We start from the raw sequence: 57,671 nt of genomic DNA, 5'->3' as shown, positions 1-57,671 counted from the left end.
TCTCGAAGGTGAAATTCAAATATCCGCCATCGTTATCACGGCTCCATTTTCCCTTGATGACGCGATTGAGTTCAATCGCTCGTCCGCCATACACACCCAAGGGGAAACTCAGCAAATTATTGAAATCGAGTACGCGAAACAGGCCGATGCCTCCCTGACTGTCGGCGGCATTCGAAGTGGTCATCGTCTCATAGCTGAAATCGATGTCCGTCCATTCCGGGTTCCCAAAACTGACATGTGATTCAATCGTCGCCGACTGGACGACTTCATCCCCTTCGACCGTCCAGTGACCTTTGCGAATGGTGGCTGTACGATCTTTGAAAAGCCCGTTCGCGGGAGGGGACTGGCCGATTGGGGTTGTTGCCTGAGTGGGCTTTCGAGTCGCCTCCTGGCTGATCTTGAGTACTTCCCGGCCATGGCTGGAGATGTTGACCAGTTGCTTGAGGATCAGAGCTTCTCCCTCTTTTGCTTCGACTTCGTACTGGCCAGGCTGTAGTCGCAGTTCCTTCACGCCGGCACCCGTCACGACAATCTCCTGCCCATCGATTCGCAGGGAGATGTTCGGATCATCGACTTCGACAACGAGTGTTCCCGTGGGAGTGAAGAGCCGGATGATGGTTTTCGTCACCGAGGTAACGCCTGCCCCTTCTGTCATCCCCAGGCCCACCAGCAGGGCGAGCAGAACAAGAGCCGCCATGCCCAATGGTCTGGTCGCCCAGTTCGAAAAACTGGTCGAAAAACTGTGCGAACCCGCGAGAAAAACCGTCGTGGCAGGTTCTTGTTGAGAAGGCTGTTTTTCGCTCTGTGAACTGAGAGGCTTCGCATCGCCCTGAGGGAGTTCAGACTCAGCGGGTTGGGGAGCTTTGTCGCGCAGATTCAGCCGGGCGGCCACTTCGATGGCTGATTGAAAACGTGCTTCACGGTCTTTGGCATGGAGCTTTTCGACAATATCAATCAGCCAGACAGGGATCTCGGGAACAATATCGTGCATTTCCCGCGGCGTATCTTCCACGACCCGCTTGAGGACAGCCATCGTATTGGCAGCACGAAAGGGAGGCCTGCCCGTGCAGAGGACATACAGCACACTCCCCAGGCTGAACAGATCCGAACGATAATCGAGTGGCTCGCCGCGTGCCTGCTCGGGAGACATGTAGAGCGGCGTACCGGCAATCACGCCGCTTTGCGTGATGCTCGCATCGTCGGCCGTGCGTGCCAGCCCGAAGTCGGTAATTTTGACGCGATGCGTACCATCTTCGACCAGAATATTCCCTGGCTTGATATCCCGATGGATCAGCCCGGTCGCATGAGCAGCGCCGAGGCCACTGGCGATCTGTTGACCGACGGCAGCGACTTCATCAATGGAGAACGGCCCTTTCTCTTCGTGCATCTGCTGCAACGTTTTCCCAGCAATATACTCCATCACGATGAAAGGGAGCGGCTGCTCTTCGACGGCATAAATCTGCACAACATTATCGTGGCGAATGGCTGCTGCGGCTCGTGCTTCGCGCAAAAACCGCTTTCTGGCTGGCGATGTGACAGCCAATTCGGGTGCCATCAACTTGAGAGCCACTCGGCGGTGGAGCTTTTCATCGAAGGCGCGAAAGACCGTCCCGCAGCCGCCACTTCCCAGAACTTCTTCGATTTCATAATGCTGCAATCGCCCCAGTGAGCCGGGCTTGGTCGAGGGCGTAAGAATCGATAAATCGAGGCGTTCTTGACTGCTGATCGAATCGATACTGGTGATTTCTCCTGCAGGAGCTGATGAAGCATGGGGTTCAGCATCGGTATCGTCGCGCGTATTGCCCGCAGAATTAGTGAGGCCGGCAATCTTCAGATAAGCGCCCGATTCCTCATGCGCTTTGATCAGTGCTTCTACTCGTTTGAGTAAGACAGGATCGGCTTGACAAGCCTCGTTGAGATAAGCCTTTCGCCGCTGAGAGTCTTCGATGTCAATGGCCGCCAGAAAGATCGATTCTTCATCGGGCGTGCCCGTCTTTTTGTCATCCGGATGCATACCATCAACCTCTCAACTTGCATTCTTCGCAGACCCTCAGAGATCAATGCGTAATTGGCAAAAGATGATGGACAGGAAAAATGAATTTTGTTTGTAAAAGGTTAATCGAGTAGAAAATGTCGCTGGTGAGTGTCGTGCCAGGAGTGACCCAACCTGCTGAAAAAATTGTCGTTACGTCGAGAGCGATTGAAGCATGCCGACCAGTGCCAGGCGCAAATTGGCCTGAGTCCACAACAGCGGCGTGATGTCGTTGGGGATGTACGTTCCCGCTTCGCAGAAGTAGGACTCGGGGCATTTATAGGGACCAAAGCGGCTCTCTGGCGGAGTGAGCTGTGTGAGTCCCCGCAGCAGGTGGAACTTCTGCAGCGCCAGATCTTCCGGCTGGCCGTGCGCGCGATACCATTCGCCAGCAATGATCGAAATGATCGGATCAAACAGACACCACTGCGCTTCGAAACCTTTCTTCAAGAGTTGGTCGCGGGCCGACTGATCTTCGCTGTAATCGGTCGAACGTTTTTCAGCACTGACCAGCGTGCGATAGTCGGCACACCAGTAGGAATCTCCCAGGTAGCGTCGAATGCCATAAGGCCCCGCCAGTTGGTCACTCACATTGGCCACAATGGTGCGGGCCATGGGCTCTGTTGTCACCTGCAGCGGCCAGATCAGGAAGAGCAGAGCCGCATCGACAGCGCGTGCTTTTCTCGAATTCTCCTGCCGACATTCATAGGGCAAAATTCGGGCGAGTGCGTCTTCACCACGATGCACTAATTGACTGCAGAACTCCGACGTCGCACCCCGGCCAGCCGTGCGGAACTTAGGGTGTTCATCGAGAATGACAGCCCACTGCTTGAGAGCCGCCACGACAACACCGATGCTCGAAGCCTCGACTTTGCGTTCTTCTTCCCAGTGGCCACTGTCTTCATCGGTCGTGTAATCAATAGCTTGGAAGTAATGCGGGAACTCATTGAGCAAGGCGGCTTGTTCGATGGAAAGCTCGAGTTGCCCGGTGGTCGCGAGCCGGGAAGTGAGCCAGAGAAAATAGCCCAGGGCATCGTTCTGGGCGTGAGACCACGACTCGCTGTTTTCGGTCAAAGTTCTCCCATTGAAGCGAATGTGCGGCCGCTGCTGGATCTGATCGGGAGTGGTTCGCCCTTCGATCATATTCACCAGTCGCTGCTTCTGCGTCGCAAAGAATGCCAGAAGTGCCTGCACATCCTGGACGGCGATGGTCTGTTCACCCCAGAGAAAATGGCCATGGGCCACATGCACGTTGTCCCGCACCCAGACGTTCTGATAGCCCGTCAGATGAAAGTCATCGGCGGCCGATGTCGCTGCTGCAAAGAGACCTGTCTCCAGCCTCGGGAAGTGGAAGGTTCCCTGCTCGATGAGCAAGTCTTCCACGGCTTTCACTTGCCCGTAAGTCCATGTGTCATCGATCGAGGCGGGCAATAGCGCAGCGATTTCCGGGAGCAAAGTTTGGGCAGGAGCGGGTGCAGGCATTTTGTGCAGGAACTTTCCAGAACGAGGCCAATACGAGTGTTGCCACAGGGCGGGTTATGACAGCCGATGGGTAAATTCCCACGCCATCGGCCTCTCGTCATATTGAGGAGTTCAGCGGGATCAAAACGAGGGGGCCGTATGCAGACCGAAGGCGTTTCCTTCTGTATCGATCCCTGTGGCGATGAAGCCGTACATGCCAATCGATGTTTTGGGCATCATCAGCTTGCCACCGGCCGCTTCAATGCGCCCAGCTTCGACAGCGCAGTCTTCGCAACTGAAGTAGATCATGGTGCTGTTTCCTCCGGCTGACATGCCTTCCATTTTGCATAAAGCCCCCGAGGCTCCCGGGCCGTCCATCGACATGGGGAAGGTCATCATCTGCAGATTGTCGACCGGGCTGGGCAACTGATCGAGCTTTGTTCCGAGGACGGTCTGATAAAAAGCCGTCGCGCGGTCGAGATCATCGACATAAATTTCAAACCAGCAGCCAGGATTTGGACGCACAGGAGACCTCCTTCATCAACGGGAACCCAGGGAGTCGGGAACAGCGAATGTTCCATCACAACGCCCGCGACAATAACTGCGCCACCCGATCATTGCCAAAGAGTTTTTGTCACCTCATGACAGTTTGCGACATTACCGTGATAGGCTCACTTCGATAAGTCACGACCAATCAAGTCGGTTTCAAGATTGTTGGAAACTTCTGCCCCATCATTGAATGGCAAATGCGGTATCATCATTGACCATAAACTCCACTGATGAGTTAGTCTCTACACAATGCCCTCCCAGCGAACTTTTTCTGAGTTTCGATGTCGGATTCCCTGTCAGAATTGTGTGAAGGTCGGGAGGATCAGCCGCCATTGGGCTGAAATCTGTTCAGAATCGCTGTAGGACTGAAAGACTGGCCATCATCAGCCGCTATGATCCGCTAGAAGATTTTCCCCCAGCCTGTGGATCGAGCAATACACTGGCTGCTTTGATGAACAACTGTCTGTACGCTCGGAATGGACTGAGCATTTTGACTTGAGGATGATGTGCCTTATCTGCTGTTTCTACTGATCTGTACTGTCTGGGGAGGCAGCTTCATCCTGATGAAGAAGGCCAATCCTGTCCTCGAAGCCATCACAATTGGCGGCTGGCGTGTGGCGGGTGGTGCCATCGCACTGGGACTGATTTTCTGGTGGCTTGGTCCATCTCGAACTCTTCGGAGAAAACATCTGGGGCCACTGGTCATCGTCACTTTACTCGGATTCACCTGGCCTTATGTGGTGCAGCCGTGGCTGGTCGAGCGGAATGGCAGTTTTATCGTGGGTGGAAGTGTGAGCCTCAATCCACTGATGACCATCTTTATTGCCATACCACTTCTGGGTGTCTGGCCCACCCAGAGGCAATTCTGGGGTGTGCTGGCTGCTCTTTCGTTCCTCATTGTGCTCTTCGCTGGCGAGATTCATAAGAACCTGCCATTGCTCGACCTGGCTGTACTGATTTCAGTCCCCTTAGGTTACGCCTTCTCGAATGTCATCATTCGCCGCACGATGAAGGATGCGAATCCTCTCGAATTGACACTGGTCGCACTCGCTGCCGCTGCACTCATCCTGTTGCCACTTGCCTGGTTCACCGAATCTGCGGCCCCGGATGCCACCCGGATCGACTGGATCACCGCGATTGGTGCTGTGGCGATCCTCGGTGTGGCAGGAACGGGATTAGCCATGTATGGGTTCAACATTCTCATTCGCGATCAAGGCCCGCTGTTTGCCGGGATGGTGACGAATCTCGTACCTCTCTGGGCATTTTATTGGGCCTGGCTTGATGGAGAACCGCTCACTTTACTGCAACTGGTTTGTGTCGTCGGTGTGCTGGCCTCGGTTCTCGTGGTGCAGTATCGCGCTGCCGGTGCAAAGTCACCTGCTCACGCTCCGGTTGCGACCTCGGCCATTCCTCCCCTCGAAGTCACAGACGAAGCCAAAGAACTGGTCACAGTTCGCAGCGTGTCGACCAGCATGCCGGCCCCCGCGCGGGAGCAGCTTGCGGCTGGTGGCGAAAATGGCTGAATGGGCCATGATCCCATTTTCGACCTGCTTCTTGGCTTCGCAGGAGTGCCTTGGCCTGAAAAAGCTGGCATGATGAGGAGTGCCGAACAGGACCCACATTCAGCTTGCGAACCTACAGCCGGAAGATCTCATGACCTTTCCACTTTTGCCCCTCAGCTATTGCACCAACGTTCATCCGGCTCAAACTCTCGCTGAAGTGATTCTAGGTCTCGATACCTTCGCCCTTCCTGTTCGCCAGGCCAGCGGTGGCGAACTTGCCGTCGGATTATGGCTGCAGGCCACCATCATCGACGAGTTACTCGCTTCGCCCCAGGCTCTCGAAGAACTTCGCGTGGCGCTTTCCTCACGAAATCTCACCTGCTATACGCTCAATGCCTTCCCGTACGGAAACTTTCACTCCGAGCGAGTCAAAGATCAGGTCTATCTTCCCGACTGGTCGTCTCCCCGGCGGTACGATTACACCTTGAATTGTGCCCGCATTCTGGCGGCACTGCTCCCCGAAGATCTGCAAGGCAGCCTGTCGACATTGCCACTCGCGTTCAAGCCGCATGAACCTACGGGAGATTTTCAAAGTCTCTGCATCCGTCAGTTACTCGATCTCGCCATGGCCCTCGATGACCTGCACGATTCCACAGGCCGCTTGATCCGGCTGGCCATTGAACCGGAACCTCTCTGCCTGCTGGAAACGACGGACGAAGCGATTGCCTTTTTCGAACAGTTGTTTCGTCAGGCGGAAGAGAAGGGGATGCTCTCACAGGCCAGAACGCATCTCGGGTTGTGCTACGACGTCTGTCATCAGGCGGTTGAATTCGAACCTGCCGATCAGGCCATTCACGCCATTGAACGAGCCGGTATTCGCATCAACAAGGTTCATCTGAGCTGTGCGATCGATGCAAGGCAACCTCTCACTCCCGAAGTTCAGGCGGCTCTCAAAAGCTATGTCGAGCCGCGCTACCTGCACCAGACGATTGCCCGCTGTATCTCGGGCGACCGGCAGGAAAGCGGGTTCATTCGCCAGACCGATCTGACGGAAGAATTTCTGGCAGCACCACCACTCGAATTCCAGCAGGCTGAGAGCTGGCGCGTGCATTACCATGTGCCGATTTCGGAAGTTTCGATTGGCCCGCTCTTCACGACGAGGCCGGATCTTGAAGCGGCACTTAAAGCCATTGAGGGTCTTCCCTACGCCCCACATCTGGAAGTGGAAACCTACACCTGGAACGTCCTCCCGGGACAACCCCGGACGGAAGCGATCATCGCGGGCCTGGGAAAAGAACTCGAAACCGCACGAGAGTTGATCGGTATATAAAGAATCACGAGCCGGAAGCGTGAGCGACGGGCATTTGTATGGTCATAACATCTAGTGTAGTTTGCCGCGAAGAAGAGTAGAAGAAAACCCGTCGCTCACGCTTCCGGCTCGTATTAGCAAACGTATGTCAAAGGAAATCGCGCCTTGACTCCACCGCTGGCTTACTTCATCACGTTCACGACGTATGGCACATGGCTGCATGGTCGGGATCCGGGATCGGTGGATCGTCAGCACAATCTTCCTGGCACTCCGTTTGTTGCTCCTGATGCAGAACTGGAAGCTCGTCGACACCAGTCATTACGCCACGCACCTTATCTGCTCGATCACGCTCACCGTGAAGTTGTCCTGAACACGATTCGCGAGGTCTGCGCACATCGTTCGTGGAGTCTTCACGCCGTTCACGTCCGCAGCAACCATGTACATATTCTTCTGACCGCGTCACGACCGCCGGAGAAGGTGATGAGCGATCTGAAGGCGTGGTCGAGCCGTCGATTACGGGAAACCTTTGGCGAAGATGCAGAGCGTGAACGCTGGACTCAACACGGCAGCACGCGATACCTCAACGATACCAAGTCACTGGAAGCGGCGATCGCCTACGTCGTCAACGCACAAGGCGAGCAGATGTCGGTCTACACCCCACGACTCGACCCAAGCGAGCCACAATAGTCAACGAGCCGGAAGCGTCAGCGACGGGTGCTCTTTACTTTTCTTCGTGGCAAATATACTAAATATTATGACAATACAAATGCCCGTCGCTGACGCTTTCGGCTCGTTAATTATACGTCGATTGCTCGTTGACTAGTTATTACCTTTGATTTTCTCGAGCAGGGCCTGGAGTTCTTTGACTTTTTCGGGTTGGTTTTCGGCGAGGTCGCGGGTTTCGCCGGGATCGTCTTCGAGATGAAACAGGCGAGGTCTGGGGAGCTGGCCGGTTTCGGTATTGGTCTGCTGAAAAACAGGCGGGGCTTTGCCGGGCTCAATCAGTTTCCACGAGCCTGCGCGTAAGCCCAGAACTCCCGAGTGCTCCACCAGTTGCTCACGACCTGCCTGTGATTCCCCCAATAATGCGGGAAGGACATCAAGACTGTCATAGGCTTCCTGGGGTGGGACCGGTTGACCCACCAGCTTGCCCAGCGAGGCCATAAAATCGATCTGGCACATCAACGCTTTTGATGTCCCTGGTTGAATGCGGCCCGGCCAGCGCACGATGAAGGGAACGCGAGTTCCCCCTTCATAGGCACTATATTTACCACCTCGATAACAGCCAGCCGGTTGATGATGGCTCAGCTTTGTGACGGCTTCGTCTTTGTAACCATCGTCGACGACGGGGCCATTATCGCTGGTGAAAATCACCATCGTCTCGTCATCAATTCCTAAGGCTGCGAGCTTCTCGATCACCTGACCCACACACCAATCCATTTCGACGATCACGTCGCCGCGCGGGCCCATGCTGGTGCTGCCCACAAAGCGGGGGTGAGGCAGGCGGGGAACGTGAATATCGTGCAGCGAAAAGAACAGAAAGAACGGCTGATCCGCATGGCGAGCCCGATGATCCGTCATGAACTGGAGTGCTTTTGAGGTAAAGACATCGGCCATCTCCTGATCGTTCCAAAGAGCGGCCTTGCCACCTGTCATATAGCCAATCCGGCTGACGCCATTAATAATCGTCATGTCGTGACCGTGGCTCGGTTTCATGACCGTGAGCAATTCCGGATGCGATTTCCCAGTGGGTAAGGCAGGATCAATCGGTTTGCCGAACTGGACTTTAATTGGGTCATGGGGGTCAAGATTGACGACACGATCCTGCTCGACGTAGACACAAGGGACTCGATCTCCCGTGGCGGCCATGATGAATGATTCATCAAAACCGACTTCGAGAGGACCAGGCTTGATGACGCCGTTCCAGTCGAGCTTTTCGTCTCCTAATCCCAGATGCCATTTCCCGACGACGCCTGTGCGATAGCCCGCTTTTTGAAGTGTCGAAGCGAGAGTGCGGCGGCCCGGTTCAATAATCAGCCGGGCGTCGCCGGGAAGAACTCCAGTCCCTTTTTTCCGCCAGGCATATTCGCCTGTGAGCATGGCATAGCGCGAGGGAGTGCAGGTCGCCGACGGTGAGTGGCCATCGGAAAAGTTGAGTCCCTCGCGAGCCAGTCGATCGACATGCGGCGTTTTGACCAGCGTGGCACCATTGCAACTGATGTCGCCATAACCCAGATCGTCCACATAGATGAGCACGATGTTGGGTCTGGAAACCTGGGGCTTTCCTGTGGTTTCAGCAGCCAGAACTGAAGGATCTTCCCAGTGGAATGCCAGGCATAAAGCCAGAGCACATAGAGTCAAGAGCCGTTGTTTGAGATTCATGAAGTTCCCGTCCTGCAGTCGGTATTCTCACGGAAGATCTGATTGATCATAACCATCACCTCGACCCGTTGCATAAAGCATTCGGGCATGAGGCGAGGCTTGAATTCTGGGTGGCTGTTGTCAAACGTCCTCGTTTGCCGCCAGTTGATTGGACACTGATCGCTTTTGAGAAACAGCCTTGAAATTCATACGTGCATGTTTCGGATGCATTCGTGCTGGCAACGCTAAGTTGTTGGGGGCGGAAGAAGATATTCGACCTCAATCACCCGGCGGTATGAAAGTATGAATTTGAAAAGCGCAAAGACCACGCCCTTCCGCAAAGCCTGCAGGGTCGTGCCACCCAAGGTCGTGTGAAGCGTAATGACAGAACACAGGCATGGCACAGAGATCGCTGGCAGGCGGGCGGGCTATTTGCTGTGGGTATCATCTGAGAAGAGGCCGAAGCCGGCGATCTTGCCATCTTTCATGATGATCTGCTGCTTGGCTTTGCGGGCGACGGAGTTTTCGTGCGTCACCATAATGATCGTGCGGCCCTCGGCATTGAGTTCGCCCAAAAGCTGCATGATTTCCTGTTCGGTCGTGGAATCGAGATTTCCAGTCGGTTCGTCAGCGAGAATGATTTCGGGATCGTTAATGAGTGCACGCGCGATGGCGACACGCTGCTGCTGACCACCGGAAAGCTGGAATGGTCGGTGATCAAGACGCTCGGCTAATCCCACACGTCCTGCCAGATCCAGACAACGATTCATATCGGACGAACTGATAGTGCGCTGATGGGTGCGGTAGTGCAGAGGCACCTGAATGTTTTCCAGCACCGTGTATTGCGGGATCAGATTGTACGACTGAAAAATAAAGCCAATCAGCTTGTTGCGAATTTCAGAAAGCTGATCGTCATCGAGTTCGCTGACATCGTGACCAGCGAGAATGTAATGTCCATCGGTGGGACGATCGAGAGCCCCCAGCAGGTTGAGCATAGTGCTCTTGCCGCTTCCGGAGGAACCCATGATGGCTACATAATCGCCTTCTGGAAAATCGACAGAGACCCCGCGCAAGGCCCGCACCAGGTGCTCGCCCAGTTGGTAAGTCTTGTGAATGTCAATTAATCGGGCGGCATACTTCATGCGGAAATGTTTTTCGAAATCGTTGCCAGGGATGAGATCCAGCAGCGGGCTGAGATTGTGGTAATGGCTTGGGGAAATCGTTGATGAATTGAACTCTCTCCAGCGGATGCAAATCGCTGATCGATGCCGGGCGTTACTTCGTGGCGGCGGGCAATGGCAGAGCGGGTGCCTGGCGATTTTCTGATGACTTCACATCTGGTTCCGCAGGTTTTGTCTCGACTGGAAAATCGGCAGGGCCACGGGTACCAGCAGTCCCTTCATTCCGGGGACGAGCCCGATCGGCATCGAACTGGGAAGCATCCGGACGCCCGCCTTGTGGTCGGCCAGATTCACCAGCACTCGTTGGACCCATGCCTGGCTGACCACTTCCTCGCTCACCAGCGCCGCGCTGACCAGGAAGACCAGGCCCACCCGGGATCATGGGGCTGGAACCATCGGCACCTTCTGGCCCACCGGGGCCGCGACGCTCACCACCCATACCTCGCGGGCCACCTGGACGGCGTGGGCCACCTTCGGCCGACTGTTCTGCTTCCTTCTTCGCGAGTTCGTTTTCGAGCTGACCCACTTCTTTGGCGAAGAGCGTTCGAGGATTCATGACCACTTTCTCGCCATCGGTCAGTCCTTCTTTAATCTCGATCTGACGTTCGTTGGTGCGACCGATTTTCACCGTTCGCCGCTCGTACTTATCGCCACTTCGTACCCAGGCGTATTGATCGCGACCGATCGTCACGATGGCCTGGACGGGAGCCAATAGCACATCGCTCAGTTCAGCCACAATGATCTCGATATTCGCGGAAAGACCCGGCCGGAGTTTGTTCACCTTCTCGACGGCATCGGTAAGCCGGACACTGGCTTCGTATTCTTTCACGTCGCCGCGAGAGAACGAACTGTTCGACAGTGGTACTGAAGAAACAGTATCGACCACACCACCAAAGACTTCGCCCGCATAGGCATCGATGCGCACGCGGACGGGCAAACCTGTCTTAATGAGGCTGATACGGCTTTCATGAATACGGGCATTGACCTTCATCGCATCGTAATCGGGGAGATTGATAATCGCCTGACGTTCACGAACCACAGCCCCTTCTTCAATGACAGGAGCGTCCGAGCGCCGGGGATCACGGGCATTGGCCCAGACGACCTGACCATCCTGAGGTGCACGGATTGTGCAGGCTTCGATCTGTTTGACAATGCGTTCGTACTTGTCCTTCTCGACCTTGAATGTCAGTTCGCACTTGGAAAGTTCGGCCTGCTTCTGAGAAAGAGCAGCGACAGATTTCCGCTTGACACGCTGGATTTCCCGCTCGAACTCTTTGGCATTGGCCTGCAACTCTTCGAGCGTGCGCACATAGGTGAAATCTTTGAGCACCTTGAGCTTTTCTTCGGCCACCTTTAAATCGATCTCGGCTTTTGTCACGGCAATCCGTTCGGCTTCGAGATCGTTCTGACTGCGATAGCCTTTTTGGGCCATCCGCCGCACGAAAGCCTGAGACTCTTCCGCACGAGAAAGGTTTTCGCGGGCCAGAGTGACTGCTCCGGAGAGTTCATTGACCTGTTGCAGAAACTCGCCTTCTTCGAACTTGCGCAAGTCGAGAAGTGCCAGCGAGAGCTTCAGTTCGGCAGCCGCCACATCGCTCTCATTTTGAGTCTTCTGGATCTCGACATTTTCCTGGGCTTGTGAAAGGAGCGCTTCGGCCTGAGTGAGACTGATCTTTTGCGTGGTTTCGCGATCCACCAGAGCCGAAGAATCGAGTTCGCAGACGATATCCCCTTCTTTCACGAAGGTTCCTTCGGGGACAATGCTGATGATTGTTGTCGAGCCTTCCACCTGACAGGTGAGGATGGCATTGCGGGCACTGTCGAGCGTTCCCGTTTCCGTGACGGTGACCTGCAGATCGCCTTTGCGAACGGGAGTGGTCATCACCCCGTCTTCGGCTTCATCAGGGGCGGCTTTGATCATCCCGAACTGTGGGAACGCGAGCGCGCCACCCACTCCGGCTGCCAGCAGGAGTGTCAGTGCGATCCATTTGCCCCAGCCCCCTCTGCGCTTCTTGGCCAGTTCCCGTTTGGGTGCTTCGACCGTCGAAGACCGGATGGGTGCTGCCGGCGCTGTGGGCGGGCTCTTCGAAGGCGACTTGCCGGATGGTGTCAGAGTTTCGCTGGTCGAAGCTGCTGTTCGCTGTGGAGCCGTTTCCGTATCCACTGACCGCGGCGACGACGCCGGGTGCAGGGAGGCTGATTCGCCCAGTTCGAACCCGGGAACTTCGCTCCCGCTGGAGGAGCTCTTCAGTTCCCACGGAGACGAGGAGTGCGGCTGTTGGGGGGAGGCTGGCGGTGTCATAGGCGGGCTCGTTGTTATCAGATGCGGCAGGAGATGTCCGGTTCTGGTAGATTTCGTCAATCCAGATTCCCCGTTCATCCACCTGCATGATATCCATGTCACGGTAAATGTTAATGCGATTCCGTTCGTAATCGACCCAGATTCCAATCAAGTCGTTCTGAGCACCCAGAATCGCATTCAAGGCATTCAGCAGGTTCAAACCTGTATTTCCGCCCTGATTGGTACGACCGGCATTCCCGGCGGCAGCCGCATTCGTCGGAGCGTTATTGTTCTCAATAGCAAGATCGAGCTGCATGGCCGAAAAACGGAGCGTTTGCCGGGCTGTTTCGAAGTTTTGCCTCAAAACCGACAGTTGCCGCCACTCGGCACGAACATCTGCTTTTACATCGTCTTCCAGAGCCATGTACGCACGACGGGCTCTCTGATAATTAATCTGCGATTCGCGATAATTGTTCCGCTCAATAATTTGATCAAGTGGCGCAGTCACCTGAACGCCTGCACGGTACTGGCTGTTTGTCCCGCGGAAATCGAACGGTTTATTCCCGCCCGATGTTCCAATATCTCCTTCTGCCACCAGATTGACCTGTGCCTGGAGTCGGTTGGCAGCCACTTCCATCTGCCGCCGGCTGTCGACCACAAAGGCCCGCTGGTTCATGAGATCGAGCCGGTTCTCCATCGCCAGTTCGACCACCTGATCAAAACCGAGATCGAAATCGGCCAGCTTGATCAGCTCGACTCTTAAACCCAGTTGAACCACTTTCAGACTCTGTGTCACCTGTAATAAATCTTCGCGGCAGTTCTTAATTTCAAAAACCGCATCCTGCCATTGTGCAGGTGTCCACGGAGTATTGGCTGGTCGGCTGCGGACAATATCAATACGTTCTCGAATACCGGCGAAATCTTTCAGTTGTGAGGCAAAAATCTGTGCGTCACGCTCGAGGTTCTTGCGGTATTGTTCCCGTTGATTCGGCGTCGGCAAATGGGCCAGTCGATAAGCCTCGTTCGCTGCCACACGTTCAAAATCGATACGAACCGTCTCCAGGCTGTCTTTCTCAATGCGATCCATCATCTCATCGAAGAGGCTGGTGACACGCTCCAGCGTGGCCACATCGACGACGGAATCATCCAGCAGGCTGACATCATTCACGAAAGCGATCACTTCGTTTTCGCGGGCATTCAGCAGTGGATCAATCAACTCGAACTGTTTGAGAATATCGGTCTTGATCGAGATCTGAAAATCGGTCGGAACGCCGAGCTGCAGTTTGAACTGATCGAGATTGTCCTGAAAGGAACGTTCGGCCGAACGGAGTGCGTTTTCGGAGTTCGCCAATCGCGTGACGAGCTGTGCGATATCGAGGCTGATGGTTTCTGTCTCGAGCTGACGGTACGCATTGTTGATCGCTTCACGCCAGGCAGTGCTGGTGGAGAGTGCCATCAACCGATCACGCATTTCGGCAGTCATCGGGCCGCGCCAGCCCACTTCTAATCGAGCCGGGTTCAACACGAGTTGTGCGGCAAACTCAGCGGGGGGATTGAGATCGACAGGGAATGGCTCAACACGCTGCAGGAAGACCTGCGGCTTGGCCGAGTTCAAAGCCCGCAATCGTTCGACCTGCACAATCAACGCCTGAATGTTGTCTTTCTGGTTACGCACCTGCTGATACTGACGCAAGAGCCCCAGAAAGCCGCCACCCGGCCCGTTGATGACGGTATCGCTGAAGAAGATCTTCCGATAGCGTGCCAGAGTTCGGACAGAGTAGAGGACCTGACGCTCCTGCTGCGTCAGGTTTTCCATGACCACTTTTCGACCCGCCCCCAGAAGCAGAGGCTGCACCAGCGAATAACTCAATACCGAGACGCTGGCTGTCTGATTAGGCCCGGAGAAGAGCCACAAGGTATTGTTCGTTAACTCAGCCACCCACTGGCCCCCGGTGGGGAGCAACTGGCTGACTCCAAAGCGCCCGTTCGTGGCGAGGTTGTTGGGCCCGCCGGGAGTATTGCGATACTCCAGCCCGCCGTTCGGTTCACCACTGAAGCCCAGATAGCGCACGCTGAACTGGAACTGCTGAAATGTCAGATCCAGTGCCGCGAGATAGACATCTTCAATAATCGACTGATAGGTGCGGTTATTCAGATTCGCCAGTTCAATCGCCTGCTCCAGAGTGAGTCGATCAATGGTCGGAACCTGCCGTCCTGTCGTGATGGGATCGTCGGTCGTCTGAGCGACCTGAGCATCGGCATTGGCTCCCGGCAACATCGCGGGCATGTTCCCCTCGTTCGCTGCAGGTGCAGCACCAGGAACTTCCGGGAACGGGTCAGCATTGGGAACGGGTGGGACAGGTGGTGGTGGCAATTCCGCCCCGCCCTGAGCCACTTCCATCACTTCATGGTTCACCAGTTGAATGGCTGATTTTTGTGCCGGTGCTTTCGATCCTGCACCCAGCGCTGCGATTTGACCAGCCGCCGGCGTGCCCTGGGCTGATTGACCAGGCGTCATGCCATTGGGTGTGTTCATCGGAAGCGGGCCGGGTGTCTCTTCGTCGAGTACGTCGGCCGCCTGTTTTTCCGTGGCGAGAAACTCATTGCTTTTCCCGGGAATCATCTCCGGTGAGAAGCCAAAGTTCGCCAGCCATTGCGGGTTTTCGACGGTGAGCGATTCACCCAGCTTGTGCCAGCTTTTGTAGCCATTCCACCCGCTGGCGCGCACCATGTACTGTGCTGCAGCAGGATCATCCGGCGGCAAAGGTTCATGATCCGGGTCAAAGGGATCAAAGAACCGACTGCGAGGATCTGCTTCGACGGTCACTCGCGGCAGATCCCAGCGCGGATCGCGCGTCTTCTTGAGCACTTCGTTGTAAGTGTCGAAATCAGCCTGAGTCCGCCAATAGTTCCGCGAGCAGCCTGTGCACAGGCTCAGCAGCAGTGCGGAACTGAGCACAGCGACAATGGCAGCGCGTGTTGAAAGCCCTGCTGTTCGCGCGGGACGAGGCCCGTATTTTGCTCGCGACTTGTTCGACATCAGGAAGCCTCCCGTCGCCAGAATCTGGCTGCTGGGAGTGCAGGAACTTCTTCCGGACGCACTTCCCTCAAGATCGATTTCAGCCAGATTCCCAGTTGGATTTTTCGATCTTCCCCCAGACTGCGGAAGCACGATTCGGCCCACCGCTGACGGACATGCTCGACCACGTTCCACAGTTCGAGACCAGCCGGTGTCAAACAGAGTAATCGCTTGCGGCGATCACCCTTGGGTGTAATGCGTTCAAGAATGCCGTCGGCCTGCAATCGATCGACCAGCATCGAGATGTTCGATTCCGACTGCATGAGCAGCCGGGCCAGTTCTGTTTGCAGGAGTCCATCGGGATGGCGATCCACCAGCAGCTTCATCAGCCCGTGGCGCGCCTCAGTCATGTTCCATTCGCCGAGTTGAGAATCCAGCTCCATTTTCAACACATGCGATGTGCGAAAGAGCAGCTCCAGCACCTGGTCTGCCGAGAGCATGGGAGTGATCGGGAGATGTTCCACGGGACAATTTCCATTTTCAGAGCAGGCGCATGGATCACCTCGGCAGTTTTTGCCGTACGCTGCGATCAATGCCCTTCAGCCCTTAACATTTCGGCCCCCAACCCTTCGTAACTGAAGGAAAATCGAGCGCAATCGGTACTCTCGACCAGCCGTGCTTGATTCGATCTGCCAATTCGGCCACAACAACGGCTCAAGAATCGCCGTTTTTTGTGTTGAGCCATTTCGGTAAACTTAGACTTTTCGGTGTACGATGCCTTGCCAGTACACCCTTGCCTGCTCGGAAAGTATTTCTATGTCGACGGATCCGACGACTCCTCCTGTTGCACCAACCAACTTCATCCACGAGATCATCGATGGCCATAACGCCACCGGGCGCTTCGGCGGAAAAGTGCACACCCGCTTTCCACCAGAACCCAATGGCTACCTGCACATTGGCCACGCCAAGTCGATCTGCCTCAACTTCGGCATCGCCAAAAAGTACGGCGGCAAATGCAATCTCCGCTTCGACGACACGAACCCCACGAAAGAGGACATCGAGTATGTCAACTCGATCCAGGAAGACGTCCGCTGGCTGGGCTTTGAATGGGACGGCCTCTACTACGCGAGCGATTACTTCGAGCAGATCTACCAGTGGGCCGAGCTGCTCATTGAAAAGGGGAAGGCGTATGTCGACAGCTCGACACTCGACGAGATTCGCGAACAGCGCGGGACAGTGACTCAGCCCGGTATCGAGAACCAGTATCGCAGCCGGTCGGTTGAGGAGAACCTGGATCTCTTCCGCCGGATGCGGGCTGGTGAGTTCCCGGATGGTGCGCATGTGCTGCGGGCGAAGATCGATATGGCCCACACGAACATGCTGCTGCGCGACCCGGTCATCTATCGCATCCGGCACGCTCATCATCACCGCACAGGCGATGCCTGGTGTCTATACCCGATGTACGACTTCGCACATGGTTACAGCGATTCGATTGAAGGGATCACTCATTCGATCTGCACGCTCGAATTTGAAATCCACCGGCCACTTTACGACTGGCTGATTGAAGCCGTTGGAATCTATCACCCGCAGCAGATCGAGTTTGCCCGACTGAATCTCACCTACACCGTCATGAGCAAGCGAAAATTGCTCGAACTGGTCGAGGCGAAGATTGTGAGCGGCTGGGACGATCCCCGCATGCCGACCATCGCTGGTATTCGCCGGCGTGGCTATACACCGGCTGCGATGCGCGACTTCTGCGAAACGATTGGGGTCACCCGATTTAACGGGATGACCGATCTCGTGGTGCTGGAGAATGCCGTCCGGAATGATTTGAACAAATCGGCCCCGCGTGTGATGGGTGTGCTCAAGCCATTGAAAGTGGTGCTGACCAACTATCCCGAAGGTCAGGTCGAAGAGTTCGACTGCATCAATAACCCGGAAGATCCTGCGGCTGGCAGCCGGAAGGTGCCATTCAGCCGGGAGCTGTATATCGAGCGGGATGACTTTATGGAAGATCCTCCCAAGCAGTTCTTCCGCCTGGCTCCCGGGCGCGAAGTGCGGCTGCGCTGGGCCTATGTCATCAAGTGCGAAGAGGCGGTCAAAGATCCCGCAACAGGCGAGATTGTTGAGCTGCGCTGCACTTATGATCCCGAGACCAAGGGAGGAAACACACCCGACGGGAGGAAGATCAAATCGACGATTCACTGGGTTTCGGCCCCGCATGCATTAAGTACCGAAGTGCGGCTCTACAGCCCGCTGTTCACCGTGGAAGATGTGTCATCGATCCCGGAAGGTGAAGATTGGAAGAACTACTTAAGCCCGACTTCGCTGGTGGTGATTCCCGATGCCAAGCTGGAACCGTCGGTGAAGACACAAGCCACCGGCTACCGCTGCCAGTTTGAACGCCTGGGCTACTTCTGCCTCGACCCCGACACCACGATTGAGAAACTGGTCTTCAACCGCACTGTCACCTTGAAGGATGAATGGGCCAAGATCCAGAAGAAGGGCGGCTGAGCCGTTTGTGGAGTGCCATTTGTAGGGTGCATGAAGTCCCCGGAATGCACCAACATCAGTGTTCCCACGTAGGGCAGGCCCCCGCCTGCCGATTCCCTCACCAACGAGCCGGAAGCGTCAGCGACGGGCACTCGCATTTGTGATCTCGCCATTGCGAGCGGGAGGGATTCAAGAAAGATGTTCTGGTTCGGAGGGGCGTTGGTTCGGCGGGGTGTGAAGAAGTGCTTCTGGTTGTGGAGTGATGAAGAAGTCATGTCCGTCGCTGACGCTTCCGGCTCGTAGCACTTTCGGCTTGTATAGTGTGTGAGTCACGTAGGGCAGGCTCCCGCCTGCTGATCCTTCTGATAGGGTACAGGAATGGGATTAATTTATTTTCTCTTCGTTTCCGCTGATGCTAGGATTCTGGCTGTGCAATTTGCGACCTAACGCGATCCACCGCGGGACATCAAATGGACATTATTAAGGCTTTCCTGACATACTGCGCGGCGGGGATTCTCCTCTACCTCGGCTGGACGATGGCTCAAGGACCTCGCCTAGCCATGCTGGGTTACCAAGTTCCCGGAATGTCATCTGAAGGCGCTCTCGTCTTGAACGTCTTATGTGGTTTGATGGCGATCGGATTGTGGTTGCTGGCTCTCTGGCCGCTATCAGCCGCCTGGCAAATGACCTTCGCGACTCGAAAAATGCGGGGGAATCGACCCAAGCCTGTTTCAATGGGAGAAATCCAATCCGGAATCGTGACTAGGAAATATCTCAATGTCCAATTGTCGCAAATCACCGGAATTGGCTGGATTCTCGGATTCGTCTCAATACTGTCTGTGATAAGTCTGGTGGAACTTGGGCGATGGCTGTTTGGTGTGGATTGGAATGATCCGGCGATTCAAAGGATCCCGCGACTTCTGAAGATGGTTGGTGCTTTGGCAGCAATCGCGGGAGCAATCGCAGTGTATGCCGCAGGCTACTGGATACTCGAACGGATGGGAATCACCGTTGTCGAGCGTGATCAACAGGGTTCACCTCGTGGTCCCACCAGGAAGAGAAAGAAAAAACGACCGTTAGGACCTCCTTTGGAGGAGTTGTAAGCCTGTTCCAAACTGAGTAGCGAGCAGCCTAACTGTCGAGAGTTATTGGCACCGCATGAAGCTATGAACTGGAGGAAAGTTGCATAGAGCCACCGCCGCTCTATACAAGTCGCGTCGATCCGGCAGGCGGGAGCCTGCCCTACATCAACAAAAATTGCAGATGTCAGGGCTTCAATATGCCAGAACGAAAGCTGACAGATCGGGAAATTCAGTTTATCGCAGCTCTGATTGAGAATATATTTTTGGTTTGCGGGATGCTTCTCACAATGTCTTATATCGACGAGGAGCATCTCCCTCTGGTGAGTCCGCTATTCCGAAATGGAATTCTTTTTCTATTGCTGATGGCCATCTTCCTGGGTAGCGATTTTGTGAGAGAGAGGATTGTCTCGAACATCATCCGGAAGAGGAATCGTTGACCCGCATTGTGTGGCACGGCCCTGAGGTCTTCCGAAGGGCGTGGGTGTTGTGCGTTACCATTAAAGCCCACGCCCTTTCACATAGCCTTCATGCGCGTGCCACACGCCCTGCGCGATATGTCGTGGGCATGCGTTGAACTGCTAGAAGAGGATGGTACGTTGCCGGGCTGGATTGCGGAAGAGGCAATGCACGATTCCTACGATAGCTATCGAAAATGACAACTCGAACGGACGGAAGCGGTATGAAGTTGATCTATGGAAGTCGTTGGTTTCGGGCGAAGCATCGGATGACTGAAGTTTGGGACGAAGAACACGCGATGCGAGCTCATTTGGAGAAGCGTCCTTATGCGGTCTTGATTGAGGATGGATACGTTCTTCGCTGTTTTTTAGAAATCGATAGGGATTACGTCGGTGTCGGCTTTTTGGATGAGCATAAGAGAGAGTTTCTGAGCTACCAGTTTCAGGAGGTTGAAGCCGGGCGTCTTTTTCTCACTATGGCAAACTATCGAAAATTCGAAGGCGAGGGCGACCATACCATAGAAGGGACGACGTACTACTTCCGAATGGACGGTGGCTTAACTATAGAGACGGAAGATTTTTCGACCGCTGTGGTTTCTACCAAGAAGACACAAGTGAATGTCGACGGGAACTGGGAAGGTTATCCGGAGTTTGGCAACTATAACTCCATCACTCGAGTGAATCGATGATTCAGTGGCGGGTGTACCTTTAACTATAGGGTAAGTGCTTGTCTGCCGACGCTACTGAATCAAAGGACGACGATCCGTATGAGTGTTTGGATGCCATGCTCGAAGACCACTCCCGGGCGCAAGGCCTTCAGGGCATGCCCAAGTGGGGTTGAGAGCGTCTCGTTGGGTTTGTTGTAAAGGTCGGAGCTTCATAGGCAGGCGGGAGCCTGCCCTGCATGTTACGGCAGGCAAGATATACAGAATGATAGCACTGCTCAGTCCCCCAGAAACTGGGTGTAGAGTGTGCGGGCGAGGGTGGGGTCTTCGGTTCCTTCGATGTAGGTGCGGCGGTCTCTGAAGATCGTCAGTTCGCAGTTGTAGCCGGTGGGCTTGAAGCGGAGTAAATAGGGGTTTGGTCGAACATCGCCCAGGGGAGCCAGTTGATGGGCCAGCAGGTGGAGATCGAGTGGGCGGGGATGGGCAGGGCTGATTTGTACGGCGTTGCGGCCGCAAAGGACTGTCGTTTGTGACGTCTGCTGGCCGCTGAGCCACAATCGCTCGCCTTGCTGGCAGGCCCGGCAATCGCTCGTTTCGCGTAAACGTGACAGATCCATCGCGCGGATCTGACCACTCCAGGCATCGACCAGTTTCAATTGTGAGCCAAGAACTTCTCTTTCGCCCAGAAGGATCTGTATGGCCATCATGGCTTGCAGGGATGCGACGAGATGGACAGCCGGCCCGGCGACGCCGACGGCATCGCATGTGGCGGGGGTGGTGGCAGACGAGGAAGTTTGTCCGGAAGCGTCGGCATCATCGACCGGGTTGACGAGGCAGCGAAAGCAGGGTGTGTGAGGCGGATGAATGGCCATGGCCTGGCCGCTGGTGCCGACGCAACCGCCATGCACCCAGGGGAGGTTTCGTTCGAGAGCGGCATCATTGAGGAGGAGACGGAGTTCGAAGTTGTCGGCTCCATCGATGACCAGATCGACGCCTGCCAGTAATTCGAGAATGTTCTCGGGGCGGATGTCGGCCACGATGGGTTCGAGTGTGATTTCGTGATTGATTTCGCCCAGGTGGCGGGCCGCTGCTATGGCTTTGGGGATGCGTTCGCGGGCGTCGGCTTCGTCGTAGAGGGATTGCCGCTGGAGGTTCGTGAGATCGACAAAATCGCGGTCGATCAGGCGTAGGGTACCGACTCCAGCGCGAGCCAGGAGTTCGGCAGCGCAGCTTCCGAGGGCCCCCAGACCCAGTACGGCGACCACGGCCTGGGAGAGACGCTCCTGCCCAGTCGTTCCAAATTGTGGCAACAGCATCTGACGGTGATAGCGGCTGAGGTTCTGCATACAGCCATTGTGCCAGTTTCTGGCTCTCTTTTCACATAACTGTGCTGATGTGATGTTGGGCTTGATGGATCGAAACTGTGTGATGGGGGTCGGATGTCTGCATCCCACACCGGGTCCAGCAACTTCACCAGCACGAATGCATCCGCAGTGATCCTCAACAACTCCCCATCAGGATGGCCACGCGCGACTCAGGTCCAATGACCAGAGGCAAACGAGGATGTCTGACAACCAGACCACGGGTGGCTCGTCGCGAAATCGAGGAAAGTTGCCTCTTGCTTTAACATCAAGGAATCTGCATATTTGCGGAACATTTCATTGCGATTCTCCTTTCTTTGCACCGGTCCTGCGACTTGGATTCATCCACAGGACATGGCTTCCGCGAACCCTGTCTGATCATTTCGGAACACTGATATGATGTGCATTCGCACTCTCCAGAGACTTCAATTCCAACTGGGAATCAGGCCTTCAATCCGCACCTGTCTGGCAATGTCCCTGGCCTTGATGTCGGGATTGATGATGTCAGGCTGCTCGACGAGAGAGTCACCGAATGGAGCGTATCAGAAGCTCGTTAACGGTGTCCGGAGTGAAAACTTCCAACTGGTCGTGGATAGCCTGTCGACGGAAACTGTCAACAACACGCTCGATACCATGCTGCGAGCGCTCCGGCCACAGATTGCGATTCTCGGTTTGACTGGCCCAGGCCGGGAGTTTATCGACATCTTCAAGAAGTACGGCGTCGATCTCCAGAAGTTAGATCCGGGAACCTCCAATACCCAGATTGTCGAGCGACTCACCGATCGATACCAGTGCCTGGTCGATGTGCTGGGTTTCAGTTACCGCCTGCAAAAACAGAATCCTGGCGGAGCGGCTGCGCTGGCGTCGTTCTCCCGCATCGGCCAGGATCCGAACACGACGTTGGCCAACATCAAATACGATGGTGATCGTTGTACGGCTGAAGCCCGCTATACCGTCGACGGCAAGAAGTATCGTGAACCACTGAATTTTGTGCGGCAAGGAGGCACCTGGCGTATTGCACAGGTTCCTTCAACACCAGATACCCTGGCCTCTCGTGGCCCGGTCTCGGGGAATCAGGCTGTCGCCGTGTCTACCAATTCAGCTCCTGCGCATGGAACGCCTCAGGGCGAGCATGGTGCTCCCGAGATGCAACTCGCTCAAGCGACGCCCGGCACCCCTTCCGGCGGACACAATGAGTCGGCAGCTCCAGCCCCACATGCTGCTCCTGCGGCAAGTCCTCCTTCAACACCGGCAGGTCATGGAAGCGAGACACCGGTTCCCATGCCACTGCCGGAACAGGCCGCCACTCCGCCAGGTCATACTCCTGAAGGCCAGGCCCCGGGAGGGAATAACATCCCCAGGCCACAGACTCCCAATGGTCATGGCGAAATGGCTAATGCACCAGCCGGCCTACCACCGGCTGGTGAAGGAAATAATCCTGCCAACCCCGGCGGCGCGAATCCGGGTGGAGCAGTTCCGGGTGTTGACGGCCAGAATCCTGCCAACGGCATTCCTCAGGCACCCACCTTTCCTCTGGGGACAGCCGAATATGCCGTACAGAAAATCTGTCTCTCCGTGGCAGCAGGTCAATACACGGGGCTGGATGGCGTGATCAGCGAAAAGGCCGATGGCTTGCTGGCACAGATTCGAGACGGTGCCGTATCGGAAGATGAAATCCAGAGCCTGAAAAAGCGATTTGGTGAAGTTCGACTGCTCAGTGTGAAACCCAAGGGAGGGACGCGCACGGTCACCTTGCAGAATACGTCGGGAGAATCGTTGGTCTTCACACTGGCCAAGGAAGACGAAATTTTTCGCGTGAAAGATCTGGATATCAAACAGCCTGCCAGTGCCAAACGCAAAAAAGCGGGCTAATGACACACCGGGCTGGTCACACAGTCTCCGGTCACACCTCAAATCAGCAAGAACCCGTGAAACAGTGCGCGTGAAGAACGGCGGCTTGGAGCAGGCATGCTCTTCGCAACCAATAATGCGCAACTGTTGCATTGGAAACGCACAAGGTGCTAGAGGTTCCGACGGATGGAACCATCGTCGCCACCTTGAGATCGTCGTGCCTTCCACCTCAGTCAGTGATGATATCCTGATCCGTCCATCGCAAGTCGCACAGGCGGGGATGATTCACTCCGGCAATCTCGTGAAAGAACCAGCGCAAAGGCTGGCGGCCTTTTCCTGTTGTGCAGCCATCGATGATGTTGAAAGCCAGGAACAGGTTCCAGTCTTCAATTGCCTCGAAGAGAGCCTGGAGTCTCTCCTGGTTGTAGGTTCCTTTGGAACTCACCTGCCGCCAGAGGGCAAAGGGTTCATCGTGATACTGCACCATGGCCAGCAGGTCAGCATCGTCACAGAACTCCGCGAGGAACGACCGGGCCAGTGAGGCATGGCTCGCCGGGTGAGTAATTGGCACCCCGGCTTCCGCTTCGGCTTTGAAGGAGTCGTGCGTATGGATCAGCAGCCGTAATTTGTCGATCTCTAAGGGGCTGAGCTTTGGCGCGAGCCGATCCAGATTGGGCTCGATCTCGGCAATATGGGCACGAACCGTCCCCTCCGGATGCCCCGCGCGCGGCTTCCCCCAATCCAGATTCCGCTGATAACGCGCATCAGCCTTCACGGCTTCCAAGGCAGCGGCATAGTTCATGGGTGGATGTTGTAGTTGTTCGGTTGAATGGTGGGTACTCATTGACCACGTGGAGGCATTTCAAGACGAAAGGTTCGCTACTTTTTCGGAAATCGCAAGGTCTAGTCCCGCTGGAGATTTCGAATGCGGTCGGTGTCAAGGAGTTGATGCCGCTGTTGGGCTTCAGCCCAGGTATGGGGGAAGTCGCGGCATTCGTGCAGCACCGCTGACAATCTGGGAAAATGGCCTCCTGGTTGTCAGTGCGATATTCTTTTGTATCGTATTTGGATTATTAATGGTAAAAGGTGTCTTTTCAGTACGTCACATTTGCTGGAGAACATCGCGATGGCGACCATTCCGCGAAATTTGCAGAAATTTACGCGTCCGCTCCGTTCGTTGATCGTGCTGGTGGTTTGTCTGGTGCCGACCACCGCGTCGTCGCAATTTCGCGTTGCGCCCGCAGCCAAGGACTTCAAGCCGGTCCAGAGGTCGCTGTATGGTTTTGATAAGGATTACCTCGCGACGATCGGAGGCGAAACGCCACTGCTCAAACCCGGCATGACTGTCGATGTGACGCTTCTGAACGGATCGACGCAATCATCGGCACTCATCACGATCATCAAGTACGGCAAGGAGCCGACGGTGCTGCAGACCCTGACATTCAAGCCGGTGTCGCACCGACCGAAATTCACAACCAGAGATATTCGCTCACTGACCATCGACGGAAAGCTGTACGATATGGTCTTCGATACGAAATCCAAGGGGTGGGCTCTTCTGGATCGTGCGAAACATGATGAAGTGGTTTCAGAACGGTTGAAATCCCGCGATTACGAGCTTTATCGCCCCGACACTCCGGAAGAGCTGGAGAAAAAACAGTCTGTCTATACGCTGAATGTCAAAGCGCTCGAGACACATTGCCCGGGCGTCGCTTTTGTATCGTACGAAAGCCGCGACTTTCAGATTTATAGCGACTTACCGGCAAAGGATGTGGAAGTTTTTCAGGATAGAATACTTTCAAGTTGCCAGTTTCTTAAGAAGATGTACGGCATTCCCGAAGATCAGTCTGTTTTTTGCGGAAAACTCCATATCTTCATTTTCAAGAGTCGTCAACATTTTATCGACTATGCTAAAAAGCAGTGTCAATGGGAAGATCAAAGCGCTGAGGCTACAGATATTGGCTATCCGGGTGGCCAGTTTTTCGTGTTAGCCAACGGTGAACAGGAATTCGATTCCACCGTCGGTAACATTGTCTGGCATTTGACAAGTATATTTCAATTCCGCATCCGTTCAAACTGTAATAACATCCCGAGGTGGCTGTTCTATGGGACTAACGACTTTGTCTGGCGCATGGTGCTCTATGACTTGTATTCACAAGAGACGTCTCTAAAGGATGTCTTGCCCCACATTCGCAACAATAAGAACCTGGGTGGATTAGTTTCCGAAAACGAATATGCAACCGACTATCAACCTGTATCGGGGATGTTGGTGGAACTTCTGGTTGATCGTGATGCCAATGCCTTCCGCGAGTTGTTCGTCGCCATTAAGGAAGGAGTGGATTTTAATGTCGCCCTCCAGGATGTCTACGGATGGAACGACGAAGAGTTGGTCGAGGCCTTCGGTCGAAAGATTAAGGTTCCGAATTTGAAGCCGTAGTCTGATAATGATCTCCGCTATTGAGTTCTCGTTGTGGAATTAGGGTATGGCTACATGGCTTTATCTTGCTCGCAGGATGTCATTTCGTATCCATATTGAGTAATCTCATTCGACTTGTGTTCAGGTTGCTTTCTTAATCAAAGGTTCGGTATGTCACTTCAATTCTATCGTATGTTAATCGCCAGTTTTGTGGGCGGATTTCTTGTGGGGTGCGCCCAACAAGCCACGCCGGTTTCCGTTGACCCTGCCTCCGGTACTGTCGGTCACTCATCGAACTCAGGTGAGTCGCAGGTTGCAGACGATGGCGTCATCAAGATCCTGGCGACCAAAGCCGCCAGCATTGATAAACCATTTGAAGTTCGGCCCATTGAGGTTTGGACGCTTGCGGCATCGTACTCCCCGGATGGTCGCTGGTTGTCCACTTCAGAAAACAGGTTGTGCTTGTATTGAACGACAAGGAAATCCGCGTATGGAACATCGAGTCGTTACTCAAATGAGCTTGGGCGTGGCGGGTCGATGGGTTTAGTCCCGCTGGAGATTTCGAATGCGGTCGGTGTAAAGGAGTTGATGCCGCTGTTGGGCTTCAGCCCAGGTGTGGGGGAAGTCGCAGCGTTCGTGCAGCACCTCTTCGATGGCGGCTCGCATTTGACGGGCACAGGTATTGGGGCCGACACGACCAATCCCGGTTCCCAACCCCGGAAATGCGACGGTTTGCACGGCTGAGACCACCGGTTCGCCTGCCAGAATCCCCGTGGGTACGATGCCATTGCGGATGAGGAGCAGCACTGCTCGGGCGGCGAGGTAAGGATTAACGGTCTCGGGGAGAATCATCGGCACCCGCATCGTGGGGGCCGCGATAACGTACGGAATACGATTGCACCTGGTTTCGACAATCTCGGCAGCACCAACGAGCAGTTCTCCATGATGCCTGGTGCGAATCAACTCCTGCAGCCGCTGCTGAAGATCCCAGCCGAAATGCTCGGAGTAGCGGAGATCGATCCCGCCATCCATAAACCCGAAGCTGTTGGCCGGACTGACCACGGCATCAACCGCAAGATCAAGAATCGATCCGCGATGAATAGCGACGCCAGGGAGATCGCCACAATGCCGCTCCCAGGCATCGGCGAGATCGTGCTCAATGGCGGCGAGAATGATCTTCAAGGGTGACTTTCGGCTTGGGACTTAGACGAAACCGCAGTTGCCCAAACGATACACAATTCGAGGGATGGCCTCAACGTTGAATTATCAGTAAGATATCATAATCTGCGTCTTTCGCGACTCTTATCGTATTGGTCGACCATCGCCAATACGGCTACCTCACGAGGCTCGAAAAAGTGCATCCGAAACAAATTAAGACAAAGCATACGCTGCAAGTCTAAACTATCGTACAATTGGACTCACAATGAAGAATTTCGACTCAAGAACTTACAGCATAAACGATTTTGTCGAATGGCAAGCAAACGATCAGCTTGAACTATCTCCACGATACCAAAGAAAGGCGGTTTGGAGCGAGGGTGCAAAGTCTTATTTACTTGACACCATTATTCGTGGCAAGCCAATACCAAAAGTTTTTATTCGGCAGAAGATCAATCCCCGCACAAAGAAATCTGTACGCGAGGTCGTGGACGGGCAGCAGAGGTTGCGGGCAATACTATCCTTTGTGAAGGATGGATTTGTAATCAGCAAGCGGCATAACAAGCAGTACGGCGGACTGTTCTTTAGCCAGCTAGATACAGTCGACCCGGACATCGCGTCAAACATCCTAAATTACGAGATATCTGTGGATCTACTGGTAAACATGGATGATGTTGAGATTCTTGATGTCTTCAGCCGACTAAACTCATACGCAATTACGTTAAACGAGCAAGAAAAGCTAAACGCGAATCACTTTGGCGATTTCAAGATTCTCACGGATCGAATCGCGTTCAATTACAACAATTTTTGGATACAGAATAGGATAGTCACTGAGCAGCAAGTTCTTCGAATGAATGACGCACAGCTTGTAGCAGACATTCTGATCGCAATCACTGACGGAGTTAGGGAGAAGAAGCAGATCTCCAAGTACTATACTCGATATGAAGAAAGCTTCCCATTTGACGCCGATGAGCTCGCGTCCCGCTTCGATGAGTGTATACAGTTGATATCATGTCTCTTTCCGGAAACATTAAAGAATACGGAGTTCCGACGAGTACATTTATTCTACAGCTTGTTTGTTTCTGTGTATCACATTAAGTATGGTGTAAAGAATCTCAATGAATTATACAGAAGTGTGAACATGGGTAATCTTGATCGGCTGCGAAATGGCCTTGAAAAAATTGAAGAGATCATACGAGAGGAAGATAAAACGGTTCTCACAAAGGAACAATTGACCTTTCTCACTGATTGTCAGAGGGCAACCACTGATGCCGCCGTTCGCATTCGAAGATCAAGCTATATTTTAAAGATGATGTCGGAGTAGCGTATGGCTCATCAGGATAATCTCGATTTGTTTCGCAAGACAGTTGCTCAATACATTGGTTTTATTGATAATAGCTATCATCGGGATGGCAGTGGCAGGGCAATTTTCAATCAGCAATTCCAAGAGTTCTGTGTCCAATCTGCATTTCTTGGAATATTCGTCGCTTGGGAGTCTTTTCTCGAGAGCTCTCTTAGTGATTATGCGCTCGGCGTATCGGGGGTCTCAGGGCGTAGTATTGTAAAATACATTTCTCCACTGGATAGAGACCATTCTGGAAGAATGCTTGTCGGGGCTCAAAAGTATGTTGATTGGGCAAACCACGAGACGGTTGTCAAGCTTGCTTCGGTGTATTTGGAAGATGGTGAGCCATTCAAGACTAATATAAACTCGATTAGTTTAGTACTGTCTGACTTAAGAACGATCCGCAATGCGTGCGCACACATGTCCTCGTCAACTTCATCAAAGCTTGATGCTGCTGCTTGCCGACTATTAGGTAGGCGTTGCAGCAATGTGACTGTAACATCTCTGTTAACTGAGATGGATCCGAGTAGCCAGGCAGGCGATACAATATTAGATATGTTTTTGTCGTTTTTGGACGCTTGCGCAGAGAATATCGCACATGCGCGTTGAATTTAGGTGACTGCAGCATAACATTCTTGTGCTATAGCATTAACGAAGAGTTGCTGATTTCCGTGGGGTGAGCAGAGCATGACGATCCATCTCGCCTTCACTTCGGTCTTCGCCAAGATGACTGGGCGATGGAGGCAATGAAGTGGGCCGGAGTTTAGGGTAAACACTGGGGACTCAGGTCGGAGTCACCTTTTTCAGGCGGATGTCGACTTCTCGATCTACAAAACTCCACTCGCGAGTCGAACGCAACTTTTCCAGCATGCGATCGAATAACGGTTCATCGCCCGGTGCGAAGTCAAAAAACGTCAGGAAATCAAAGGGCTCTTTGCTTTCGAGATCCCGGCAATGATGCAGCCGGCGGGCAATAGCCGGCAGGTAGTCCATACCGATCTTGATGTGATGTGATTCTTCCTCAAACAGGGCACGCCGCTCGTCCTGAGTCATCGCCCACCACGCGGCTGATTTTCGAATGGGAATCAGCGCTGCGTGTGTGGCTGTCGCTCGCCCAAGTGGGGCCTGCCTGGCGACCAGGAGTTCTTTCTCAGGGCGCGTTACATAGCGGTCGTTACTCGTCACCCCGCGAAGAAACCACTTTGTGTCTGATGACAGAGCTTCATGGGCGTTGCCAAGTCCCTGATGAATGTGCAGCCTTTCCGCATCGGGCAGCGTTTCACCACAAATTGCCCGGATAGAAGTCACCATCCAGTCACCTGTCAGCCCTCCGCAAAAGCTGAACAGACGCGAATTCACGGCATTCACAACTTTCACCTTGCTCTCGGCGACCGCTGAAACGTGGGTGGTGACTTTATCCTCAGGAGGTGACGCAGCCAGACTGGCAGAGGTCTGTAAGCCTGCCACCAGCCCCGCAACTCCCCCGCCCAGAAAACTTCTTCGCGAAGAGTTTGTATTCTCAGAGTCCTGTGGTCGTTCAGTCATTTGGCACCCTCCTGCAGGTGAGATGCCGCCAGAAGATGGCCGGTGACAAGAAATGCGGCAGAATCTTTCTGATTCGAAAACACCAATGACGATTCCTCAAACTCTTTTGTATGGAAAGTCATCATGCTTTCGAATTTCAAAGAAGAGCAGCATTGCGATGTCAGAGATTCATGTCGGCGACACGATCTCATCAAAATCTTGGCCCAGCACAAAAAGGGGTTCGACGTACACTGTTTTCGAGCTTGAACAGAGGATGACTTGGCGAGGAGAAGATGCGGAGAGCCATTCGATCAGCCTTGGGTGATCTCACCGGCAAGATTGTCGAAGCTTTTCAAGGTGAAGTCGTTCTCCCGGATATAGACGTAAAGAGGATCAGCATCATTGATATTGAGCTTCATATGATCGTTGGAATGGAGTTTCAAGAGGAGGTGCCAGAGCATCTGTTCGGTGGCAACCTCTTCGCGATGTGCCAGGAGCCATTTCAGGTGATCCCGCTTTACTTCGTGATCTGGGAGATCCTGCGGGCGACGATCCTTTAGAAACCGTGCGTATTCATCGAACTCCTTCATCGTCTTGTAACCGGTGACCCATTGCGCTTCTCTGTTCCCGATGTGGGTCATCGCCACAGTCTGTTCCAGGTTGTCGCGTGGATCATAAGGGTTGGAATAACCAAGCAGGCTGGCGATTCGGTTCGGGAGCCTGAATGATCGATTCAAATAATCAAGTCGAAAGTCTCCTGTTTCATCATTGATTTCCGGAGTGTTGGCTCTGATGTATTCATTAAGGGATTGATCGGCGCATTGGATGGAGATTGTCGCTTCGGCGCGTATTCGGGTGGCTACCAGATCGATGAAGTATTCGTCGCACCAGATGGGTTTCTTCGGGGCCTTTCGGCGTTTCAAGTCCGCAGGGACTTTTTTCAAGTAGATCGAATGAAGTAGGACGGCTTGTGCCGCTGATCCCATGAATCGGATAAACAGGTAAAGAATTCCAGACGAAGGCAGTCCCGACTTTCGCGTGAGTGGGGGCAGTTCGGAAAAGTTTATCTGGCAGATAAAGTTGCAATGCTTGATCCCATCTTGGTCTGTGACAGTCGGCCATTCGATGTTGGCAGGAAGATCTGGCTCACCTCCGAAGCGGGTGTTCCCTACCGCCTTGTATTTATCCTGACCATCGGCAATCAGGCTATAGCATGCCGAGCTATGTTCACGGATCTTGTCGGCAGCGGCTTCCAATTGAAAGGCTTCAATCCCCGCGTTCAGTTGCTTGAGCATCTCGCGGGAAAGTGGGATTCTCATAGTCATAGAGGGTCTCATGCGATATTAAATCGTCGATCGTCGAGGGTGTGTAGGTAAAGCAACCACTCGCCGAAAGTCATTTTCAGCGTTTATAATTCCGGCGGGAGTTCAGGAGAAGTCCTTGAGGTGGAATTATGAAAATATAATGTCCCGCAGCGAATTGGGACATTGGAATGGAGGATCGGTAGTATCAAGGTTGATAAGACGAAACTCACCCTCTTCCCGGCCCTCTCAGATGACTGGGCGAGGGGGGGAATGCAGATGCCCGGCGTTTTGGGTGGACGCCGGGCATTGAAGAGGGGCGTGGGTTAAAGCAGGTCGGTGGCGAGTTCGGCGAGTTGGGAGCGTTCGCCTTTTTCGAGTGTCACGTGGGCGTAGAGCTTCTGGCCGACCATGCGATTGATGAGGTACGACAGCCCGTTCGAGAGCGAATCGAGGTAGGGATGGTCGATCTGGTGGATATCGCCCGTCAGGACGATCTTTGTTCCTTCGCCTGCCCGCGTGATAATGGTCTTTACTTCATGCGGTGTCAGGTTCTGCGCTTCGTCGACAATGAAGAAGACCCGCTGCAGACTGCGGCCGCGGATATACGCCAGAGGCGTAATTTCGAGCCGATGATCTTCCTGCATCTGCTGCACCAGTTTGGCCGTATCGCCTTCATGGTTCTGATGCTTGATCACCGAGAGGTTATCAAAGAGTGGCTGCATGTAAGGGTCGAGCTTGGCATGCACATCCCCCGGTAAATAGCCGAGATCTTTATTCGAAAGAGGGACCACAGGCCGTGCGAGCAGGATCTGACGGTAGTTGCTCCGGCATTCAAGAGCTGCTGCCAGGGCGAGTAACGTTTTTCCCGAACCGGCTTTGCCAGCGATTGTGACCAGCTTGATTTCGTCATCCAGAAGTGCCCGCAAGGCGAAGTGCTGCTCGGCATTTCGAGGAACCACTCCCAGTGCGGTGGTTCGTTCCACGCGGTGAAACGCATTTTCTTCCGCGTTGTACATAGCGAGGACGGACCGCGAACCATTCCGCAGAATGAAGTTCTCATTGGCACGCGGTGTCGTCACCTCCGGCAGGCTTTCTGCGGCGACGCGGCCACCCTCGGCATAGAAGGCGGAAACACTTTCGCAAGGCATGTTCGTGACCAGCCGTTTGCCAGTGTAAAGCTTGTCGAAGCTTTCGACTTTATCGGTCGAGTAATCTTCTGCGGGCAGCCCGAGGGATTTGGCCTTCATCCGCAGATTGGTGTCTTTGGAGACCAGAATGACGGGCCGGGGTGCCGATGTTTCCTGCAGAGTGAGTGCGGCATCGAGAATGCGATGATCCGGGCCATCGGAGAGAAAAGTTTCGCGCATGCGGGCGGTAAAGTGCCCACGGAGTACCACGCGAATGCGGCCTAAGCCATCGCCCAGGGCGGCGCCATCTGCAGAAAGAACATCGCCCGCGAGTTCGTCCAATCGTCGGAGGAACGCACGGGCCTGAAAGTTGATGTCGTCGTTACCTTTTTTGAATCGATCGAGTTCCTCCAGCACAGTGATCGGTATGGCGATGTCATTCTCTTCGAAGTTAAATAAACACCCCGCATCGTGAAGGATGACGTTGGTGTCGAGAACGAAGAGCTTGCCTTGCGTCGAACTGTGCTCCAGTCGCATGCACTACCCCTGTGTGTGTCGAGCCGCATCATTTCGGCCGGGCCATCCGGCCTGCTTGCTTCAGTATGACTAGAATCGTCAATTGAGCAACAGGGGATTTTCTCCGGGCGTGAATTTCCAGTGAGAAAAGTAAAACTCCATCAGAAGTTCGCGGGAGTTTCATCAAAGAAGATCACACACTCGTGGGAAGTGATCCGCCGGTTCGTAAGAGATGCTCGGCGAGTTCGACGAGCGAATTGTCCAGCCCCGCTTCGCGCATCTGGGCGACAGCCTGGCTGATATCGTAGGGGACTGTGCGAAAGGCAACTTTTCCCTGCTCGATGATGGCGTAATGTGCCTCAGGAACTCCATTGCGAGGCTGGCCCACACTGCCGGGATTGATCACTTGTGTCTGGCCGAGATGCAGTTGCATCGGCTTGTGGGTGTGGCCGACGCATACAAAATCGGCTTCGATAAAGGAGAGTCGCTGTTGCCAGGCGTGGGCATCTTCGGGCAGGTACTCATCCATGGGGTCGCGGGGAGTCGCATGCACGAGGAAAAACTTCTGGCCGTCGAGTTCGAGACTTCTTGTCAGTGGCATCTGCGAGAGAAACTTGCGGTGTGAAGCGGTGAGCACACGTTCGTTGATCGCTCGTGTGGCGGCGGCGAGCCTGCGTAGAGGAGAAGCCCCTTGTGATTGCACTCTCTGGGCCGTTGAATGATCGTGATTGCCCCGCACGGCGGCTGTCGCATGCCCTCTGATCCAATCGAGGCAGGGGGCTGGATCTGTGCCGTACTCGACGGCATCTCCAAGAAACAGGCAGGCGTCGAACGATTCCTGAATGGCGGAGAGGGCCACAAAGTTGGCATGAATATCCGCGATGAGAAGGATTCTCATGTCAATGGGCCATAGGACTCGACGAGGTTTTGATGAAGTCGCCAAAAATAAATTAGCAATCCTGCATACAGAGTGATCTAATTTTTACAGAAGTTTGCAGATGATTGAAACACCCAGACCGCGGGACAGATCTTTGCGGTACTGAGAACCGGCCGGATGTGAGCAGCGGGAGTAATGCCAATGAATGTTCCACGATCCAGCGCTCATCGATTGGAGGAGATGACTCTGCGTGAAAAACTTCGCGAGGCGGAGCGCCTGTCACGCGACTTTGAAGAGCATCTCAAACAGGGCTTTTCTCCCAAAGTTCACGAACTGCGAAAGCTCTGCAAACCCCAGGAATCTGATCTGGGGGGCATCCCTGATATCTCCATTCGACATCAGATCCAGCAGGTACTGGCCAGCGAGCGCTACAGCAGTGAACTCTATGCCACGCTGGAACATGGACTTGTTCTCATTGCGGAAGATCTACATACGCTTCTGGAAAGTGACCAGTCGGCCTGACCAGCGGCTGTGAATTCTCTGAATTTTTGGTCTTTAAGTTTGTTCTGGCTCGATCTGCTGTCACCGTGTGCAACCATCGCTGCACAATCTGAAGGGGAAGCCGGTTTGTAAGCGGCTTGATGTTCGATTTTGCAAATTTTTCCATTTGTAAGGCCGCCACTTCGGGCAGAAACCGATGATTCCTGAGCGATTTCCTCTTCGGCTTCACTAAGTCTTTGTTTGGCGCAAAGATTGCAGATTATGATGGTGTGGCCGTTCTGTCGGCTGGCTGAACATCGCTCATGGATGGGAGTTTCCCGGTGATGCCAGTCCCTTTCATTGCAACTTTGCTCGCAAAATCAGTTCGACAGATCAACATGCAGTAACGCGTCGATCGTTCGGAATCTCCACTCTTGAGAATTTCACTGGTTGAAGAGAACTTTCTGCGGGTCTTTCGCGTCCATTTGTCGTTAAGAATCAGAAATCGTGAGAGCTTCCACTCGCCTGAGGGGGTTCTTGATAAAGCAGGATCAACTACAATTCCCGAAATGCTGCGAAACGCAGCATCTCACATTGATGAAATCCCCCAGCCGTTCGGGTGGGTACTCATCAAGACTGATACTGATTAAGACTGATACTGAACTCCCTCAAATTTGAGATCTCGAAACCATCTCGATCAACGAAAGGCAACAGGTTCTCGCATGGCGGATCGTGGCTCCAAATCGCAACTCACCTTCCCTCACCGGGCGGGCGAAGCTGCGTCTGGATTTTCACCCACTTCCGCTTCACCTGCTTTCGCGCCGCCTGCTTTCGCGCAACCGGGCTCAGGTGATCTGCAGCGTGATCCTCATGCCGAATCTGGTGTTGATCCTCAGGCCGGTCAGTTTTCAGGTCAGTTCCCCTGGCAGCATGAGATGGCCACGGCCGAGCCGGAAACGGTCGTGCGGCTGCCTCAGCCCGAACAACTCTCTCGGAGCCACTCGAAGAGTTCTGCTGTGACTTCCCGTTCTGGTTCCAGAACTTCTGATCGCCAATCAGCCGGCGGAGAATCAGCGGACGGAGAGCCTGCTAAAACCGGTTTGCAGGATGAGCCGGGAGAGCTCTCGGGAACGCGGACTGTTAATGCCGATTCCTATCTGCTCAAGCGACTCTTCCCGAACTCGGCAGAGAACAATGCCAGTTCTGATCAGCAGTCTTTCGAAGAGATGTCACTGGCCCACTTCCGACTCATCTCGAGGCTGGGTGTTGGCGGGATGGGTTCGGTCTTTCTGGCTGAGGACGAAGTGCTGCGGCGTCAGGTGGCACTGAAGATTTTATCCCCTGGACAGTCGCGCGATGAATCGAGCGTCGCCCGCTTTCAGAACGAAGCCCGTGCGGCTGCTTCACTCGATCATCCCAATGTGGCCCGTGTCTTCTCGAGTGGTGAAGACCGTGGTCTGCATTACATCGCTTACGAATATGTCGAAGGTCGCAACCTGCGAGATCGCATCCGGCAGACAGGCCGCATCGATCCGGCAGAGGCCGTCTACTATACGATTCAACTGGCGGAAGCACTGGTTCATCTTTCGGCCATGAATGTCGTCCATCGCGATATCAAGCCCTCGAATATCCTGATTGGTCGAAATGGTCGGGTCAAACTGGTTGACCTGGGATTGGCCCGCTGCCAGCTCAGTGAGGAATCGGTCGAACTCACGGTGGCGGGAACCACACTGGGCACGTTTGATTACATCTCACCAGAACAGGCCAAGGACCCCCGCACCGTCGATGTCCGCAGTGATATCTATTCACTGGGGTGCACGCTCTATCATATGCTGACGGGTGAGCCGCCCTATCCTGAGGGGACAGTGCTGCAGAAGCTGCTGGATCATCAGGGCAGGGAATCTCCGGATCCTGCCGTCAAGAACCGCCTCGTCTCACCGGCACTCTCGATGCTGGTACGCAAGATGATGGCGAGTGATCGACGCAAGCGTTATGCCTCAGCCGAAGAACTGCTGGGTGATTTGACAATCCTCGCCCGGCAGATGGGTCTTCCCACTTCGGGTTCAGTGGTCATGGCGCCGCCTCGCAATCGACTGCAGGATGGAATTCGACAGAACATTGGCTGGCTGGCCACGGTCGCCCTGCTGGTGATGGTCGTTGTGCTGCTGGATCGCTTTCCGCAGCTCTTCCCCGTGAAGAAAGATGCTCGCAACGTCACGTGGCAAAACGATGGGCAGAGCGATTCTTTGACTCCTGTGCAAGTGGGAGCCACCCCAATCAACCCGCTGGAGCGACGTCCCCTTCCGGACACACGAAGTCCCCTGCTGGCAAACAACCCAACGGGTGGTACTGCGCCTCTCGCTCGTGCTCCATTACAAATCGCTGAGGGGCTCAGTTCCCGCAGCGCGACCTTCCCGCAAGATGGCAATCTCGTGGGGAACAACCCGGCTCATGGCCAGGAGCGTGCGCCAGTTCCGGCACCGGTGGATCTGACAGGGCCGGGGGGAACAGGGCCGGGGGGAACAGGCACTGGTCTTGCTCTTCAACTTCCGGCTGATCCCATTCGTTTTCCCGCGGAGATGGCATCTGGAGCCGTACGTTTCCCGACAACATCGCAGCGACCGAACGCAGAGGGGATCACTTCCACTGACTCGACGAATAATCGTGAGGCCGCCATCGCAGAGAATTCCCGTGGCAATCCATCAAATCGTATGAACCCGATTTCGCCACTGTTGATTCCATTCGATGATTCGTTTGGTCCGTCCAGTTGGCTGGAGAACATCTTTTCCACCAAGCCTTCCTCCAGCACAGGTTCAGCCACTTCAGGGGCATCACTCCCCAGCGTCGCACTGCCCAGTGCAGCACTCCCCGGTGTAACACTTCCCAGTGCAGGAACTGGCCAGTCGAGATCTCCGACCGAAAATCGAACCGGTCTCCCTGAGAGTTCTCTTCCTCGCTCTCTCAATGGGCAGTCCGAAAGCACGAATTCGGGGAAGTCCGTGGCGACAACAACGGGGTCTTCCAGCACTGCACCTTTTTCCAGCACTGCACCCATCATGGGTAATTCTGCGGCGACGGATCTGAATGGCAGCGCAGATCGCATTGGCCCGGATCGCAATAACGCAGAGCGCACTGGTTCGGAGCGTATGGGGCCGGATCAGAGTCTGGCGGAACGATCTCCGATCGATCGCTCGCCGGCGGCTTCCGGTCTCGTGGCAGCACCAGTACGGATTGTCGATGGCAAAAGTTTTGACAGCCTGGAAGCCGCCTGTGTCTCTGCTCGATCAGGGGATGTCATTGAATTGCGGTATCAGGGGCGTCTGCTCCCCTCTGAGAAACCGATTCGACTTTCGGGAAAATCGCTCACCATTCGGGCCGCGAAGGGGTTTCGTCCCACAATCCGATTTGCTCCTCAAGACAGTCTTCAACCCAGCATGATCACCATGACGGGCGGGGCTCTGGCAGTGATCAATGTCGATCTGGAGTGGGATCTCCCGGAAACGGTCACGGCTGATTTGTGGTCTCTGTTCAGCACGCAGCGAATTGATAAATTCTCATTGCAGAATGTCCGGATCACAGTCCGTAATCCTCGTCAATCGGCTGCCACTGTCCTGAGGCAATCGGCACCAGCCGGGCAGGCTCCGACAATGATTTCCGGGATGAAGACTGGCCCGGGAGCAGCCAGCACTCCCGAAACCACATTGTCCAGCTGCCTGATTCGTGGCACGTCAAGGTTCTGCACACTCGATGATCCTGCCCCCGCCCGGTACGTTGTCGAGAATTCAGTGATTGCCGTCGATGATGATATCTTTCGCTCGATGGGCCTCATGGATGTCATGGCGGAAGTGGATCGCGTCGAAATCAACTTTAACCATGTGACTGTCTTGACCCGACAGCACTTCCTGAAGCTGGGGAGTGGTGATGATTTCTCGGTGAGTCTGACGCCACTGGCAGTTACACTGCGCAATTCGATTCTGGCAGTCGGGCATGGAAAGCCACTCATTCTGCAGCAGGGAATGGCGGGGGAAACCGATCTCCGCAGGTTCCTGTCCTGGTCAGGTGAACGCAATTTCTATGATGCCATTGAGCCGATCTGGCAGACTTCCAATGCGGCCTACAAAATGAAGTTCGACAAATGGAAGCAATTCTGGAGTGTGGGTGGAGAGCTCTCATCCTCACAGAATCTGGCCATTGAATGGCGTGGTCGCTGGATGCTCAAGCCCTTCGATACGCTCATCCCGGAAGATGTGGAGCTCGATGCCACCAGTGATTCCAACCCGCTGCTCAATGCCGCGACTGATGGCACTGATGTCGGTGTCAACTGGCAGACACTGCCCCATCACGCCCCCATCGAAGTTCCATAAACTTCAGATAGCGAGCTCACGCTTTCTATCGTTTCCTGGCTCTTCGTCACGGCGGGATGATGACTCTGCTGCCAACCATCCCGTGCAGTATTGTTGCATAGCAAGAGTATGTGCATCGTGCGGGTATTTGTTGTCGTGAAAAGTCACGACAGCCTGGCCACGAGTTGGCTGGGTTACCCGCAATCACTTTTGCCGGGGTGATGATGAAACCAGGATGTGTGCGCGGGCATGCTCAAAACCGCGAAGCATGGCACTGGATCGCGAAGCATGGAACTGGGTTTTGCAGCATGGCATCGAGTCGGGCAACAGGGCGGGCTGTGGCAGAGCTGTATGAGACGTGGCTGGCTGTCGCAAGGTCGTGCTGAATTCTGAGCAACCAGCTCTGAACGATGGGCTCATGGGGCGGGCTCATGGAGCGTAGCACTTCCCTGTAAAGATGACTCTGCCAATCCGGCATTGCGTAACTTCTTACCTATGCAGTTGTTGAATGATTTTTCGTGGGGTCCAGCGGCAGTACTTTTTCGTGGATCTCGGCGTCACTGGTCGATTTCCAACGGGATGGCGCGCGATTCGCGGACTTAATCAATTCAGTTTTACGCACGACTCATGCAGTTGTGCGGTCACTGGCTCTTGAGTTAAAGGGTTTAATGTTGAGGTGTGATCATGCGTGCTGTGCTGGTCGTCGACGACACGCCCGCCATGCAAAGATTTCTGGGGGAAGTCTTTGTTCGGAATGGCGATCGTGTCGAAGTTGCAGGGAATGGCATTGAAGCCATTGCCAAAATTCGCAGAAAGCCATTTGACGTCGTCGTCATGGATCTGCAGATGCCCGTCATGAATGGCTTTCAGGCCGCCATCGCGATTCGACTTATGCCTGATGAGACGCGAGCATCGATTCCCATCGTGGCGATCTCGGCACACAGCGAACCGACTCTGGCTGTCTCCTGTATTGATGCCGGTATGGATGATCTCCTGTTGAAGCCACTGACAGCCGAAGTGCTTCTCGAATGTGTGGCACGAAACACAGTCCGGTCACGTCAGCGGGACCAGTGGAGATTACTGCACCCGGATTACATTCCTCAGGCGAAAGCGTTTGCGGAATCTTTAGGTGGTCGTCAGCCATCCCGTCATGAGCCTGCCGATCCATCTCGCTTCATCGAAAAGAAATCCTTCTACGACAACAATGTGGACTCACTCCGGCAGCAAACCAGGCATCAGCCGCCGCATGAACCCAGCCCTTCAGAAAATCGATCCCGCGAAGAGTGGTCTGAGAATCCCGAGTGGCTCAATCGGGAGTTGCAGGAATTCGCACCTCGTTTCTCGTCGGAAATGTCGCCCAAAATGTCGGATCGGCAATCTCAGTCTGAGACCTTAACGACCAGTCAGCCGCTCTTCGACGCGGAACGTGTGATGAGGAATCTGGGAGTTGATCGCAAACTGCTCATGATGCTGGCGGGCTTTTTTATCGAATCTGTGCCACCCATGCTGCAAGATCTGGCAACAGCGACTGAACGGCAAAGTGCTGCTGATATGCAGCGGAAAGCCCACAGTTTGCGAGGACTCGCAGCCACATTCAGTCCGCCAGAGGTCCTGGAACTGGCCCGGCAGATCGAACTTGCTGCCCAGAACGGCGATATCGATGAAGCGGCAGCGTTGCTGCCAGCCCTTCATCAGGGATTGGCACAGCTCACAATCGAATTGCAGTCCTATCGACAATCGAAATTCGATGACTCTCAGTCGTGAGTGAACCCAACCGGTGTTGATCTGGTTCGGCAGATAAAAGTTCGGCACGGCACACCGGCCAGTGGATGATCAACTGGGTTCCTGGGCCGGTTCGACCTTTTCTTCGTGTGGTGGAGCAGGGACCACAAATGAGGCTCCAATTCCCAGGCCCAGGAAGATCGCAATCACAAAGAGCGAAACAAACGGCGAGAAGACGATGTAATGGTGAGCCAGCATTTTGGAGCCGACAAAGAACAGAATGGCGACGAGGCTGTACTTCAGAAACCGGAAGCGATCCAGCAGATCGACGAGAGCAAAGTAGAGCGATCTCAATCCGAGAATCGCAAACACGTTCGAGCTGAAGACCAGGAATGGATCCTGGGTGATGCCGAAGACGGCCGGGATTGAATCCACCGCAAAGAGCAGGTCCGTACTTTCCACCATCATCAAAGCGACAAAGAGTGGGGTGACAGCCAGTTTGCCATCGAGTTTTGTGAAGAAATGATCCCCCACAAATCCGGGGTAAACCGGGATGATCCGCCGAATGAATTTGACAAGGCGATTCTGCTCAAGATCGAGTTCTTCGTCATGAGCAAAGAGCATCTTGACGGCAGTGTAGATCAGCAGGGCGCCGAAGATGTAAATGACCCAGTCGAAGCGCTGAATGATGGCTGCTCCCAGGGCAATCATCACTCCACGCATGACCAGTGCACCAATGATTCCCCAGAAGAGGACGCGGTGTTGATAGGCCGCGGGAACCTGGAAGAACGACAGGATCAGCGCGATGACAAAGATATTGTCCATACTCAGGCTCTGTTCGACCAGGTAGCCTGTGAAGTACATGATGGCTGCTTCACTGCCATTTTCTGGCAAACCTGTCGGCTCTTCGTCGCTGTCGCCACTGCTGGCCGAAGGCTCGAAGGGAAACGCGATCTCAAACCGGTGATGTTTCGCATGGCCTGACGAGTTGGAGTGGGCAGGAGAGGACTCGGCAGATGTGGAATGAGCGTCCGTGGGATGAGCATCCGTCGATTGCCCACCAGCCGGTTGACCATCGGTGAGTTGACCAGCTTCCGGTGGAGTGGCGGCCGTATTTTTGTCTGCTGTGCTGTTCTCGACGGAGGCGGTGGCTTCGGTCGAAGTGGTCGTAACAGCCTTTTCGCTGGAAGATTCCGGGTTGGCTGCGGCTGCTGGGGTGGAAGTTTCCCAGCGGCCCAATTCGAACCAGTGATTTTCGTACGCATAGTAAACGAAGACTGTAAACAGGCACGAAAGTGCAAAATAGACACCTGTGCGGAAGAGGGCTTGCCGGGCACTGATGACTCGATGCGAGCCGCGACTGAAGGCCCCCAGGTCGAAGGCGAGGATCAACAGCACGAGGATGATGAATCCAGCCCAGACCAAAACCGTCATGACAAATCCTGCTTAGAGTATCTTAGGTATCTCAATGTGTATCAAAATCAGCCATGGAACTGATTCGGGATTCCGCCAATCCGCCTTAGGCCGTGGAGCAGGCTGGTCACCAATTTCCAGAGGGCCTGATTTACTCACGGGCCACGCCGGAACAACTGGAATTTCCCAAACTTCTGGTCAGCCACAGCTTTTCTTCCGCGAACGGAAGCTTCCAGATGATAAGCAGACAGCGTCTCAGAATCTTCTGTCAGGCCAGAGAACGGCTGTTTTGCCTGAAAAGATCACTGACAATCCAGGCTGCTCCACGAGTTTTTTCAACCTAACAGTAAGTCTGGCAAAGAGTTCCTGACCTGAACACCACGTGATTGAAAGTGCTGAAGTCGAAAAATTCAGATGAAAAAGACGAACGTCATCAACACAAAAATCGGCAGCAGAATCAGCCCCGAGTAAGCCATATATCCAAAGAACGAGGGCATGCGGATGTTGTTTTCCTCGGCAATCGCTTTGACCATAAAGTTAGGCCCATTGCCAATATATGTGTTTGCCCCCATGAGGACGGCTCCACAACTGATGGCCGCCAGAATGGCGTGAGCTTCGGGGCCGGTCTCCAGAAACAGCCTCAGGTAAGGCCCCTCCAGTGGGACATTGGCAATCCCGGCGGCAGTGGCGGCAAATGTGAGGTACGTCGGCGCGTTATCCAGAAAGCTGGAAAGAATGCCCGTGGCCCAGAAGTATTGCCACTCGGTTGAGAGCCCCAGGTTTTTGCCTTCGGAGTTCAGAATGGCCAGAGCCGGGATCATTGTGATGAAAATACCGATAAAGAGCACGGCCACTTCAATAATTGGCCCGAATCCGAAATGATTTTTCGTTCGTAGAGCAGAGCTGGTCATGAAGTAACTCCCCAGCAACAGGAGCAGCATCAGCAGTTCCTGAATTCCCCAGGGCCAGGCTTCGCCTCCATTCCCCAGGCCCTGGCCGCTGGCATAGATCACGGCGACAATTCCCAGCAGAAAGGCCAGATTGTGCCAGCCTTCGAGCCCCAGAGCTTCTTTGGGGGGTTGCGATTCGCTGGTGGTGCCTGGCAGATGAGACTCTTTCCGAAAAGCGATCTGATCCCACAGGAAATAGACCACCAGCAGAATGAGATTCACCATGAGCCATTGAGGCCAGAGTCTGAATGTCCATTCAAAGGGAACACCCTTCAGGAATCCAAGAAACAATGGGGGATCGCCCAAAGGTGTCAGCAGGCCGCCACTGTTGGAGACCATGAAGATAAAGAAAACCACCGTATGCGTGACACGTGTGCGGGAACTATTGGCCCTGAGCAGCGGTCGAATCAGCAGCATCGATGCTCCCGTTGTTCCGACGAAACTGGCAATGGCGGTTCCAAAACCCAGGAGCAGACTGTTCACCACGGGCGTACCAGCCAATGATCCACGCACGTAGATGCCGCCACTGATGACAAACAACGACCCCAGCAGCAGCAGGAAGGAGACATATTCTTTACCACTGTGCTCGAGGGTATGCAGACCGGCCTCCCCGAAGGTGGTGAGATAAATCGCCACCGGGATCGACAGGATCGCGACCACAATCCCTTTGTTCGAATTGTGCTCCCACCAGTGCGGGTTGATCAGCGGGAAGGCGGCAATCGAAAGCAGCAACAGGGCAAACGGAACTGTCGAGAACTTCGAAACCAGCTTCCCCAGCGGTTCATGCCCGGCATGTGCCTCACCTGCATGAGAATCTTTTTGAGAATGGTGTTCATCCGATTTTGTGTGATCTGCCGCATGAGAGTGGTCTGTCGCCGTCGATTTTTCTTCGGGCTGACCAGTTACCCCAGACGACGGTTTCGCAGCATCGACAGGCGTTTTGGGGGAGGGTGCCTCAGGTTGCGATACAGATTCCTGAACAGGTGACGTTTCCTGTCCTAAGGCTGAACTTTCGTTACTGAGGAACAATATTCCCGACAGTAACATGCCCAGAATTGCGTGACTGAAGAACATCGACGGGGAGACCCGTTTTACTTCTGCAGAACGTTGGGCCGAGTGATTCATGGATCTTTCAGGCAAAGCCGAATTCAAGGCGACATCCTTAGATTCAGTAGTTTGAAAAGAAAACTCCTCAGGGATGATCTACAACACCCCGCCTCGCAGGGCAACTCCCTGTGAATGTCATTCTCCTGAATTCGAATAGATAACCCAACACTTATCGAACAGGCCGATCCGGCCTTGTCGAGTTTTTTCAGGTTTCCTAAACTTTACAGAACATGGAAGTTACAGTTTTTGGCTAATTCCGAAGAGGCCATTTTCCAAGCTGATCGGGCGAAGATCCTTTTCAGCAGATCGTGAGCGGAGAAGTTATGGCCTTTTGTCTTCGTAAAGGTTGTACCCATTGATGAAGCAGATTGCCCTGCTGGGTTCAACTGGTTCGATCGGCTTAAGCACACTCGACGTGGTCCGCAGTGACCCCGCATCGTTTCAACTCTTTGCACTTGCCGCCCATCGTCGCGTGCAGGAACTCGCCTCGCAATGCCATGAATTTCATCCTCGCTATGCCGTCATTGCCGATTCATCGCTGGCGCGTGAGATCGATCGATCGCTGTTTCCCCCTGAGACTCAACTGCTGATTGGCGAAGCAGGGATCGAGCAGGTCGCAACTGATCCTGAGGTCGGGATCGTTGTTTCGGCGATTGTCGGGGCCGCCGGGCTTAAGGGAACTTGGGCCGCCGCTCAATCGGGCAAACGGGTGGCTTTGGCCAATAAAGAAAGTCTGGTGGTCGCTGGTGCACTCGTTACCAATGCGGCGAAGGCTTCTGGCGGTGAAATTCTGCCCGTTGATAGTGAGCACAGTGCGATCTTTCAGTGCCTCGCTGCCGGGAATCGCCACGAGGTGGCCCGCATTCATTTAACGGCCAGTGGCGGGCCTTTTCGCAAAGCTTCGCTGGCAGAACTTGCACAGGTGACAGTGGCTGCTGCTCTCGATCATCCCACATGGAAGATGGGTCCGAAGATCACCATCGACAGCGCGACGATGATGAACAAAGCTCTCGAAGTGATTGAAGCCCGCTGGCTCTTCGATGCCAGCGTGGACGAGTTAAACGTCGTGGTGCACCCCCAATCGATCATTCATTCACTGGTAGAATATGTGGATGGTTCGATTTTGGCGCAGCTTTCTCCGCCCGATATGCGCCTGCCCATTCAATATGCGTTATCATGGCCCCAGCGAAAACCTGGTTTCGCACGTAAGATGAACTGGTTCGAATCTCAGACGATGGAGTTTTTCCCTCCTGATTTTGAACGGTTTCCTGCCTTGAAGCTGGGTTTTGAAGTCGCTGCAGCCGGTGGCGGCAGCGGAGCAGTGCTGAATGCGGCAAACGAGGTCGCTGTCGAACGATTTTTAAACAATGATTTGAAGTTTATGGAGATTCCCCAGGTTTGTGGGGAAGTACTAGCCGCGCACACGCACTCCACCAATCCTTCACTGAGTGAATTGTTGGCACTGGATGCCTGGGCACGCGAGGAGACGCGACGTTGGAAAGCTTAGATTTGATCCTTTTGCTCAATCCCTGCCTGATGGCTCTCACACTGGGCAGTCTTCAGAATATCCTGTACGTCGCCCTTGGCCTCGGAATGGTGATTTTCTTCCACGAGTTGGGCCACTTTGCTGTCGCCAAATGGTGCGATGTCCATGTCGAGCAATTCAGCATTGGCTTTGGCCCGGCAATTCTGGCCAAGAAATGGGGCGAGACTGTCTATGCACTCCGAGCCATTCCTTTTGGTGGTTATGTGCAGATGCTGGGGCAGGACGATGCGGATCCCAGCCAACTGACCAGTGAAGAAATCGCGGCTGATCCGCGGTCGTTTTCGTCCAAACCCGTCTGGCAGCGCATGGCGATTATCTCCGCTGGTGTGATCATGAATCTCATCACGGGCCTGATCTTCTGTGCCATTGCCTTTGCCATGGGCGTGGAATCTGTCCCTGCGATTGTCGGCAGTGTCGAACCTGGTCATCCCGCCTGGGTCGCTGGGCTCGAACGTGGCGACAAGATCGAGAAAATGGGTGGCCGAACCATCCGTTCGTTCGAAGAAGTTTCCATCAGTGCTGCTCTTTCGACGGGCCCGATTGATGTCGAAGGTCGCCGACGTGATGACACACCGTTCAAAACTGTTGTCGTCCCCGATACCAGCGGCAATCGCCCTTCGATCGGGGTGAGCTTCAGTTCTTCTCTGCGATTGATGAAGTTCCTGAATGGTGATCCCACGGTGATGCCAGGCACCCCCGCTGCATCGGCCGAGCCACCACTTCAGGGGCTCGACCTGATCACACACGTCGATGATGTGGAAGTGAAATCGTTCCAGGATCTGGAAGATCGACTTGTCTCTAAAGGTGGTGAAGCGGTCACACTCACAGTTCGCCGCCCGCCTGTGAATGCCGCCGGCGTTCCCGATCTCGATGCTCAAGGTGAAGAGATCAAATCACGCGTAGGCCCGGGTTTCTTCCGCACGTTGGGGCTCTCGATGGATACGGGCCCGATCACTGCTGTGCGACTCGGCTCCCCGGCGCAGAAGGCCGGTTTTCTGGCCAAAGATAAGATTGTGAAAGTGGGCGACCGGGCGATTGGCACGGCTCTCAATCCGTTGCGTCTGCCTGACGAATTAAGCCAGATGGCTGGCAAAGAAATCGAAATCACAGTTGCCCGGCAGAAGGATGGCGGTGGTAATCAGGAAGTGGTTCTCAAGGTCACTCCCGAGTCCAGTCCCGGCTGGCTCGATGCGCCTTTGCGTGCCGGCGATGCACTGGCCATTCCTGCGATTGGTGTCGCCATTCAGGTTGTACCCGTCGTCCTGAGTGTTGATCCCGGTTCTCCTGCGGAAGCTGCGGGGATCAAACCCGGTCAGCGGATCCTCAAGCTGGCACTGCTTCCTCACCCCGATGAAGGATCAGGCCCGGATGCCAAAACGGTGGAAGTCGATCTGGGGAGCGATAAAGAGAAGAACGTCAACAACTGGGCTTTCGCCTTCGTGCAACTGCAAAGATATCCACTTCGCAAAGCGACGTTGACCATCAAGGAAGATTCCGAAACGCGAACGATTGATCTTGAACCTGTGGCCGATAAAGAATGGCCTTATCCACGTCGTGGATTCGCGATGTATCCGGCTCGCACGACCCAGCAGGCGAAGTCTTTCAGCGAAGCCTTCAAGATGGGCTACGCCAACATGGAGAAGTCTGTCCTGAATATTTACATGACTTTGCGCAGCCTCTTTACCGGGCATTTGAGTGTCTTTGAATTGCACGGCCCCTTAGGGATTGCGCGCGCTGCTTATGAGATTTCCAAGCTGGGGATTTCGTCACTGCTGATTTTCCTGGGCTTTTTGAGTGCGAACCTCGCGGTGATTAACTTCCTGCCGATTCCGATGCTCGATGGTGGACACATGGTCTTTCTGGCTTACGAAGCGATCACCCGCAAAAAACCCAATGAGAAAGTGCAGATTGCTGCCACTTATGCCGGCATGGCCTTCGTCCTGGGACTGATGCTCTTTGTCATCTGCCTCGATCTGTTTGTCCACAAGTTCTAAACCTGAACTCAGGTCGGTGTAACGGCTCAGTGCCATGCTTTCTCTGTGCCATGCTTGCGGCTCTGAGCTGTCTATGACACACAACTCTGCAGGCGTATGGGCTTAAGGTTGGGCTGGAGACTGGGTGACTGGAAAAGCGTGTGGCTGGGGTCAAACGTCCTCGTTTGCCCCCAGCTTGTTTGACGCTGGTTGTTCATCCCGATGTTCATGGTGAGAAACTTGACAGATGCATTTGCGCTGGTGAATTCGATTGACCAGGGGGCGGATGAAGACATCCGACCCCTGCCACCCCGGCGTGAAGGCATGCTTGCCCAGAGCTGCAAGCATGGCACACAATACAAGAAGTCAGGGAGAAGACCCTCACCCTGCCCTCTCCCACGAGGACGCGGGCGAGGGTTCCAGAGGGGCATGTGCATGGCGCGGCTTCATGTTGTCGTGAAAAGCCACGACAACCCGTGTAAGCAGGTTGAGCACGAGTTGGCCGGGCTACCCTTGAGAGACAGTTGTGTGTAAGAATGGCGGCTCTGAGCAAGCATGCCGCACGGAGTCAGGTTTCCCCGTAGGGTGTCATGCAGCGCCAGCGGAATGCACCAGCTCTTTCATACGAGTGGTTCAGCCATCGCTGAATGTCACATTGATAAAGAATCAGATCCGGAACCGGAGCCATGCCACCACTTCTGGATATTCCTTCCGCCTTAGAACTGATTAGTACCTCGGCGCATGCACTCGCGGAAGAGACCGTGCCTTTCCATGAAGCTCTCGGGCGAGTGACGAGCCAGGCCATTCTCAGCCCGGAACCTGCGCCTCTCTTCGATAAAGCACTGATGGATGGCTATGCCATCCGCGCCGAAGACCTCGCTCAGTCTGCCGGGCTATCAACTTCCACTCCCAGCCCATCACTTCGCGTGACAGGTCTCATCTGTGCTGGCCAGACACCTTCAATAAGTCTTGCCGCGGGTGAAGCGATCCAGATCATGACGGGGGCACCGCTCCCATCTGGAACAACCGCAGTCGTCAAAATTGAAGCGACCACACGGAAAGAGGATCTGGTTTTCATTCACGAATCGGTACCAGTTGGAGCCAACCTGATCCGGCGTGGAGCCGTCATGCAACCCGGCCAACTGGTCTTGAGTGCTGGTCAAAGGTTAGCTCCCCAGCATCTGGCAGGTCTGGCTGAACTGGGGATCGTGACGATTCCCGTCAAACAACAGCCCACACTCGCCATTCTGGCCACAGGTGATGAACTCGTTCCTCCCAGCGAAAAGCCAGGCCCCGGCCAGATTCGAAACTCGAATGAGACTTTGCTCGCCAGCCTGGCGCGACAAGCCGGCTGTGATGTGCAGAGACTCGGCATCGCCTCCGATTCGTTGGACGAACTCACGCTCAAGATCCGTCAGGGCTTAACCGCCGATCTTCTCCTCTTAACAGGCGGTGTCTCCGCGGGCATGCTCGATCTCGTCCCACAGGCACTCGCTGCCGAAGGTGTGGAAAAGATCTTTCACAAAGTCGATATCAAGCCTGGTAAACCCATCTGGTTCGGGATCAAGCGGCAGCCGAAAACCTGCCTCGTTTTCGGCCTTCCCGGCAATCCGGTCAGCAGTCTCGTCTGCTTCGAACTGTTTGTGAAAACCGCCTTGCGAAAACTGTCGGGGATTAATCCTACCATTGCTCCAGCGATCGAAGCTTTGGCTGCGGTCGACGAAAAGTACACGAGCGATCGGCCCACTTATCATCCTGCCGTGATCGACTCAACGGGTTCATCGATCACGGCCCGTACTATCTCCTGGCAGGGCTCATCTGATCTGCAGGCCACTCTCTCAGCGAACGGCATGATTTACTTCCCGGCGAATTCCCCACCACCTCAACAAGGCGATACACTTCTCGCTCACCGCTGGTGCTGATCTTCTCTCGCTGATCTTCTCCTGCAGTGGCCAAATTACGCCCGGGATTGCAGAATTCTGCGAAGGCATGGTGACAGATTCTCGCCACACCGTTACATCTATTAGTCTTGGGGAATCGCTGTCATCCCCTGGTCATCGGACCAGCCTGTGGGAATGAGTGACGTTAGAGACGACAGCCGGGCCTTAGGGATCATTCGGCCCGCCAGAGAAGTTTTCGCAAAACGCCTGCTCGATCAAGCGTTGATTCACCAATACATGGAGGTCGCCTCGAATGTCGGTTCCTGTCCGTCAAATGTGGACGATCGCCAGCTACGTGCTCAAACAGCGAATGCTGGGCAACAAGCGATATCCGCTGGTGCTGATGCTCGAACCTCTTTTTCGCTGCAATCTGGCCTGTGCTGGATGTGGCAAAATCCAGCATCCCGTCGAGATTTTGCGCAAGCACCTTTCTCCCGAAGAATGCTTCGCTGCCGCTGATGAATGTGGTGCACCGGTCATTTCCATTCCCGGCGGCGAACCACTGTTGCACCCGCAAATCGGTGAGATCGTCGCCGGGCTGGTAGCTCGCAAAAAGTTTGTCTACTTGTGCACGAATGCCATTCTGCTCGAAAAACATCTTCACAAATTTAAGCCCAGTCCCTACCTGACCTTCTCGATTCATCTCGATGGCCCGCAGGAAGAGCATGATTTTGCCGTATGCCGTGAAGGTGTGTACGACGTCGCGATCAGTGCGATCAAAACAGCCATCGCGCAGGGCTATCGGGTGACGACGAATACGACGGTCTATAACAATGCCCAGCCCGAAGCCCTGCGGGAAATGTTCGATACTCTGGCTGACCTTGGTGTCGAAGGGATGATGCTCTCCCCGGGGTACCAATACGAAAAAGCCCCGATTCAAACGTTGTTCCTGCAACGACAGCAGACGGTCTCACTCTTCCGCAAGCTCTTTTCAAACGCCAAAAAGCGGTGGAAGTTCAACCTTTCACCACTCTTTATCGAGTTTCTGCAAGGTGCCTGGAATCTCGAATGCACTCCCTGGGGTAGCCCCACGTACAACCTCTTTGGCTGGCAGAAGCCCTGCTATCTGATGAATGAAGGCTACACCAAAACCTTTAAAGAACTCATGGAAACAACTCACTGGCCCGACTATGGCCGCGCCAGTGGCAACCCGAAGTGTGCCAACTGCATGGTTCACTGCGGCTACGAACCCACAGCCGTCGCACAGACATTTGGTAGCTGGAACGGCTTGTATCACACAGCCATCCGCACCTTTTTTGGACCGAGGCAAAAGAATCTGCCGCCACTCGATGAACCCCCTTCGAGTGCTGATTCAGGGTCTGGAACTCGCCATCCTCTGGGAGAGTTCGTCGCGTTATCGCCACTTGGCAATGCGTCATCTTCGGGATCTTCATCGAGATCCAGCGAACTTGCGGGCGTGGCGTCGTGCCAGTTGAATGGCTCGCCAGCAGCGGCCTCTTAAAGCTTCCACGCCTGAACAGTCACTTGCCATTATCTCAGAAGTTGCTCCCATGCCGCTCATTCCGGTGAGTGATCTGCTCGACAAAGACCTGGATGTCTATCGCGATGTGAAAGCTCAGAACGCGATGCGACATGGCAAGTACTTCATTGTCGAGGGTGTGCGTACTGTTGAAAGATTATTGGCCAGCGAGTTCGAAACAGCGTCCATTCTCGTCACTCAGGATAAAGTCGCCGCATGGGAAGGGCTGATTCCGCCCGAGATTCCCGTTTATATCATGCCGACAGAGATGGCCTCTCAACTGATTGGCTTTCATCTGCATGTGGGAGTCATGGCTTGTGGTCTGAGGCGAAGAACGGCTTCTCTGGAACAGCTCCTGGGGCTTCCCGATCCTCCCAAAGATCAACGACTGGCCACAACCATTTCTGCGGAGAAGTCTCACGAGCGAACTGCCGTCCCCAAGCCGCTTCTGGTCGTCTGCCCGAATTGCGACAACCCGGAAAATCTCGGTGCTATCATTCGTATTGCCAGTGCGTTTCAAGCGACAGGTCTCTTATTGGGCAACGCCTGCTGTGACCCGTTTTCCCGGCGGGTGATTCGTGTTTCGATGGGGAATATCTTTGGTCTGACGATTCGCGAAAGCCGCCATTTAGGACGTGATCTGCAGCGCCTTAGAACAGAGTTTGGATTTGAAACGATGGGAGCAGTCCTCTCGGACTCAGCTGTCTCCCTGAAGAACGTCCAGCGGCCTCATCGCCTCGCACTGCTGCTCGGGAATGAAGCGGAGGGGTTGACGACGGAGTGGATGGACCAATGCGATCATCTCGTCACGATCCCCATGCCTCCCGATGTAGACAGCCTCAACGTCGCTGTCGCCGCCGGCATCTTCCTGTATCAACTCACCAACTGATAAGGCTTCCAGGAAACCACTGCGCGTTGTTCGTCGCGACGACATGCTTGCCCAGATCTGCTGTCCTTTACGCACAGATTTGCAGGAGTTCTGATTGGAAGAGTGACTTGAGGCTGAATGGATGAAGACTGGGTGGATGGGGTCAAACATCCTCGTTGGCCCCCAGTTCTTTGGACTCTGATCTTTCTTGACGAACAGCATGAAAAGTCATGAATTTATGTGCCGGTTGCATTTGCGCAGGGGAAGTTTGTTGGCCAGGGGGCGGATGAAGACATCTGAACCCTACCACCCCGGCAAGAACCACGCCCTTCCGCACTGTCGTGATTTTTGGGGCTCCAATGGCGTGCTACCCAAGAGCGAGAGAAGGTTGATGGCTGGGCACGCGCATGGCGCAGCTTCTTGTTGTCGTGAAGAGTCACGACAACCCGGCCACGAGTTGGCCGGGCCACCCGTCATGCTTGCCCAGAACTGCAAGCATGGCACACAGGCCAACTCTCAACCCTCAAACACCAAACACCAAAAAAAACACGTCCCTCTTTCGAGAGACGTGCTTGATATTCCATCGTCGCCGTCGGTTCAGACCGACTTCGATTATCGGAGGAGCTGGGCGATGGTGCTGGGCCCCTGGTTGGCGATCGAGAGGACCGAGATACCAGCCTGTACCAGAACCTGAGCCTTCTGCAGGTTGGCCGTTTCAGCAGCAAAGTCGGTATCGACAATCTCGCTGCGGGCAGCAGAAATGTTTTCCAGTGCCACACCCAAAGTCGAGATGTTGGTATCGATCACGTTCGACTGGACGGCACCAATCTGAGACCGGAGAGTCGTCACACGTTCGAGTGATTCGTCGATGATGCTCACGAGGTCTTCGTAAGAGATCTTCGGGCCCGAACCATCGAGGCTCTTGCGAACATCTTCGAGGCTCTTGCCACCACCGGAACCCAGTTCGGACAGTTTGCCGGTGATACCACCCAGGCGAGAGGTGTTGACCGCTTCGATCCCCAGGCCAATCTGCCCGGCGGAAGTGGCCTGCTCACCAATCTGGAAGAGTGCACCACCACCGACGATGTTCAATGTGGCTGTGGCGTTGGCTTCGTTGGAATCGGTTGCAAAGGTGAGCGAAGCAGCGACGCTGGCAGTACGGAAGCTGGCTTTGAGACCATCTCCACGGGCTGCCTGGCCGTTGATTGTCACGCCGATATCAGCACCGAAATCGCGAGTCGTGTAGGTCGTGTCGTTCTTGCCTGTCGTCTGGAAGCTGCCAGACAGGGCCGTCACGTTAACCTTGGCTGACGAGCCGTACTCGGAACTTTCAAGAATGATATCGCCATTGGTCAAGCTCAGTGCGGTGCTCGCCACATCATCACCCAGTGATGTTGAGTCGCCGCGTGTCGAAGCCAGCAGCACTTCCGAAGCGTCTTCATCATCATTGATCAGAGTGGCAATATCTGCGAGAGTCGAGGTCACGACACCGTTAGCATCTGTGCCAGCAGTAATGGTGATAACCTGGTTGCCATCGTTATCGGCTGCACCCACGCTGACACCCAGCGTCTGGCTGTTGCCAGTGGCATCAATAACAACACTCAACGTGCCGTTGGTTCCTACCGTGCGGTTATCTCCCAGCCGCAGGATGCCCTGATCAGTACCACCGGTCAGTGTATCGGCGGCTTCAGCAGCCTGCACACCCGAACCGTCGCCGCTGGCCACACCTGTGACAAGCGAACTGGCAGTCGTGTCACCAGCAATAATGGCGACCACGTCGTCGGCGGTGGCACTCACAGCACCGTTGGCGTCTGTTCCCAGAGTCACAGTCACAGTGCGGTTTGTTGTTCCAGTAACAGCGACCGATGTGGCCACGTTGTTGCCTGAACCGGCCACATAAGTGACCGAAACAGTACCACCCAGCGAAGCATTGGTTCCCAGCTCGGCGGTTCGTCGAGCGTCGGTGAAGGTCACCACACCGTTGGCGCCTGAGCCCTTGGTTGCGGTGTTGGCCACAGCATCAACTGTCAGCTCAAAACCACCAACGACTGTGGCCACAACGCCCGTGGTATCAGAGACATCGTTGATGGCGTCAGCGATGTTGCTCACTGTGCTGCTGCCACCCAGCGAGATCGCCTGGTTGCCATTGGAACCGCCGATTTCCACAGTGGCGGCTGAAGTCAAAGCCCCACCGCTGTAGCGCAGCGATGCTTTTTCGGCAGCAGTGTTCACTGTCGCATTCAAAGCAATGCTGGTTCGTGAGCCGAAGACAGCCTGGTTCACCTGGAAATCACTGAATTTGTTCAAATCGCCAACAGAAACCGATGTCTGGAAGCCTTTGCTGCCGTCAATCAGTTTGTCACCAGCAAACGTGGTGTTGGACGAGATACGGTTGATGGCAGAGAGAATCTCGTCGATTTCGCCCTGGTTGGCAGTTGTTTCGCTGGAAGAAAGGGCACCAACGTTGAGGCCTTCCTGAACCAGTCCGCGCAGCTTATTGAGCTGACCGCTGATTTCGCCCAGAGCCGCATCAGCCGTCGAGAGGACGTTGTTGGCTCGATTGCTGTTCGAAATCGATTTTTCGATGGTGGTGGTCTGCAGTTTCAGTCGCTCACCAGCGAACAGACCGGCGGGGTTATCCCGGCCACTGTTGACCTTCACACCTGTCGAAAGTCGAGTCAGCGCCGAGTTCTGCTGACTGGTGGCTTTCTGAAGGTTGCGCAACCCACGGAGCGCATCAATGTTTGTGTTAATTCTCGTCATCGCACTAAGCCTTTCGGGGGGTGAGAGCGCTCCGTCGTATGCTTGGCCCGCCGTGCGCGATGTAAAGCTGCGCCTGCGCGGTTGTCCTTTGAAATACAAAGTCTCATCTCAGGCTTCGTCCGGAAGTTCCTGCCGAATTCACGAATGATTGATCGCCTCTCACAACCAGATTCGTCGAAATCGTCGGGAAGAAGCGATCGATCGGCATCGTCGTCACAGACGGAACCTCAGTAGTTCCACCAGTGTGAAGAATACCTTGGTAAACTCAGCGAAATCGTTAAAGCCTTGCGTGAGTACGAAGAAACCCTAGTTCGCATTTCGCCACACGTCGGTCGGTATTGAAGATTTTTGGCAACATCTTCGCATTTGCGGGTAACGCCGCAGAACCGATCGAAATGAACAGACTGCTCTCGAGCGATCACTCACGAACTTTCCCTGTTCGCGCTGACTGCTATACGCACCTTCTCAGTGAACCCATGTGATGGATGGATTCAGGCGGCGTCGCTGGGGTCAAACGTCTTCGTTTGCCGCCAGGTCATCTGAGGTTGGTGAATCATCTCAATGTTGGCAGGAAGTTCTGAGGAGAGCTACGGATGCATTTTTGCTGGTGACCTCGATTGACCAAGGGGCGGATGAAGACATCCGACCCTTGCCACACGAAAGTCAAAACTTCGCATCACTCAATACTTATCGCTCAATACAGAGAAGTGTGGGAAACCAGCCTGTTGTGGTGGCAAGTGGCCTGAGGCGGCGAGAATCAGCTCTTTAATAAGGGAGCGAAGTGCCGCACCACTTCCCGGGCACTGCGTAAGCCATCGACGGCTGCACTCACAATCCCGCCCGCGTAGCCGGCTCCTTCACCAACCGGGTAGAGCCCGGGCATTCCCGGTGCCACACGCGTCTGCCGATCGCGATCAATCCGGACAGGTGAACTCCCGCGCATCTCAGGCCCGACCAATACGGCATTCTTCAAGAAGTTTCCATGCAGCTTGGCATCCATCAAGGGCAGGCTCTTACGGATCGCCTGGGCAATTACCGGTGGCAATACCAGATCCAGAGTCAGCGGCTTAACCCCACGCTCGTACGAACATTCCACGCGATCATCGGCACGCGGGGCTTTGCCATTCACGAAATCGAGTCCCCTCTGAATGGGGCACGCGTATGTCCCGCCCAGAAGCTCGAAGGCGGCGGATTCATATTGCCGCTGTAAATAGACTCCCGCCAAAGGATGATTCGATCCAAACTCATTCGTCTCTAGAGTCACGACAATGCCACTATTGGCAAAGGGTGTATCGTGACGACTGTTACTCATTCCGTTCGAACAGAACATGTTCGGCTCGGAAACACTCGGAATGATGATCCCCCCCGCACACATGCAAAATGTAAAGACATCGCGAGTCGAGCGGGCCTGCAGGGTGTAATCAGCCGCACCCAGCATTTCCAGATACTCGGGACGGCCATACTTGTGCCTGTTCACCTGCTCCTGTGGCTGTTCGATCCGTACACCGAGTTGAAAGGCTTTCTGCTGAATCGGTGCCCCTTGCTCCAGCAGTTTTTCGTAGGTGTCTCGCGCACTGTGGCCGATCCCTAAAATGACCACATTCGAGTACATCGGCCCACTTGATGTCTCAATCCCGATCACCTGTCCATCCCGCAGGATCAGTCCTTCGAAGCGGCAATCGAACCGATACTCGCCACCCAAAACTTCAATCTTGCGGCGGAAGTTCCGGCAGATCATGGGCAGTTTGTTACTTCCCAGATGGGGACGATTCTCATACACAATCGATTCTCGACCGCCGCACTCGACAAACCGCTCGAGCACCCAGTCAACATCCGGTCCTTCCATGCGGCAGGTGAGCTTGCCGTCACTGAAGCAACCGGCTCCACCTTCACCAAAGAGATAATTGTTCTCGCGGTCAAACGCACCACCACGGTCGAACTCCCGCACGGCAGGGACACGCTCCTTCACTGCTTTGCCACGCTCGATGACAATCGGGCAATACCCCTTCATGGCCAGATAATGGGCAGCGAGTAATCCAGCCGGCCCCGAACCAATGACCAGTGGCCGACCGTGCAACTCTCCTTCGCCAGGTGCGGGATTATCAAAGACTGGCGGCTCAAAGAACATCAGTTCCGGGCCCAGTCGCTTTTGCAAAGCTTTCGACTGCGCCATTTCGGAAGAGATATCGACCGATGCCGTATAAACAAAGTGGAGTTCGTCGCGCTTGCGCGCATCGAGACTCCGCTTCAAGATCCGATACCGGGAAAGATTTTCCTTCGGTAAACCTGTGGCGCGAGCCAGATAACCAGGAAGTTCGGCTTCGGGAGTGCCTAAAGGGAGACGAAGATTGGCAATTTTCAGTGGCATAATGTTTCATAATCAGTGTGCGAACGAGCTATGTCCGAACTTAGACCTAATATCGCATGCCACCACACGGCGCACAAGTCGCCTGCTCGTCTGCTGACCAATGTGCTTACCAATGAGTTGTTGACACTCCACCTTTGACCTCAGTTGACGGTTCGCCAGCATGCCCAGGAAATCCAAAGTTCAAAGGTCGAGTTCCAGCGTCACTTCCTTGGTCGCTGCCAGTAAGCCCGCCCGCCGCCGCTCGGAAGTTTCGCCAGAAACGCTCGCCGCCCTCGAAACGGGAAAGCTCGCCACGCGGAATCTCGTCGAGTGGCTCGCCATGGATCAATTGCGCTTGTTCACGCACCTGATTGATGATCTTAAGCTTGAAACCACTCCTGAACTTGAGCAGGAACTCGAATCGCTGCGAAGTGCCGGGGTCATGCAAAAGTCGTGGGGATTGGGATCGTTACTCGCCCGGCTCATGACTCAGCACCCCAGACACCCGGTCATTCTGGAAGAGTTGACGACTCATCCTTCCGATGCTGTCCGCATCTGGACGATGACCGCGATCCAAAGCCCGACGACGCTCACCCTTTCCCAAAGGCTGAGAGCGGTCCGTCCATTTGCTGCGGATGAGCATTTTGGTGTTCGCGAATGTGCCTGGATGGTCGTGCGACCAGCGCTCATTGCCGACTTGCCCGGATCGATTCATCGCCTGCTCCCCTGGGCCAAACATCAGGATGCCAATCTAAGGCGGTTCGCGGTTGAATCGATCCGGCCGTGCGGTGTGTGGTGTAAACAACCACCCGGGCGAAGCTGTCGAGCAAAGATCGGAAACCACATGCAGGCGATGTCCGTGAGAAATAATCTCGA

Annotated in this window: 38 protein-coding genes (1 of these 38 running past the window's edge); 19 read left to right on the top strand and 19 right to left on the bottom strand. The window is 54.6% G+C overall.

Annotated elements, in window-relative coordinates; translation table 11 throughout:
* The 3 genes from A6X21_RS13970 to A6X21_RS13960 all read right to left on the bottom strand — a co-directional run.
* Positions 1 to 2,014: the 5' portion of a protein kinase domain-containing protein gene (locus A6X21_RS13970; protein ID WP_068848849.1), read on the bottom strand. The gene continues 3,773 nt to the left of window position 1, outside the view; the window shows 2,014 of its 5,787 coding nt (coding positions 1-2,014); it begins with the start codon at positions 2,012 to 2,014; its stop codon lies off the left edge, out of view.
* 171 nt (positions 2,015 to 2,185) lie between these two features.
* A complete protein-coding gene (locus A6X21_RS13965) occupies positions 2,186 to 3,514 on the bottom strand; it encodes a glycoside hydrolase family 15 protein (RefSeq protein ID WP_083233613.1) in 1,329 nt (442 codons plus the stop codon).
* Positions 3,515 to 3,634: 120 nt separating this feature from the next.
* Complete coding sequence (locus A6X21_RS13960) at positions 3,635 to 4,018, bottom strand: VOC family protein (protein WP_068848847.1); 384 nt, start codon at positions 4,016 to 4,018, stop codon at positions 3,635 to 3,637.
* A gap of 530 nt (positions 4,019 to 4,548) precedes the next feature.
* On the opposite strand from A6X21_RS13960, the gene A6X21_RS13955 reads away from it, so the two are divergent.
* From A6X21_RS13955 to A6X21_RS13945, 3 genes are all read left to right on the top strand, one after another.
* A complete protein-coding gene (locus tag A6X21_RS13955; protein ID WP_068848845.1) occupies positions 4,549 to 5,565 on the top strand; it encodes a DMT family transporter in 1,017 nt (338 codons plus the stop codon).
* A gap of 130 nt (positions 5,566 to 5,695) precedes the next feature.
* Entirely contained in the window at positions 5,696 to 6,874 is a 1,179-nt protein-coding gene (eboE, locus tag A6X21_RS13950) for a metabolite traffic protein EboE (RefSeq protein ID WP_068848843.1), read from the top strand.
* Positions 6,875 to 7,018: 144 nt separating this feature from the next.
* Positions 7,019 to 7,540 (top strand): transposase, encoded by a 522-nt coding sequence (locus tag A6X21_RS13945; RefSeq protein ID WP_068848841.1) that lies wholly within the window; start codon positions 7,019 to 7,021, stop codon positions 7,538 to 7,540.
* Positions 7,541 to 7,672: 132 nt separating this feature from the next.
* Here the strand turns inward: A6X21_RS13945 and A6X21_RS13940 are convergent, their stop codons facing one another.
* The 5 genes from A6X21_RS13940 to A6X21_RS13920 form a co-directional block, all read right to left on the bottom strand.
* Positions 7,673 to 9,235 (bottom strand): sulfatase family protein, encoded by a 1,563-nt coding sequence (locus A6X21_RS13940; RefSeq protein ID WP_068848839.1) that lies wholly within the window; start codon positions 9,233 to 9,235, stop codon positions 7,673 to 7,675.
* 407 nt (positions 9,236 to 9,642) lie between these two features.
* Positions 9,643 to 10,356: an ABC transporter ATP-binding protein gene (locus tag A6X21_RS13935; protein ID WP_068848837.1), complete on the bottom strand. Its 714-nt coding sequence runs from the start codon at positions 10,354 to 10,356 to the stop codon at positions 9,643 to 9,645.
* Positions 10,357 to 10,489: 133 nt separating this feature from the next.
* Positions 10,490 to 12,316: a permuted SH3 domain-containing protein gene (locus A6X21_RS13930; protein WP_068848835.1), complete on the bottom strand. Its 1,827-nt coding sequence runs from the start codon at positions 12,314 to 12,316 to the stop codon at positions 10,490 to 10,492.
* Positions 12,297 to 15,716, bottom strand: coding sequence for a TolC family protein (locus tag A6X21_RS13925; protein ID WP_068848833.1), 3,420 nt, complete (start codon positions 15,714 to 15,716; stop codon positions 12,297 to 12,299). The genes A6X21_RS13930 and A6X21_RS13925 overlap by 20 nt, the downstream gene beginning before the upstream one ends.
* Entirely contained in the window at positions 15,716 to 16,219 is a 504-nt protein-coding gene (locus A6X21_RS13920) for a MarR family winged helix-turn-helix transcriptional regulator (protein ID WP_068848831.1), read from the bottom strand. Before A6X21_RS13920 ends, A6X21_RS13925 begins: the two co-directional genes overlap by 1 nt.
* A 292-nt stretch (positions 16,220 to 16,511) precedes the next feature.
* Here A6X21_RS13920 and A6X21_RS13915 point away from each other — a divergent pair, with 292 nt between their 5' ends.
* From A6X21_RS13915 to A6X21_RS13900, 3 genes are all read left to right on the top strand, one after another.
* On the top strand, positions 16,512 to 18,209 hold the full coding sequence (locus A6X21_RS13915; protein WP_068848829.1) for a glutamine--tRNA ligase/YqeY domain fusion protein: 1,698 nt from the start codon (positions 16,512 to 16,514) through the stop codon (positions 18,207 to 18,209).
* A gap of 449 nt (positions 18,210 to 18,658) precedes the next feature.
* Positions 18,659 to 19,291 carry a hypothetical protein gene (locus A6X21_RS13910; RefSeq protein WP_068848827.1) on the top strand — a complete coding sequence of 211 codons (633 nt, stop codon included), beginning with the start codon at positions 18,659 to 18,661 and terminating at the stop codon, positions 19,289 to 19,291.
* A gap of 733 nt (positions 19,292 to 20,024) precedes the next feature.
* Positions 20,025 to 20,414, top strand: a complete 390-nt coding sequence (locus A6X21_RS13900; RefSeq protein WP_131818344.1) for a lytic transglycosylase — start codon at positions 20,025 to 20,027, stop codon at positions 20,412 to 20,414.
* A 254-nt stretch (positions 20,415 to 20,668) separates the two neighbouring features.
* Here the strand turns inward: A6X21_RS13900 and A6X21_RS13895 are convergent, their stop codons facing one another.
* Positions 20,669 to 21,736, bottom strand: a complete 1,068-nt coding sequence (locus tag A6X21_RS13895; protein WP_068848822.1) for a ThiF family adenylyltransferase — start codon at positions 21,734 to 21,736, stop codon at positions 20,669 to 20,671.
* A 516-nt stretch (positions 21,737 to 22,252) separates the two neighbouring features.
* Between A6X21_RS13895 and A6X21_RS13890 the strand changes: the two genes are divergently transcribed.
* A complete protein-coding gene (locus A6X21_RS13890; RefSeq protein WP_165603801.1) occupies positions 22,253 to 23,623 on the top strand; it encodes a hypothetical protein in 1,371 nt (456 codons plus the stop codon).
* 208 nt (positions 23,624 to 23,831) lie between these two features.
* Here the strand turns inward: A6X21_RS13890 and A6X21_RS13885 are convergent, their stop codons facing one another.
* Positions 23,832 to 24,404 (bottom strand): hypothetical protein, encoded by a 573-nt coding sequence (locus A6X21_RS13885; RefSeq protein WP_131818342.1) that lies wholly within the window; start codon positions 24,402 to 24,404, stop codon positions 23,832 to 23,834.
* A gap of 375 nt (positions 24,405 to 24,779) precedes the next feature.
* Here A6X21_RS13885 and A6X21_RS13880 point away from each other — a divergent pair, with 375 nt between their 5' ends.
* Complete coding sequence (locus A6X21_RS13880) at positions 24,780 to 26,036, top strand: hypothetical protein (RefSeq protein ID WP_131818341.1); 1,257 nt, start codon at positions 24,780 to 24,782, stop codon at positions 26,034 to 26,036.
* Between the two features lie 522 nt (positions 26,037 to 26,558).
* Here A6X21_RS13880 and A6X21_RS13870 read toward each other — a convergent pair.
* Entirely contained in the window at positions 26,559 to 27,197 is a 639-nt protein-coding gene (locus A6X21_RS13870; protein WP_068848812.1) for a macro domain-containing protein, read from the bottom strand.
* Positions 27,198 to 27,438: 241 nt separating this feature from the next.
* On the opposite strand from A6X21_RS13870, the gene A6X21_RS13865 reads away from it, so the two are divergent.
* Together A6X21_RS13865 and A6X21_RS13860 are read left to right on the top strand one after the other, a co-directional pair.
* Positions 27,439 to 28,494, top strand: a complete 1,056-nt coding sequence (locus A6X21_RS13865) for a DUF262 domain-containing protein (protein ID WP_068848810.1) — start codon at positions 27,439 to 27,441, stop codon at positions 28,492 to 28,494.
* Between the two features lie 3 nt (positions 28,495 to 28,497).
* Positions 28,498 to 29,124 (top strand): hypothetical protein, encoded by a 627-nt coding sequence (locus A6X21_RS13860; RefSeq protein WP_068848808.1) that lies wholly within the window; start codon positions 28,498 to 28,500, stop codon positions 29,122 to 29,124.
* 174 nt (positions 29,125 to 29,298) lie between these two features.
* On the opposite strand, the gene A6X21_RS13855 is transcribed toward A6X21_RS13860, so the two are convergent.
* From A6X21_RS13855 to A6X21_RS13840, 4 genes are all read right to left on the bottom strand, one after another.
* Positions 29,299 to 30,060, bottom strand: coding sequence for a chlorite dismutase family protein (locus A6X21_RS13855; RefSeq protein ID WP_240490265.1), 762 nt, complete (start codon positions 30,058 to 30,060; stop codon positions 29,299 to 29,301).
* Positions 30,061 to 30,350: 290 nt separating this feature from the next.
* On the bottom strand, positions 30,351 to 31,364 hold the full coding sequence (locus A6X21_RS13850) for a DUF1963 domain-containing protein (RefSeq protein ID WP_165603800.1): 1,014 nt from the start codon (positions 31,362 to 31,364) through the stop codon (positions 30,351 to 30,353).
* A 302-nt stretch (positions 31,365 to 31,666) separates the two neighbouring features.
* Positions 31,667 to 33,007, bottom strand: a complete 1,341-nt coding sequence (locus A6X21_RS13845; protein ID WP_068848804.1) for a PhoH family protein — start codon at positions 33,005 to 33,007, stop codon at positions 31,667 to 31,669.
* A 172-nt stretch (positions 33,008 to 33,179) separates the two neighbouring features.
* Positions 33,180 to 33,884 (bottom strand): metallophosphoesterase family protein, encoded by a 705-nt coding sequence (locus A6X21_RS13840; protein ID WP_068848802.1) that lies wholly within the window; start codon positions 33,882 to 33,884, stop codon positions 33,180 to 33,182.
* Positions 33,885 to 34,064: 180 nt separating this feature from the next.
* Here A6X21_RS13840 and A6X21_RS13835 point away from each other — a divergent pair, with 180 nt between their 5' ends.
* From A6X21_RS13835 to A6X21_RS13820, 3 genes are all read left to right on the top strand, one after another.
* The gene (locus A6X21_RS13835) at positions 34,065 to 34,385 is read left to right on the top strand and encodes a hypothetical protein (RefSeq protein ID WP_068848800.1); all 321 of its coding nucleotides are present in this window, start codon (positions 34,065 to 34,067) and stop codon (positions 34,383 to 34,385) included.
* A 680-nt stretch (positions 34,386 to 35,065) separates the two neighbouring features.
* Positions 35,066 to 38,707: a serine/threonine-protein kinase gene (locus tag A6X21_RS13830; RefSeq protein ID WP_068848798.1), complete on the top strand. Its 3,642-nt coding sequence runs from the start codon at positions 35,066 to 35,068 to the stop codon at positions 38,705 to 38,707.
* Positions 38,708 to 39,370: 663 nt separating this feature from the next.
* Entirely contained in the window at positions 39,371 to 40,450 is a 1,080-nt protein-coding gene (locus A6X21_RS13820; RefSeq protein WP_068848794.1) for an Hpt domain-containing response regulator, read from the top strand.
* A 69-nt stretch (positions 40,451 to 40,519) separates the two neighbouring features.
* Here A6X21_RS13820 and A6X21_RS13815 read toward each other — a convergent pair whose 3' ends face one another.
* Together A6X21_RS13815 and A6X21_RS13805 are read right to left on the bottom strand one after the other, a co-directional pair.
* Complete coding sequence (locus A6X21_RS13815) at positions 40,520 to 41,842, bottom strand: TerC family protein (protein WP_068848792.1); 1,323 nt, start codon at positions 41,840 to 41,842, stop codon at positions 40,520 to 40,522.
* Between the two features lie 389 nt (positions 41,843 to 42,231).
* On the bottom strand, positions 42,232 to 43,845 hold the full coding sequence (locus A6X21_RS13805) for a sodium:proton antiporter (RefSeq protein ID WP_240490264.1): 1,614 nt from the start codon (positions 43,843 to 43,845) through the stop codon (positions 42,232 to 42,234).
* A 391-nt stretch (positions 43,846 to 44,236) separates the two neighbouring features.
* Here A6X21_RS13805 and A6X21_RS13800 point away from each other — a divergent pair, with 391 nt between their 5' ends.
* From A6X21_RS13800 to A6X21_RS13780, 5 genes are all read left to right on the top strand, one after another.
* Positions 44,237 to 45,385 (top strand): 1-deoxy-D-xylulose-5-phosphate reductoisomerase, encoded by a 1,149-nt coding sequence (locus A6X21_RS13800; RefSeq protein WP_068849109.1) that lies wholly within the window; start codon positions 44,237 to 44,239, stop codon positions 45,383 to 45,385.
* The gene (locus tag A6X21_RS13795; RefSeq protein ID WP_131818340.1) at positions 45,373 to 47,418 is read left to right on the top strand and encodes a site-2 protease family protein; all 2,046 of its coding nucleotides are present in this window, start codon (positions 45,373 to 45,375) and stop codon (positions 47,416 to 47,418) included. The genes A6X21_RS13800 and A6X21_RS13795 overlap by 13 nt, the downstream gene beginning before the upstream one ends.
* A 665-nt stretch (positions 47,419 to 48,083) precedes the next feature.
* A complete protein-coding gene (locus tag A6X21_RS13790; RefSeq protein ID WP_068848786.1) occupies positions 48,084 to 49,319 on the top strand; it encodes a molybdopterin molybdotransferase MoeA in 1,236 nt (411 codons plus the stop codon).
* Positions 49,320 to 49,590: 271 nt separating this feature from the next.
* Positions 49,591 to 50,799: an adenosyl-hopene transferase HpnH gene (gene hpnH, locus A6X21_RS13785; RefSeq protein ID WP_068848784.1), complete on the top strand. Its 1,209-nt coding sequence runs from the start codon at positions 49,591 to 49,593 to the stop codon at positions 50,797 to 50,799.
* Positions 50,800 to 50,848: 49 nt separating this feature from the next.
* Entirely contained in the window at positions 50,849 to 51,706 is an 858-nt protein-coding gene (locus A6X21_RS13780; RefSeq protein WP_165603799.1) for a TrmH family RNA methyltransferase, read from the top strand.
* Between the two features lie 591 nt (positions 51,707 to 52,297).
* Here A6X21_RS13780 and A6X21_RS13775 read toward each other — a convergent pair.
* Both A6X21_RS13775 and A6X21_RS13770 read right to left on the bottom strand, forming a co-directional pair.
* On the bottom strand, positions 52,298 to 54,448 hold the full coding sequence (locus A6X21_RS13775) for a flagellin N-terminal helical domain-containing protein (protein WP_068848780.1): 2,151 nt from the start codon (positions 54,446 to 54,448) through the stop codon (positions 52,298 to 52,300).
* Positions 54,449 to 55,205: 757 nt separating this feature from the next.
* The gene (locus A6X21_RS13770) at positions 55,206 to 56,816 is read right to left on the bottom strand and encodes an NAD(P)/FAD-dependent oxidoreductase (protein ID WP_068848778.1); all 1,611 of its coding nucleotides are present in this window, start codon (positions 56,814 to 56,816) and stop codon (positions 55,206 to 55,208) included.
* 160 nt (positions 56,817 to 56,976) lie between these two features.
* Here A6X21_RS13770 and A6X21_RS13765 point away from each other — a divergent pair.
* Positions 56,977 to 57,671, top strand: a 695-nt coding sequence (locus A6X21_RS13765) for a hypothetical protein (protein WP_068848775.1), incomplete at its 3' end; no start/stop codon positions are given.

Source organism: Planctopirus hydrillae (assembly GCF_001707835.1).
Lineage (GTDB): Bacteria > Planctomycetota > Planctomycetia > Planctomycetales > Planctomycetaceae > Planctopirus > Planctopirus hydrillae.
The sequence above is the reverse complement of the archived record's forward strand: the minus strand, read 5'-3'. Positions and strand labels throughout refer to the sequence as shown.

Coding starts and splice junctions, on each gene's coding strand:
- A6X21_RS13840 (WP_068848802.1), bottom strand. CDS start 33,884: ATGAGAATCCTTCTCATCGCGGATATTCATGCCAACTTTGTGGCCCTC.
- A6X21_RS13925 (WP_068848833.1), bottom strand. CDS start 15,716: ATGTCGAACAAGTCGCGAGCAAAATACGGGCCTCGTCCCGCGCGAACA.
- A6X21_RS13770 (WP_068848778.1), bottom strand. CDS start 56,816: ATGCCACTGAAAATTGCCAATCTTCGTCTCCCTTTAGGCACTCCCGAA.
- A6X21_RS13860 (WP_068848808.1), top strand. CDS start 28,498: ATGGCTCATCAGGATAATCTCGATTTGTTTCGCAAGACAGTTGCTCAA.
- A6X21_RS13780 (WP_165603799.1), top strand. CDS start 50,849: ATGCCGCTCATTCCGGTGAGTGATCTGCTCGACAAAGACCTGGATGTC.
- A6X21_RS13915 (WP_068848829.1), top strand. CDS start 16,512: ATGTCGACGGATCCGACGACTCCTCCTGTTGCACCAACCAACTTCATC.
- A6X21_RS13815 (WP_068848792.1), bottom strand. CDS start 41,842: ATGACGGTTTTGGTCTGGGCTGGATTCATCATCCTCGTGCTGTTGATC.
- A6X21_RS13935 (WP_068848837.1), bottom strand. CDS start 10,356: ATGAAGTATGCCGCCCGATTAATTGACATTCACAAGACTTACCAACTG.
- A6X21_RS13910 (WP_068848827.1), top strand. CDS start 18,659: ATGGACATTATTAAGGCTTTCCTGACATACTGCGCGGCGGGGATTCTC.
- A6X21_RS13835 (WP_068848800.1), top strand. CDS start 34,065: ATGAATGTTCCACGATCCAGCGCTCATCGATTGGAGGAGATGACTCTG.
- A6X21_RS13800 (WP_068849109.1), top strand. CDS start 44,237: ATGAAGCAGATTGCCCTGCTGGGTTCAACTGGTTCGATCGGCTTAAGC.
- A6X21_RS13965 (WP_083233613.1), bottom strand. CDS start 3,514: ATGCCTGCACCCGCTCCTGCCCAAACTTTGCTCCCGGAAATCGCTGCG.
- A6X21_RS13940 (WP_068848839.1), bottom strand. CDS start 9,235: ATGAATCTCAAACAACGGCTCTTGACTCTATGTGCTCTGGCTTTATGC.
- A6X21_RS13900 (WP_131818344.1), top strand. CDS start 20,025: ATGCGAGCTCATTTGGAGAAGCGTCCTTATGCGGTCTTGATTGAGGAT.
- A6X21_RS13865 (WP_068848810.1), top strand. CDS start 27,439: ATGAAGAATTTCGACTCAAGAACTTACAGCATAAACGATTTTGTCGAA.
- A6X21_RS13895 (WP_068848822.1), bottom strand. CDS start 21,736: ATGCAGAACCTCAGCCGCTATCACCGTCAGATGCTGTTGCCACAATTT.
- hpnH (WP_068848784.1), top strand. CDS start 49,591: ATGTCGGTTCCTGTCCGTCAAATGTGGACGATCGCCAGCTACGTGCTC.
- A6X21_RS13820 (WP_068848794.1), top strand. CDS start 39,371: ATGCGTGCTGTGCTGGTCGTCGACGACACGCCCGCCATGCAAAGATTT.
- A6X21_RS13850 (WP_165603800.1), bottom strand. CDS start 31,364: ATGACTATGAGAATCCCACTTTCCCGCGAGATGCTCAAGCAACTGAAC.
- A6X21_RS13890 (WP_165603801.1), top strand. CDS start 22,253: ATGTCAGGCTGCTCGACGAGAGAGTCACCGAATGGAGCGTATCAGAAG.
- A6X21_RS13790 (WP_068848786.1), top strand. CDS start 48,084: ATGCCACCACTTCTGGATATTCCTTCCGCCTTAGAACTGATTAGTACC.
- A6X21_RS13930 (WP_068848835.1), bottom strand. CDS start 12,316: ATGATCAAAGCCGCCCCTGATGAAGCCGAAGACGGGGTGATGACCACT.
- A6X21_RS13775 (WP_068848780.1), bottom strand. CDS start 54,448: ATGACGAGAATTAACACAAACATTGATGCGCTCCGTGGGTTGCGCAAC.
- A6X21_RS13845 (WP_068848804.1), bottom strand. CDS start 33,007: ATGCGACTGGAGCACAGTTCGACGCAAGGCAAGCTCTTCGTTCTCGAC.
- A6X21_RS13885 (WP_131818342.1), bottom strand. CDS start 24,404: ATGAACTATGCCGCTGCCTTGGAAGCCGTGAAGGCTGATGCGCGTTAT.
- A6X21_RS13855 (WP_240490265.1), bottom strand. CDS start 30,060: ATGACTGAACGACCACAGGACTCTGAGAATACAAACTCTTCGCGAAGA.
- A6X21_RS13830 (WP_068848798.1), top strand. CDS start 35,066: ATGGCGGATCGTGGCTCCAAATCGCAACTCACCTTCCCTCACCGGGCG.
- eboE (WP_068848843.1), top strand. CDS start 5,696: ATGACCTTTCCACTTTTGCCCCTCAGCTATTGCACCAACGTTCATCCG.
- A6X21_RS13805 (WP_240490264.1), bottom strand. CDS start 43,845: ATGTTCTTCAGTCACGCAATTCTGGGCATGTTACTGTCGGGAATATTG.